39 protein-coding genes and 1 tRNA gene are annotated in these 45,022 nt (G+C 39.6%); 26 read left to right on the forward strand and 14 right to left on the reverse strand.

Going from position 1 to position 45,022, the window contains the following annotated elements:
* Nucleotides 1-477: 477 nt before the first annotated feature.
* Nucleotides 478-693 carry a hypothetical protein gene (locus tag WCG05_03975; protein ID MEI8321150.1) on the reverse strand — a complete coding sequence of 72 codons (216 nt, stop codon included), beginning with the start codon at nt 691-693 and terminating at the stop codon, nt 478-480.
* 189 nt (nt 694-882) lie between these two features.
* On the opposite strand from WCG05_03975, the gene WCG05_03980 reads away from it, so the two are divergent.
* The 15 genes from WCG05_03980 (at nt 883) to WCG05_04050 (ending at nt 18,080) form a co-directional block, all read left to right on the forward strand.
* Nucleotides 883-1,464, forward strand: coding sequence for a winged helix-turn-helix transcriptional regulator (locus WCG05_03980; protein ID MEI8321151.1), 582 nt, complete (start codon nt 883-885; stop codon nt 1,462-1,464).
* An 80-nt stretch (nt 1,465-1,544) separates the two neighbouring features.
* Nucleotides 1,545-2,324: a penicillin-binding transpeptidase domain-containing protein gene (locus tag WCG05_03985; GenBank protein MEI8321152.1), complete on the forward strand. Its 780-nt coding sequence runs from the start codon at nt 1,545-1,547 to the stop codon at nt 2,322-2,324.
* Nucleotides 2,324-4,081: an ABC transporter ATP-binding protein gene (locus tag WCG05_03990; GenBank protein ID MEI8321153.1), complete on the forward strand. Its 1,758-nt coding sequence runs from the start codon at nt 2,324-2,326 to the stop codon at nt 4,079-4,081. The genes WCG05_03985 and WCG05_03990 overlap by 1 nt, the downstream gene beginning before the upstream one ends.
* Nucleotides 4,074-5,627, forward strand: a complete 1,554-nt coding sequence (locus WCG05_03995; GenBank protein MEI8321154.1) for a Gfo/Idh/MocA family oxidoreductase — start codon at nt 4,074-4,076, stop codon at nt 5,625-5,627. Before WCG05_03990 ends, WCG05_03995 begins: the two co-directional genes overlap by 8 nt.
* 10 nt (nt 5,628-5,637) lie before the next feature.
* Complete coding sequence (locus tag WCG05_04000; protein MEI8321155.1) at nt 5,638-6,117, forward strand: acyltransferase; 480 nt, start codon at nt 5,638-5,640, stop codon at nt 6,115-6,117.
* Nucleotides 6,118-6,127: 10 nt separating this feature from the next.
* Nucleotides 6,128-7,072 carry a GDP-mannose 4,6-dehydratase gene (locus WCG05_04005; GenBank protein ID MEI8321156.1) on the forward strand — a complete coding sequence of 315 codons (945 nt, stop codon included), beginning with the start codon at nt 6,128-6,130 and terminating at the stop codon, nt 7,070-7,072.
* A 180-nt stretch (nt 7,073-7,252) separates the two neighbouring features.
* Nucleotides 7,253-8,500 carry a hypothetical protein gene (locus WCG05_04010; GenBank protein MEI8321157.1) on the forward strand — a complete coding sequence of 416 codons (1,248 nt, stop codon included), beginning with the start codon at nt 7,253-7,255 and terminating at the stop codon, nt 8,498-8,500.
* 1 nt (nt 8,501) lies between these two features.
* Nucleotides 8,502-10,277, forward strand: a complete 1,776-nt coding sequence (gene asnB, locus WCG05_04015; protein ID MEI8321158.1) for an asparagine synthase (glutamine-hydrolyzing) — start codon at nt 8,502-8,504, stop codon at nt 10,275-10,277.
* Entirely contained in the window at nt 10,274-11,407 is a 1,134-nt protein-coding gene (locus WCG05_04020; GenBank protein MEI8321159.1) for an N-acetyl sugar amidotransferase, read from the forward strand. The genes asnB and WCG05_04020 overlap by 4 nt, the downstream gene beginning before the upstream one ends.
* Nucleotides 11,404-12,021 carry an imidazole glycerol phosphate synthase subunit HisH gene (hisH, locus tag WCG05_04025; protein ID MEI8321160.1) on the forward strand — a complete coding sequence of 206 codons (618 nt, stop codon included), beginning with the start codon at nt 11,404-11,406 and terminating at the stop codon, nt 12,019-12,021. The genes WCG05_04020 and hisH overlap by 4 nt, the downstream gene beginning before the upstream one ends.
* On the forward strand, nt 12,008-12,742 hold the full coding sequence (locus tag WCG05_04030; GenBank protein ID MEI8321161.1) for a HisA/HisF-related TIM barrel protein: 735 nt from the start codon (nt 12,008-12,010) through the stop codon (nt 12,740-12,742). Before hisH ends, WCG05_04030 begins: the two co-directional genes overlap by 14 nt.
* Complete coding sequence (wecB, locus tag WCG05_04035) at nt 12,739-13,788, forward strand: UDP-N-acetylglucosamine 2-epimerase (non-hydrolyzing) (GenBank protein MEI8321162.1); 1,050 nt, start codon at nt 12,739-12,741, stop codon at nt 13,786-13,788. The genes WCG05_04030 and wecB overlap by 4 nt, the downstream gene beginning before the upstream one ends.
* Complete coding sequence (locus WCG05_04040) at nt 13,785-14,963, forward strand: glycosyltransferase (protein ID MEI8321163.1); 1,179 nt, start codon at nt 13,785-13,787, stop codon at nt 14,961-14,963. The genes wecB and WCG05_04040 overlap by 4 nt, the downstream gene beginning before the upstream one ends.
* A gap of 2 nt (nt 14,964-14,965) precedes the next feature.
* On the forward strand, nt 14,966-16,372 hold the full coding sequence (locus WCG05_04045; protein MEI8321164.1) for a hypothetical protein: 1,407 nt from the start codon (nt 14,966-14,968) through the stop codon (nt 16,370-16,372).
* Nucleotides 16,373-16,649: 277 nt separating this feature from the next.
* On the forward strand, nt 16,650-18,080 hold the full coding sequence (locus WCG05_04050) for a deoxyribodipyrimidine photo-lyase (GenBank protein MEI8321165.1): 1,431 nt from the start codon (nt 16,650-16,652) through the stop codon (nt 18,078-18,080).
* A gap of 1 nt (nt 18,081) precedes the next feature.
* Here the strand turns inward: WCG05_04050 and WCG05_04055 are convergent.
* Nucleotides 18,082-18,172, reverse strand: a tRNA-Ser gene (locus WCG05_04055).
* 105 nt (nt 18,173-18,277) lie between these two features.
* Here WCG05_04055 and galU point away from each other — a divergent pair.
* The 4 genes from galU (at nt 18,278) to WCG05_04075 (ending at nt 25,040) form a co-directional block, all read left to right on the forward strand.
* Entirely contained in the window at nt 18,278-19,147 is an 870-nt protein-coding gene (gene galU / locus WCG05_04060; protein ID MEI8321166.1) for a UTP--glucose-1-phosphate uridylyltransferase GalU, read from the forward strand.
* 16 nt (nt 19,148-19,163) lie between these two features.
* Complete coding sequence (locus tag WCG05_04065) at nt 19,164-20,477, forward strand: UDP-glucose/GDP-mannose dehydrogenase family protein (protein MEI8321167.1); 1,314 nt, start codon at nt 19,164-19,166, stop codon at nt 20,475-20,477.
* Nucleotides 20,478-20,479: 2 nt separating this feature from the next.
* Entirely contained in the window at nt 20,480-21,868 is a 1,389-nt protein-coding gene (locus WCG05_04070; protein ID MEI8321168.1) for a phosphomannomutase/phosphoglucomutase, read from the forward strand.
* A 121-nt stretch (nt 21,869-21,989) separates the two neighbouring features.
* Nucleotides 21,990-25,040 (forward strand): FAD-dependent oxidoreductase, encoded by a 3,051-nt coding sequence (locus WCG05_04075; GenBank protein MEI8321169.1) that lies wholly within the window; start codon nt 21,990-21,992, stop codon nt 25,038-25,040.
* On the opposite strand, the gene WCG05_04080 is transcribed toward WCG05_04075, so the two are convergent.
* A complete protein-coding gene (locus WCG05_04080) occupies nt 25,027-25,734 on the reverse strand; it encodes a hypothetical protein (GenBank protein ID MEI8321170.1) in 708 nt (235 codons plus the stop codon). The genes WCG05_04075 and WCG05_04080 overlap by 14 nt on opposite strands.
* Nucleotides 25,735-25,838: 104 nt before the next feature.
* On the opposite strand from WCG05_04080, the gene WCG05_04085 reads away from it, so the two are divergent.
* From WCG05_04085 to WCG05_04105, 5 genes are all read left to right on the forward strand, one after another.
* Nucleotides 25,839-26,651, forward strand: coding sequence for a hypothetical protein (locus WCG05_04085; GenBank protein MEI8321171.1), 813 nt, complete (start codon nt 25,839-25,841; stop codon nt 26,649-26,651).
* Nucleotides 26,641-27,945, forward strand: a complete 1,305-nt coding sequence (locus tag WCG05_04090; protein ID MEI8321172.1) for a hypothetical protein — start codon at nt 26,641-26,643, stop codon at nt 27,943-27,945. Before WCG05_04085 ends, WCG05_04090 begins: the two co-directional genes overlap by 11 nt.
* An 82-nt stretch (nt 27,946-28,027) precedes the next feature.
* Nucleotides 28,028-29,449, forward strand: coding sequence for a D-alanyl-D-alanine carboxypeptidase/D-alanyl-D-alanine-endopeptidase (gene dacB / locus WCG05_04095; GenBank protein ID MEI8321173.1), 1,422 nt, complete (start codon nt 28,028-28,030; stop codon nt 29,447-29,449).
* A gap of 234 nt (nt 29,450-29,683) precedes the next feature.
* Nucleotides 29,684-30,346 carry a glycine zipper 2TM domain-containing protein gene (locus WCG05_04100; GenBank protein ID MEI8321174.1) on the forward strand — a complete coding sequence of 221 codons (663 nt, stop codon included), beginning with the start codon at nt 29,684-29,686 and terminating at the stop codon, nt 30,344-30,346.
* Between the two features lie 72 nt (nt 30,347-30,418).
* Entirely contained in the window at nt 30,419-31,630 is a 1,212-nt protein-coding gene (locus WCG05_04105; GenBank protein MEI8321175.1) for an MFS transporter, read from the forward strand.
* Here WCG05_04105 and WCG05_04110 read toward each other — a convergent pair.
* On the reverse strand, nt 31,535-32,296 hold the full coding sequence (locus WCG05_04110; GenBank protein MEI8321176.1) for a hypothetical protein: 762 nt from the start codon (nt 32,294-32,296) through the stop codon (nt 31,535-31,537). The two genes, WCG05_04105 and WCG05_04110, sit on opposite strands and share 96 nt — an antisense overlap.
* Before the next feature lie 106 nt (nt 32,297-32,402).
* On the opposite strand from WCG05_04110, the gene recG reads away from it, so the two are divergent.
* A complete protein-coding gene (gene recG, locus WCG05_04115) occupies nt 32,403-34,475 on the forward strand; it encodes an ATP-dependent DNA helicase RecG (GenBank protein MEI8321177.1) in 2,073 nt (690 codons plus the stop codon).
* Nucleotides 34,476-34,513: 38 nt separating this feature from the next.
* Here the strand turns inward: recG and WCG05_04120 are convergent, their stop codons facing one another.
* From WCG05_04120 to ubiG, 7 genes are all read right to left on the reverse strand, one after another.
* On the reverse strand, nt 34,514-36,037 hold the full coding sequence (locus WCG05_04120; protein ID MEI8321178.1) for a YifB family Mg chelatase-like AAA ATPase: 1,524 nt from the start codon (nt 36,035-36,037) through the stop codon (nt 34,514-34,516).
* Nucleotides 36,038-36,052: 15 nt separating this feature from the next.
* Nucleotides 36,053-36,799, reverse strand: a complete 747-nt coding sequence (locus tag WCG05_04125; GenBank protein ID MEI8321179.1) for a BON domain-containing protein — start codon at nt 36,797-36,799, stop codon at nt 36,053-36,055.
* Nucleotides 36,800-36,808: 9 nt separating this feature from the next.
* Nucleotides 36,809-37,156, reverse strand: coding sequence for a YraN family protein (locus WCG05_04130; protein MEI8321180.1), 348 nt, complete (start codon nt 37,154-37,156; stop codon nt 36,809-36,811).
* 130 nt (nt 37,157-37,286) lie between these two features.
* On the reverse strand, nt 37,287-38,429 hold the full coding sequence (locus WCG05_04135; GenBank protein MEI8321181.1) for an ATP-binding protein: 1,143 nt from the start codon (nt 38,427-38,429) through the stop codon (nt 37,287-37,289).
* Nucleotides 38,430-38,548: 119 nt separating this feature from the next.
* Nucleotides 38,549-39,370: a hypothetical protein gene (locus WCG05_04140; protein ID MEI8321182.1), complete on the reverse strand. Its 822-nt coding sequence runs from the start codon at nt 39,368-39,370 to the stop codon at nt 38,549-38,551.
* Nucleotides 39,367-39,723 (reverse strand): DUF4280 domain-containing protein, encoded by a 357-nt coding sequence (locus tag WCG05_04145; GenBank protein MEI8321183.1) that lies wholly within the window; start codon nt 39,721-39,723, stop codon nt 39,367-39,369. The genes WCG05_04140 and WCG05_04145 overlap by 4 nt, the downstream gene beginning before the upstream one ends.
* A gap of 27 nt (nt 39,724-39,750) precedes the next feature.
* Nucleotides 39,751-40,491 (reverse strand): bifunctional 2-polyprenyl-6-hydroxyphenol methylase/3-demethylubiquinol 3-O-methyltransferase UbiG, encoded by a 741-nt coding sequence (ubiG, locus tag WCG05_04150; GenBank protein MEI8321184.1) that lies wholly within the window; start codon nt 40,489-40,491, stop codon nt 39,751-39,753.
* Between the two features lie 74 nt (nt 40,492-40,565).
* Between ubiG and WCG05_04155 the strand changes: the two genes are divergently transcribed.
* The gene (locus WCG05_04155) at nt 40,566-41,576 is read left to right on the forward strand and encodes a nitronate monooxygenase (GenBank protein MEI8321185.1); all 1,011 of its coding nucleotides are present in this window, start codon (nt 40,566-40,568) and stop codon (nt 41,574-41,576) included.
* Here WCG05_04155 and WCG05_04160 read toward each other — a convergent pair.
* The 3 genes from WCG05_04160 to atpG all read right to left on the reverse strand — a co-directional run bounded on the left by WCG05_04160 (nt 41,518) and on the right by atpG (nt 44,847).
* Nucleotides 41,518-42,462 (reverse strand): hypothetical protein, encoded by a 945-nt coding sequence (locus WCG05_04160; GenBank protein ID MEI8321186.1) that lies wholly within the window; start codon nt 42,460-42,462, stop codon nt 41,518-41,520. The genes WCG05_04155 and WCG05_04160 overlap by 59 nt on opposite strands.
* Nucleotides 42,463-42,539: 77 nt before the next feature.
* Nucleotides 42,540-43,934: a F0F1 ATP synthase subunit beta gene (gene atpD / locus WCG05_04165; GenBank protein MEI8321187.1), complete on the reverse strand. Its 1,395-nt coding sequence runs from the start codon at nt 43,932-43,934 to the stop codon at nt 42,540-42,542.
* 10 nt (nt 43,935-43,944) lie between these two features.
* On the reverse strand, nt 43,945-44,847 hold the full coding sequence (gene atpG, locus WCG05_04170; GenBank protein MEI8321188.1) for an ATP synthase F1 subunit gamma: 903 nt from the start codon (nt 44,845-44,847) through the stop codon (nt 43,945-43,947).
* Nucleotides 44,848-45,022 lie beyond the last annotated feature (175 nt).

The raw sequence follows: 45,022 nt of genomic DNA on the forward strand, positions 1-45,022 counted from the left end.
TATTCCGTCTAGACAAGACAAATATATATCATGTAATTATACCAAATGTCAATAGGTTAGAAGTAAAAAAGTGAAGAAAGAAAGCTGGATCCCCACGTCGGTCTTGCGACCTCCTCGGGATGACGGGGGTAGGGTTTACTCTTCATTGATTCCCTCGGGTGCGGAACGCGCCCCGGTTGGGTTACCGAAAGAAGTAAGGCGTGGGTCCTCGGGTCAAGCCCGAGGAAAGCAAAAAAAGAGAGCCTGAGGAAGGCAATAAGGGGGCCCGAGGAATTCAAGGGTGGGGCAAGGAAGGTAAAAAATGGGGCCGAGGAAGGCAACAAGAGAGAGGGCAACGGAAGGGACGATTCCCCTATATCTTCTGCATCTACACAGGCAACAAAAAAGCAAGACAGTGTAACCATCTTGCTTTCAGTTTTTGCCCTGTAAGGGCTTTAAATTCTTTTGCTTTGTAAAAGCTTTTTGTAAAACTTGTTTTTAGTTCAAGTCTTCAGCGTTAACTGTTTCGTCGTCATCGCCACGGCAAGTACATTTCCCAGCTTCTTCTGAAGCTGTTGGACTCATTCCCATACCACGCTTCGTGCAAGTTTGTTCACAAGCTTCGCGTTCTTTTGCGCCAAATCTAGCTTCTGCTTCAAATCCGAAAACAGTAAGCAAGGCCAAAGAAGATACTATTAATAGTGATTTTTTCATTTTATTCAATTCCTCCATTCGTAAACTTATTTAACCCCAATATACGCACGCCCCAAGCATAGCGTCAACACCTTTCTAAAAGAAAACTCGGTCAAAGATGTTTTTTTGCAACATACAGAATTCCTTGACTCTATCCATTTTCTGATCTATGTTCTGTTCATGAACGAAACGAAAAGGATTTAACAAGGCGTGGCAACTTTTCAAAAAACACGGAATAAAGCTGAACAAAAGGTCCTGATGGGCCTATTGAACGCTATTGAAAAAAATCCTTCCTTTACTCAGCGCGGCCTCTCTTCTGATTTGGGCGTTGCTTTGGGACTGATGAATCAATATCTAAAGCGCTGTGTTACAAAGGGATGGGTGCGGGCCTCGCAAGTTTCCCCCCGCCGTATTGCTTATTTCCTAACGCCCGAGGGGTTTAAAGAAAAAAGCCAGATGGTGCGCGATTATCTTTCTTCTTCCCTGTCTTTTTTTCGCGATGCCCGGTCCCAGTGCGATGTAGTTTTTAGGGTGTGTTTGGAAAAAGGATTCTTTTCTGTGGCGTTGGCTGGGAAGGGCGATTTGGCAGATATTGCCGCCCTTGTGGCCCAAAGCACAGAACTTAAGGTAAAAATTGTACCTAAATTAGAAAGCTTGAAGGGGTATGATGCTGTGTTGATTACAGACATTGCGGACCCCCAGGGTACTTATGATCGGTTGCAAAAAAAGATAGATCCTGCACGTATTTTGGTGTTGGATCTTTTGCACATTTCTAAAGCCAAAAAACTTTAGGTGTGATATTAAACGACTAACCTTTTCGGTCTGGCGCCAAAAATTGCGGGCGCACCCAGACTGCGGCAGCATTGGTAAAAATGATGAAAAAATATTTCTTACTCATTCTTCTGTTTACGACTTTCTTGGCACAATACAGTCAAGGGACACCATCTTCTTTTTGCTTTGTTATGAAAGAAAAGGGTAAAATTATTCAGCGGGAGGGGAATTGTGAAGCTTCCTATTCCCCCTGTTCTTCCTTTAAGATTGCCCTAAGTCTAATGGGTTTTGATTCAGGGATTTTGGTGGATAGTCAACATCCTCTATGGCCCTATGATGGACGACCTGTGGGGTTTGAAAAACACGCCCAAGACCAAACCCCCCAATCTTGGATTACGAATAGCTGTGTATGGTATTCGCAGATTTTGACCCAAAAAATGGGTATGGAAAAATTCCAACATTATGTGGATATGTTCAATTATGGTAATAAGGATTTGTCTGGGGATGCTGGACTGAATAATGGTTTAGTTATGTCTTGGTTAAGTAGCTCTTTGCAAATAACCCCTTTGCAGCAAATTGATTTTTTGGACAATGTAGTTGCTAGAAAATTTCGAATTTCAGCAGAAGCCTATGACCATACCCGGGAAGTTTTGTATTTAACAACCTTGCCAAATAATTGGAAGCTTTATGGAAAGACAGGTTCTGGCAGAAAGCAAGATTCAGACGGGACTAGAACGGACACGAACATTGGGTGGTTCGTAGGATGGATTCAAAGGGGAAATGACACAAAAACATTTGCCTGTGTGGGCGAGGGCGAAGGTGTGAATGGGCCTATAGTTAAGGAATTGGCGATTGAAAAGATAGGGAAAAGTTTAGATTGATGACAACCTCCCCCTCTATATTCTCAGCCATTCAAAAACTGCGGGCTCTTTTAACGCGGGAAGAAAAATTAAAGTGGATCGGAATTTCGGGATTCGCCTTGTGTTCCTCCTTGTTAGAGGTGATTACAGCCTCCGTAATCGTGATTTTTGCGCAGGTGCTGAATGACCCTTTGGTGGGACAGAAATATTTCGCAAAATTGGGCATTACTGCCGAAATTTCCCCACAACGGACAATTTTCTATATTGCCCTGACTTTTGGGGCGATTTATTTAATTAAAAATATTATAGCCGCCGCAGAAATTTTTTATCAAAACTTCGCCATCCAAAAAATGAATTATGAATTTAAGTCTAGGCTTTTAAATAAATATGCCGAAATGGATTATGGTTTTTATTTGACACGGAATTCTTCCTTTGGCACTGTTACGGTAAGTGGTGATGCGGAACATGCCTTTTCTAATGGTATGCTTTCTATAGCCGTTATTTTGTCTGAATCTGTCGTTTTTTTCTGTCTTGTTGGAGTGATTGTTTATATGAACCCCTCCCTTGCCCTATTTGTTTTTACAATAGGGGGTATTTTAACATTTTTAATGATCAAATTAGTATTTCCCTTGTTCTATAACTGGGGACAAAAAATGCAAGGAGCCAATATAAAGGCTCAAGAGCATCTGTATCAATTTTTTCATGCCTTTAAAGAAATTATTCTTTTGCGGAAAAAAGAGATATTTGTGAATTCATATTATAAATATTCCAAGGAAAAATCACGAATTCAGGCAGCTCAGATGGCATTTAATGCCTTGCCACGTATTACAATAGAAATACTGTTTGTGGGTCTTTTTGTTGGCACCATTTCTTTTTTATGCATGAGTCATGAAAATTCTCTTCAAATGTTGGGCATTGCGGGGGGGTATTTGTATGTCGGTTTTCGCCTGATGCCAGGACTTAATAAAATGATTGGGTTTCTAAATATGTTTAAGGCCGCAATTCCAAACATTGAAAGAGTGTATGAAGAGTATCATATGGATACTTTGAAAGAAAATTATGAAGAAATTCCCCAATTTCAGTTTAAAAAATCCATCACTTTAAAGGACGTTGATTTTCGATACATCAATACGGAAAAAGATGCCTTATCCAAAATTAATCTGGAAATCAAAAAGGGAGAATGTATTGGTATTGTGGGCGAGACGGGCTCGGGAAAATCCACTCTCATCAATTTGATTCTAGGCCTTTTAAAGCCTTACCACGGCACTATTGTGATTGATGGTCAGTATCCGGCTAACTCTTACCAATGGCATACCAAAATAGGATATGTGCCCCAATCTATTTATTTGACAGACGATACGATTGAAGCCAATATCGCCTTTGGCGAAAAACCAGAGAAAATTGACCAGAAAAGATTGATGAAAGTGATTGAAGATTCTCAGCTAGGGGCCCTAATTGCCCAACTTCCCAATGGCCCTAAAACTATTGTGGGAGAACGAGGAATTCGTTTGTCTGGTGGTGAACGCCAACGTATTGCCATTGCCCGTGCTTTGTATAGAGACCCGGAAGTTTTGATATTTGACGAGGCCACGTCTTCTTTAGATACAGCAACGGAAGCGCGCCTTATGGAAACGATTCATTCTGTCATTAAAGATCGTACCGTTATCATGATTGCTCATCGCTTGAGCACATTAAAGGACTGTGATCGGGTAGTTGAGGTGGAACAGTGCTCAATTTCTGATGTTGCAAAGGCTAAAAAAATGGAAAAAAATGTCTAACATTAAAATCTCTGTTATTGGTTGTGGATATTGGGGTAAAAACCTGGTGCGAAATTTTTCAGAACTGGGGGCTCTGGATTCAGTTTGCGATGCGAATGAAACATTAGCTCTTCAAGCCTCTACAACTTACGATGTGCCCTCATTAACACTAGATCAGGTATTAAAAAGTTCCGTCAGTGGGGTTGTTATTGCGGCGCCGGCGGTTCAACATTTTGAACTTACTCAACAAGCGCTGAAAGCTGGAAAACATGTTTTTGTAGAAAAACCGCTTTCCTTAAAGATTGAGGAAGCTAAAATACTTTGCGATCTTGCTACCAAATCGAATCGCCAACTTATGGTGGGTCATTTGTTGCAATACCATCCTGCCTTTTTAGAACTCAAACGTCTTATTTCAAAGGGTCGTCTGGGTCGTCTTCAATATATCTATTCTAATCGTTTGAATCTAGGAAAATTTCGCAATGAGGAGAATATTTTGTGGAGTTTTGCCCCCCACGATATTTCTATGATTTTGGCGCTAGCTGGAGACCTTCCTGAAACAGTTTATGCCACAGGCGCCTGCCATTTGCATCCCCATATTCAAGATGTAACTACGACCCACTTGTCTTTTAAAAATGGAATACAGGCTCATGTTTTTGTGTCCTGGCTGCATCCCTATAAAGAACAAAAGCTTGTTGTGGTTGGAGAAAAGGGAATGGCTGTATTTGATGATGGTCTTCCTTGGGAAGAAAAGCTAAAATTGTACCCTCATCAGGTCAATTGGATTGATGGGATGCCTCACCCGGAAAAGGCAGAAGTTGTTAACGTTTCTTTGGAGGCTGCCGAACCCCTTAAGCTTGAATGTGAGCATTTTATTGAGTGCATTAAAAATGATCAAAAAGCTAGAACAGATGGCCTTGAGGGCTTAAGAGTGTTGCAAGTTTTAGATGCAGCTCAACAGTCGTTACATTCCCATAAAACCATTAACTTAAAAACTGCAACCCTTCCCTATTTTGTCCACGAAACAGCTTTTGTTGACGAAGGGGCTGAAATTGGGCAGGGAACGAAAATTTGGCATTTTTCCCATATTCTAAAGGGAACAAAAATAGGGAAAGACTGTGTGATTGGCCAAAACGTAATGATTGGTCCCGATGTAGTCGTGGGAAATCGTTGCAAGATTCAAAATAATGTCAGCCTTTATAAAGGGGTTATCTTAGAAGATGGAGTTTTTTGTGGACCCTCTTGTGTTTTCACGAATGTTCATACGCCGCGGGCTGAAATTGAACGCAAAGATGAATTCCGCACCACCTATGTGGAAAAAGGTGTTACGATTGGTGCCAATGCTACTATTGTTTGTGGCAATAAATTAGGTGCTTATAGCTTGATTGGTGCAGGAGCCGTAATTACAAAAGACGTCAAACCTCATGCTGTCATGGTAGGCAATCCAGCCAAACAAATCGGTTGGGTATCTCATGCAGGTGAAAAACTAGGAGAAGACTTGGTCTGCCCTAGGGAGGGAAGAAGGTATGAAATTGTGGAGATGGAATTGATTTCTAAATCAAAGAATTAAGGAGAATTTAATGAAAAATTTTTTCGTTCATGAAACTGCAGAAGTTAGCCCTGATGCCTCTATTGGAGAGAAAACAAAAATTTGGAACTGGTCAAAAGTTCGAGAAGGGGCTGTTATAGGAAAAAACTGTAACGTAGGGCAATGTGTATACATTGATAAAGGGGTTGTAATTGGCAATGATTGCAAAATTCAAAATGGAGTTCAGTTATATTTAGGTTTAAAAATAGGAAAAGAAGTTTTTATAGGACCTAATACAACTTTCACTAATGACAAGTATCCCCGTGCCACAAGTGGTCTTTGGACCGTTGTTGATACTCTTATTGAAGATGGAGCCTCAATAGGAGCTGGGTGTGTTATTATTTGTGGTGTTACAATCGGCAAAAGAGCTCTGATTGGTGCAGGGAGCACCGTAACAAAAAATGTTCCCCCTAATACTTTAGTGCAAGGAAATCCAGCAAAAATTGTAAGATCTTTAAAGTCAGAAGAGTAGAAAGAATTATATGAAATACTTAGTTTTAGGAGGTGCCGGGTTCATTGGTAGCCATTTTGTCGATCGTTTACTAAAAGAGCAAGAAGCAAAAGTTACTGTGGTTGACAATTTCTTTCTAGGAAATATGAAAAATCTTGAAGATGCGTTGTCTTATAATAAAAAAATAAAAATCTATAAAGAGGATGCAGCTAATACTCTAAGTCTAAACAATATCATACATCTTGAAAAACCAGATATTATTATAAATTTTGCTACTAAAGCTTTATTGTATTCATTTGAAAACCCTGCTGAAGCTTTTAATGTTAACAATCAAATAATAATTAATCTTTTAGAGGCGTTAAGATTAAAAAAATACCAAAGGCTCTTACACATATCGACTTCAGAAGTTTTTGGCTCTGCTGTTTGTGAAAAAATAAATGAAGATCATCCGCTCCTTCCAGAAACGACATATGCGGCCGGGAAAGCTTCAGCGGATTTAGCTATCCGTTCTTATCTCAATATGTTTGATCTAGATGTATTAGTTCTAAGACCTTTTAATAACTATGGACCTAGGCAAAACAGAGAGGCCTTAGCTGCTATTATACCTGTTACGATTATGAGAATATTGGATAAAAAAGAACCTATTATTGAAGGAGATGGTTTGCAAACCAGAGATTTTATATACGTTAAGGATACTGTACATATAATAAAGAAATTTATAGACCATCCGCATATTCTTAAAGAAAAATTCTATAATATAGGGTCTGGTATTGAGACAAACATACTATCATTAGTGACCGAAATTTCTAATCTTATGGGTTTTAAGGGTAATTTCTTATATAAACCCAAAAGAAGCGCTGATGTACAAAGACATTTAGCTGATACTAGTAGATTAAAAGCAGCTATTAAGGATATACCTTTAACACCTTTTTCTTATGGTTTAAGTCAGACAATAGAATGGTATAAAAAGCATTAAATGGCGATTCTTGCTTGCGGATCACTAGTCAATACAGATATTGCAGTAGCAGAATTGCTATCACGCTATAATTTATCGATGAATGTATTAAGATTTAAACAAAAAGTCACCTTAAAAAACTCTAATAAAATAAATATTTTTTATCAATAAATGAATATACTCAGGTTTTTCTGGCGCATCATGCTCCTGTTAATAGGATTTTTTCACAACAGTTTAATTGTTTTTTTATCTTTTTTCTATTTTTCAATACTAATATTAATATTTTTACCTCTCAAAATAAAAGGAAAAGGGTATTTCGTTGGTATTCAGGAATTATGCGGATGTATCTATTCCACTAAATTTGCTCTTAATTATTGTGGTTTTGATGACGTGACAGCTATGGGGATAGTAGGTTTTTTTGATAAAAATAATTTATATGACTATACTATTAAAATACCAGAATGGCTCAATCAATATCCTAATCTAAGGAAATATTGGGTTTTCTTTCAAAAAGCTTTTTATCTGCCTAAGTTTTTATATGGAAAAGAAAATTTTATATTTTTCTGGAATTGTACCTTTCTTCCTGTAAACCTAGACCTTGTTCTTTTAAAAATCTTGAGGAAAAAAATAGTTATTTTTCATTGTGGAGATGACGTCCGTTATAGGCCAATTCACAATAAATTAATGAAAATGGAAGGAATGGAGTATTGTTTTCCTTCTTTGAATGAGATGTTTCCAACCCTCGTTTTTTTGCAAAAATTATTTTATCAGAAATTTCCTAGCTATTTACGTATTCCAATTTATACATTGATGAATATGGAAACTTTTTTAGATGATGGTGCTTATTACTTTAGGTTGTGCCAAAAAGATTTTTTAGCGCCAGATAAAAAAATAAATAATATAGTTCCTCTTATAGTGCATGCACCAAGTCATAGAGAACTGAAAGGGACTAAAATTGTTTTAGATGCAATAGAAATTCTGCGCGCCCAAAATGTTAAATTTGATTTCTTATTACTAGAGAATAAAACTAATGATGAAGTCATTAAGATTTTAAAAACGGCAGATATTGTTATAGATCAACCTGGTTTGTGGGGAAGGCTTGCAATGGAAGGAATGGCTCATTCTTGTATTGTTTTTGGAGGATTTAATCCTCAGTATGAAAATACTAATTGGAATTTGCCCATTTTTCCATTTAATAGAGATCCTATCGAATTGGCTAATAATATTAGAAAAACCTTGCAAAATATTAGAAGTAAAGACTTGCGCAATAAATTTTTTAAAGCATACAAAGATTACTACAGTGCAGAAGCATTTGTTTCTCATTTAAATAATGTGTTATCAGGCAAAATTGAGAAAGAATTATTCCCCCATCCAAATCATAAAGAAAAGCTTCTCAGTGCAGCTGAAAACTTATTTCAACGTTTCATGATAAAATTATTTATAAAATAAAATGTGCGGTATCTTTTTTTCTATAGGTTTTGAAAACCTTCCTCCCTCTGTTATAGATAGTGTAGCTCATCGAGGCCCAGATGGTAGGGGTTGGAATGAATTTAATTCTCCCAATGGTCCTGTAGTAATGGGTCATCGACGGCTTGCCATTGTTGATCTAAGTGCAGATGGTCATCAACCTATGAGTACTGAGGACCAACGCTATTGGGTGACTTATAATGGGGAAATTTATAACTATATCGAGATTCGCAAAGAACTTGAAAGTTTAGGCCACCATTTTAAAACCAAGACTGATACAGAAGTTCTTCTAAAAAGTTATTTGGAGTGGGGGGCTGATTGCCTGAACCGTTTTAATGGTATGTTCGCCTTTGTCATTTGGGATGACAAAGAAAAGAAGGTGTTTGCGGCCCGAGATCGCTTTGGAGTCAAACCCCTTTACTATTACAGACAAGGTAATAAAATTGCCTTTGCATCTGAAATTAAGCAATTGCTTTCTATTCCAGAATATGTTCTCTTAATCGATCAAGATCATTTATCTTTTTTTCTATTGTTTAGGCATCATCCTCTTTCAAATTCAACATTATTTCAGAAAATTTATCACCTTGAAGCAGGTCACGTTTTTACAGAGAAAAAACATGGGTATGCTGCTGAAGTATGGTATAAACCCCAGTATTCAAAAGAAGGAGGAAATCTTGAAGAGAAATTTTTAGCCCTTTTTCAAGACTCTGTAAAAAAAAGGTTGATTGCTGATGTTCCTGTTGGGGCTCTTTTGTCTGGGGGATTAGACAGTTCTTCTATTGTTTGTATGATCAGTGAACTTTCAAAAAAAAATTCTGCCTATAAAGATGTGGAAACATTTACAAGTTGGTCTCCCGACCTTTTGGTTGATGAGCGATTTTATAGTAATGCGGTTGCAGAAAAAACAGGCCTATATAATCATCTGTGCGAAATAAAAGATGAATCACTTCAGTCGGATATTGAAAAAATAATTTATCACCAAGAAGAACCTATTTTTAGTGCATCTATTCAATCTGAATGGAATATTTATAAAAATATTTCGCAAAAGACAAAACTAAAAGTCGTTCTAGATGGTCAGGGTTCTGATGAGTTAACAGGTGGTTACTTATTTATGATCCCGTATTTTCTTTCTCATTATCTAAAAAATGGTTCCATATTTTCTGCATTAAAGGAGTTCTATAGTAGTTTGAGAGTTCATAAAAATCTTAAAGGAAAAACTCTTGCAATGGATACATTATTGCAAATTTGCCCAGAGATTATCTCTTGCATTCAGTCAGCAAGAGGAAAGAATTCTGATTTTAGTGGATTAAAAAACTTTGATAATTTTCAAGATTATACAATTTATTTGTTAAAGAGGTCAATTGAGCCCCAATTAAGATGGCAAGACAGGTCCAGTATGGCTTTCAGTATTGAATCCAGACAGCCTTTTTTAGACTATAGATTGGTTGAATTTTTAATCTCACTTCCTCCAGAGAAAAAATTTCAGAAAGGAAACACAAAAGTTATTATTCGAGAAGCCATGAAAGGAATTTTGCCAGAAATCGTGCGAAACAGAGTTACTAAATTTGGATTTCCCAGCCCCCAGGAAACTTTAATAAATAATCTAGATCAAGACTATTTGTCTTATTATTTAGCAAAAGGTAATGCTATCATAGAAAATATGAATATAGATTTTTTTGACCGAGCTCATGATTCAAATCAAAATGTGCTCGCCTCTTTTTCTTTAGGTTTATGGGCAGAGCAATTTAAAGTATCATGATTTCTGTGCCCTACAAGCAATGTCCTGTCTGTGTAATGGATACAACAGATCCAGAAATTCATATTGATAGTGAGGGGTGTACCTATTGTAAAAGATACAAACAAAACATACCAAAACTCCCAAAATTTCGAAAAAATGCAGAAGAAATTCTGAACGATTTAGTTTCCAAAATAAAAAAAGATGGCATAAACAAACCATATGATTGTCTGATAGGGGTTAGTGGTGGGGTAGATAGTTCTTATGTGGCGTATTATGTAAAAGAAGTTCTTAAGCTGCGTCCTTTGGCTCTTCATCTTGACAATGGATGGAATGATGAATTGGCGGTTCATAATATTGAAAAAATACTTAGAAAACTAGATATTGATTTATGGACTGAGGTGCTAGACTGGAATGAATTCAGCTCTCTCCAGATGTCTTTTTTGAAGGCTTCTGTCCCTGATTGCGAAATCCCGACGGATCATGCTATTGTAGCATCTCTTTACCAGACCGCAAAAAAGTTTAATATTAAGTATATTTTGGTGGGCAATAATCTTGTTACTGAATCTATTATGCCTAATACTTGGTCTAGGGGGCATTCGGATTGGAAATATATTTCTAGTGTCAATGGTAGAAAAAAGCTTAAGACATTCCCTCATTACACGTTTCTTCAAACGTGGTGGAGGAATCATTTTTCTTCTATAAAAAAAGAACGTATTTTGTCTTATATCAACTTTAATAAAGCCGAAGCCTCTGTTTTTTTACAACAAGAATTTGGTTGGCAGCCGTATTCGGGAAAACACCATGAGTCTATTTACACTAAGTTCTACCAAGCTTATTGGCTGCCGCAAAAATTTGGATACGATAAACGCAAAGGTCATCTTTCAGCCTTAATCTGTGCAGGGCAAATTTCAAGAGATGAGGCCTTCCAAGAACTAGCCGTGGCACCTATTGCAAAAAACGATATCAAAAACTTAAAAGCATACGTTGCTGAAAAATTTGAAATATCAATCGAAGAGCTAGATAAGCTCTTTAATCAGCCTAATCGGTCCTTTTATGACTACCCATCACATTATAATTGTTGGCAATATTATTGGGTTCGTTTTCTGTACAGAAAATTTATCAAGCCTTTGAAAATTTGGCTGAAAAAATGAAAAAAATCACCATTGTAGATTGTGGGATTGGTAACAGAGCCTCTATTCTTAATATGCTAGAGAAGTTAGGGTATGAAAGCGTTATATCCCGTCATCCAAAAGACATTCTTTCTGCTGATCTTCTGATCCTGCCAGGGATCGGATCTTTTGATGCATTCATGAGTGCTCTGTATCAACATAATTTACTAGAGCCTCTTGAAGAGGCTGTTCTTAAAAGAAAAACCCCCCTCTTGGGGATTTGTTTGGGCATGCAGGTTTTATTGGAAAAAAGTGATGAAGGGGTGCTTCCTGGTTTAGGATGGATTAAGGGAGAGGTGTGTGCTCTAAGAAATATTTTTAAAGATGACGTTAAGATTCCTCATATAGGTTGGGAGGAGGTAAGTAGAATAAATAATTATTTTCTTCCTTCTCATGCTCAATATTATTTCGTTCATAGTTATTATTGTCAGCCTAAAGATAGTAAAAATATTGCCGGAGAAATTTTTCTATCCGATAAGAAAATTGTTGTAGCCATAAAAAAAGACAACATTTATGGGGTGCAATTTCATCCAGAAAAAAGTCATAGATTTGGACTAGAATTTTTTAAAAAATTTATTAATCATGTTGAAAAATAGATATATTCCTGTGTTACAAATACTGGATCGTAAACTTGTAAAAACGATAAAATTTGTTCCAAAGCGCTATCTTGGAGACCCATTAAATGCTATTCGAATTTTTAATTTGAAGGGGGTTAACGAACTTGTAATCACCGATATTGGGGCAACACTTACAAAAAAAATAGATTTTGAGTTTCTTAAAAAATTAAGTGCACAAGCTTTTGTTCCTTTGACATATGGGGGCGGAATCTCTTCTGTTGAGGATGTTAATAAACTTTATCAGCTGGGGTTTGATAGAATTTTATTGGGAAGTGCAGGAATTTTGAATCCTAAGATAATAGATGAAATCGCAAGAATATATGGGTCACAAAGTATAATTTGCTCTCTTGATGTTATGAAAACTCTATTTGGATATAAAATCAAATATCATGGAAGCAGAGATAGTGTTTCAGCCAATAGTTTAGATTTTTTTATAAGAAATTTTATTGACCATGGAGCAGGAGAGATATTATTGCACGATATTAATAGAGATGGGACTTTCAAAGGACTAGATTGCGATTTGATTCATAATGTTGCCCAAAAGAGCTCTATTCCTGTAATGGTTTGTGGTGGCGCATCTAGTTTAATAGATATGGATAAAGCGCTATCTTCCGGAGCATCTGCCGTTGCAGCGGGGAGTTTTTTTTCTTTTTACGGAAAACATAAAGCTGTTTTAATTAATTATGGAGTAGACAGTTGAAAAAACGTATTTTCTCGATTGTGGGAACTAGACCGCAATTTATTAAGGCTGCTGTTTTATCTAGAACATTAAAAAAAAGCTCTAAGTTTATAGAAACTATTGTGCATACAGGACAACATTTTGATTCTAATATGTCAGATATTTTTTTTCGTGAGCTTGCTATAAAAAGCCCTATGTACAACCTGAATATTAATGGGAAATCTCATGGCCAAATGACAGCTCATATGCTTGAAGCACTGGAAACTATTTTTATTAAAGAAAAACCAGATTCAGTTCTTGTTTATGGGGATACAAATTCAACACTAGCAGGGGCTCTGGCAGCAGCTAAGCTAAAAATTCCAATTCTGCATGTTGAGGCAGGTCTTAGATCCTATAATAAAAATATGCCAGAAGAAATTAATCGTGTTTTAACTGACCATTTAAGTAGTTTATTATTTTGCCCTACCCAGACATCAGTTCACAATTTGAATGTTGAAGGGATTAGAGAAGATGTTCATCTTGTTGGAGACGTCATGTATGACGCAACACTATATGCATTAAAATTAATAGATACTAATAGGGCATTAAAAGAAAAGTTTGTATTTTTACCAGAAAACTTTGCCCTTTTAACAATACATCGTGAAGAATCCACGATATCTTTAGATGGGTTTCAAAAATTTTTAAACTATGTAAATTCTTTTGCTAAACAAAATGATCTGAAAATCATTTTCTCTGTACATCCGAGAACAAGAAAATTTTTAGAAAATTCACAAATATCTTTAAACAATCTTATACTTATTGACCCATTAAGCTATTTTGAAATTCAGTTTGTATTATCCAGAGCTCAGTATGTTTTAACAGACTCTGGGGGGCTTCAAAAGGAAGCCTATTTTCACAAAGTACCCTGTGTAACATTGAGATCAGAAACTGAATGGGTAGAAACTATTGAAGCTGGCTGGAATAGACTTTGGAGTATAGAACACTATAAATCACGACAGGATATCAAGGATTATGGCCATGGGGACGCTGCCAGTAAGATTGTTAAAATTATGGAGGCGGAATTATGAAGATGCTTCGAATTGGATACTATACTGAAGTTAATCTCAATAAAAACGATGGACCTGCAGTTAATGAACTTGAATTTATAAAATCTCTTTCATCTTTAAATGTGAAGAACTGTTCTATTTTTCTGGCAAGTGAGAATAAAAATAATCCTGTATTAGAGAAGTTAAATGTCTTTTTTTTAGGTGATGCGCCAAGAATATCAATGATCTTGAAATGGTTTCGTCGCTTTTTGCTCATAAATAAGGAAATTAAAAATAGAAAAACCCAAATATTAGTATGTCGGCTTACAGACTATCCTATAGTGCCCTTGCTCGTGAAAATTTTTAATCCAAAAATTAAACTATCTATAAAAACTGCAGCTCTTTGGTGGGTTGGTAGATCAGATTCTAAAAAAGTTTCTGACCGAATTTATCTCTTTTTTAATGATCTGATAACCAAGGCGGTTTATAGAAGGGCAGATGCTATAGACGTAGCTATGCCAGAAACAAAGAAAACACTTATTGCCTTAGGTTTAGCCCAATTCGAAAAAACAAAAATAATAGATAACAATATTAACACAGAGATGTTTTTTCCAGATTTTACTTTACGGCCTCGACAGAAAATAAACGTCCCAAAAAATTCTATAGTTTTAGGATTTGCCGGAAGTCTTCCGACCCAAAGAGGTGCCACTCAAATATTGAAAGTTGCGGAAAAACTAGAATCCACTATAAATAATCTTTATGTCTTGATTGTCGGATACGATGAAAGGTTGCACAATTTAGTCGAACAAACCAGTTTCCCGAGAAAGAAAATACTGCTAACGGGACAACTGCCATACTCAGAAATTCCCACCTGTATAGCAGCCATGACTATATGCTACTCTTTTTTTGAAGAACATAAAATTAAAAGAACTGGAAACGCTTCTCAGAAAGTAAAACAATATATATCTATGGGAAAACCAGTCATAAGCGTTTCGACAGGCCATGAGTATTTGCAGAAACAACAACTCGGATCTCCAGTAAATCAAAACGACATCGAAGAAATTGCTCGAGAAACTGTTAAATGGATTAAGCGTATCGAAACGGAAGGTGATATGCTTGCTCAAAGACTCCACCAATACGCCGTAGATCATTTGTCTACTGAAAAAACTCTTCAGCAGCGGTTAGAGTTTTGGAATTCAATTCTTAAAAAAGGTTAGAAATGTATACAATAATAAAAAAATATTTTAAAACACATTTTCCTGATTTTTTCATCAGAGCAAGAAATTTCAAAGATCAGACAAAAATTGAAATTAATACCCTGAAGCAGGTGGGCATTTTAAGAATTCTAAAGCAATTTATAGGCTCGAAAAAAAAATGGAAGATTGAACTGCCTCTTCAAAAAAGTTTGCGTTTGAAGCTAGATATTGAGTCCTTAGAGGTTTTCTGCAAACAAATAAAAAATTTTAAAGAAGGGGGACATACGTATTATTTTCCGCCACACAGTGTTGAAATTTCTTCCCTGAAGGACATTATTCCTTATGGACCGAGAAAATTTGGGGCTAAAATTATTAAACACAAAGGGGGGATAGATAAATCCTTTGTTGCCCCTAACAAGGCTTGCAAGTCTTATGAGTTATTTTCCCCTTCTCATAAAGATTTATTATTAGTCCACAACCTATTCTTTAATTTAAAAATGGGACCAAGGCTTTATGACATCGAAGAAATTCAGTTTCAGAATGGAGACATTCATGTGGCTTACATTATGGAGCATATTGATGGCAAAATTGCCGCTCAGGCAAAGTGTGAAAATTTTATCCAGGACATAAAGAAACTTGAGGCAGAAAATCTGATCAAACTCATTAACTGGAATGGGTACGAAGACATGGATTTTGTTTGCCCAGAATGCAATGGCAATCTAATTTATGACTCCCATTCAAAGTCACCAAAATATGTAGATTTGCAAAATTTTTCTTTGGGGAACTATTATAATTATTTGAAAAAAATAGCTCTTGAAGCCTCTGAGGCCTCTCATTTCGGTCAAAAAAGCTACTTGATGGGAGGAAAATATCTCTATCAAGAAATTCCAGGGCTTAATTTGACGGCAAAAAGATCTCCGTCTGAACGTTTTAAAGTTTTAAAAAAGTTATTAATTGAATCTAATATTACTTTAGAAAATAAATTTATTATAGATGTAGGGTGCAACCTTGGTTTAATGGGGGCCCAGTATCTAAAGGAAGGAGCAGCTTGGCTTCATGGTTTTGATTTTCCTCAAGTTGTTCCCTATGCAGAGAAAGTCTTGTTATCTATTGGTTGCACAAGATTTTCTCTTACAGGGATTAAATTAAGCAAAGAAGTTTCTCTTAAAAAACATCTTTCTATGCAACTTAAGGGGTGCGTGATCTCCTACCTAGCTATTAGAGGGCACATCGGATGGATAGAAGAATTATCTGACATTCCTTGGGAATTTATGATTTATGAAGGACACGAAAATGAAGATTTGGAAATGAACAAGAATTTTCTTAAGGAGCTAAATAAGATAAAACCATGTCACGTGTTAACCGATGGATGGATATCTGACGCAAATTCAGCACCTCGTTATATTGCTATTCTAAAAGCTAAACAATAGAACTTTAGATTTCAGCCCCTTTTCCAATATCCTTACCCCATTCTCAATAACAGAGAGAGGGGTTCGAATTCTCAGCCTATTATAGCTGATTTCTTTAGAGGATATAAGGCGCGAGGAGAGGTTCCTAATAAAACATAGGTAAGTAACAACATACTTCTTTTGTAAGAAATTGGCTACATCCTAAAACTATTGAAACTGCTAACCTCTTATCTTATAGTCAACCTATGAAGAAAATGCGCAAAGCTATTTTCCCAGCCATGGAATTCTTTCGGTCCCCATGACTGACAGCATTACTATTTTCTGGTTTAGGCAAGATTTAAGGATCTCTGATAACCCAGCTCTTTCTGAGGCGGCTCAAGGGGGATCCCTTATGTCTATATATATCTTAGATGATCAGAGCCCTGGCCCTTTCAAAATGGGGGAAGCCAGCAGATGGTGGCTGCACCACTCTTTAGAAAATCTTAATAAATCTCTTAACCATAGTCTGAATTTTTACAGGGGATCTTCCCGGCAGGTTTTTAGGGATATTCTAAAATCAAAAAAAATAAAGGCTGTCTTTTGGAATGAGTGTTATGAGCCCTGGAGAGTTGAAAACGATAGACTTATAAAGCATGAACTAGAAAAGGCTGGAATTGAATGCCACATCTTCAATGGTTCTTTTTTATGGGATCCAAATTCTATTCTCACAAAAGAAAAAACACCCTATAAGGTTTTTACCCCTTTTTACAGAAAAGGATGCCTTCAGGGGCCTATACCAAGAAAACCCTTGCCCAGCATTCCAAAAGTTCACTTTCTTAAAGACCATTCAAATCCAACTGTTCTGGAAAATCTGAATCTACTTCCGAAGAAGGATTGGTATAAGTCATTTGGATCTTTCTGGGAAATTGGTGAAAAATCAGCGCACAAAAAGCTAGAACACTTTCTGGAAAATGGGCTTTTAGGCTATCAAGAAAAAAGAAATCATCCCGACAAATTAAATGTTTCAAGATTGTCTCCTCACTTGCATTTTGGGGAAATTTCCCCCAATCAAATTTGGTATAAGGCCCAATCAAAAGGACAAATAGAAGGTTGGGAAAAAGACTCAGACTGTTTTTTGACGGAACTGGGATGGCGTGAATTTTCATGCTATTTATTGTATTACTTTCCTGAATTACCCCATGAAAATTTTCAAAAAAAATTCAATAATTTTCCTTGGGGTTCCAACAAAAATCTTTTGCAAGCATGGCAAAAAGGACAGACAGGAATCCCTATTGTAGATGCAGGTATGAGAGAGCTTTGGCAAACCGGATATATGCATAACCGCCTTCGAATGATTGTGGCTTCATTCCTTGTAAAAAATTTGGGAATTCATTGGCGATTTGGGGAAGAATGGTTTTGGGATTGTTTGGTGGATGCAGACCTGGCAAGTAACAGTGCCAGTTGGCAATGGGTTGCTGGGTCAGGGGCAGATGCTAGTCCTTATTTTAGAATATTTAATCCAGTTTTACAGGGAGAAAAATTTGACTCTCAGGGAATCTATACCCGTCGTTTTGTTCCAGAGCTAGAAAATTTACCACTCAAATATCTATTTAAGCCTTGGGAGGCTCCCGAAGATGTTTTACAGAAAGCGAAAATAACCCTGGGCACTACTTATCCTCATCCAATTGTAGATCTGAATAAATCTAGACAGAGAGCACTTTCTACCTATAAATCTATAAGAAACATCTAATTGGCGGAGAGAGAGGGATTCGAACCCTCGATACGCTTTTGGCGTATACACACTTTCCAGGCGTGCGCCTTCAACCACTCGGCCACCTCTCCCAAGGAATGCCCCATATATACCTAAAGGAAACCAGAATGTCGAGTTTCCAATTCATTTTCCCTAAAATCATTGAAAACCCCCCTCTATTATTTTATAGTCAACCCATGAAGAAAATACGCAAAGCTATTTTTCCCGTTGCGGGATTGGGGACCCGGTTTTTGCCGGCTACCAAGTCTATGCCCAAAGAAATGCTGACGGTGATTGACCGTCCTTTGATTCAATATGCAGTAGAGGAAGCCAAAGCTGCAGGCATTGAGCAGTTCATTTTCGTTACAGGACGGGGAAAATCTTCCCTGGAAGATTTTTTTGACTATTCCTATGAGCTGAATGCCACCCTCGAAAAACGTGGAAAGACAGAAGATCTGCGCCTGGTGAATGATGTTGTATTAGACCCGGGTAATGTGATCTATACCAGGCAGCAGGAGCCTCTGGGGCTTGGTCATGCGGTCTGGTGTGCCCGCAATTTGATTGGGGATGAACCCTTTGCCGTTTTGTTGGCGGACGACTTGATTTTGTCCAAGAAGCCTTGTCTATCCCAAATGATCAGTGCCTATGATAAAAATCCAGGGAACTATATTGCTTTGATGGAGGTTCCCCATGATCAGACCTCTAACTATGGCATCGTTAAACCCAAATTCCAACAGGGCAATATTTGTGAGATTGAGGGATTGGTTGAAAAACCAAAAGTTCAAGATGCGCCCTCTAACTTAGCCATCATTGGGCGATATATTTTGGAACCCAACATTTTTGATGCCTTAGAAAAATGCAAAAAAGGATTTGGGGGGGAAATTCAATTAACGGACGCTATGGCCCACCTTTTGAAAAAGAGGCCCTTTTATGGCCTGGATTTTGATGGAAAAAGATTTGATTGTGGATCTAAACAGGGGCTGTTGGAAGCCACGATCGCTTTTGCCCTGGACCGGAAAGATCTTAGGGCAGACACCTTAAGCTTTCTGAAAAAATATTTACCTTAATAAGTTAGGATATCATATGAAAATTGCAGTTATGGGAACGGGGTATGTGGGCTTGGTTACGGGAACTTGTTTTGCTGAGTTTGGCTTTCCCGTTACCTGTGTTGACGTAGACGCCAAGAAGATACAAATTTTAGAAAAAGGTATCAGCCCCATTTATGAGCCCGGTCTTGAAGATCTGATCCGCAAGAACACAAAGGCAGGAAGATTAAAATTCTCAACAGATATTCCATCCGCCATTGAGAAAGCAACCGTTGTCTTTATTGCGGTCGGAACACCCCAAGCGGAAGATGGGCAAGCAGATTTAAAGTATGTTTTTTCCGCGGCTGAGCAGATTGCTGAGCATATGGATGCTTATACGGTTGTTGTCACAAAATCTACGGTTCCTGTAGATACCAACAAAAAGTTGGCCACTTTTTTGAAGGAAAAAGCCCCTCATAAAGAATTCGATGTGGTTTCAAACCCTGAGTTTTTGCGGGAAGGATCCGCCATTGAAGATTTTATGCGCCCTGACCGGGTTGTTGTGGGATGTCGTAGCCAGCGTGCGGAAGAAGTCATGCGGGAACTTTATCGGCCCCTTTCTTTGTTGGAAACCCCTATTGTGTTTACGGATCCCGCCTCAGCCGAAATTATTAAATATGCAGCCAATAGCTTTTTGGCCACTAAGATTACTTTTATCAACCAGGTGGCGGATTTGTGTGAAAAGTGTGACGCAAATGTGCACGATGTTTCAAAGGGGATGGGGCTGGATTCCCGAATCGGGTCAAAATTTTTACAAACAGGTCCAGGGTATGGGGGATCTTGCTTTCCAAAGGATACTTTGGCTATGAGTCACACTGCCCGGGAATATGGGGCGCCTTTAACCATTGTTGATTCTGTTATTAAAGCGAATGATGACCGTAAGAAACATATGGTTGAAAAAATCGTTCATGCCTGTGGAGGGTCCGTTAAAAATAAAAAAATTGCTATTTTGGGGCTTACTTTCAAGCCCGATACAGATGACATGCGGGATGCTCCAAGTCTGACAATTATTCCAGGACTCCAAAAAGCAGGAGCTCGTATTCAGGCCTATGATCCTGTTGGTAGGGAGAATGCCCAGCTTTATTTGAAGGATGTGGATTGGTATGAAGATGCTTACGGCACTTTGAAGGAAGCTGATGCTTTGGTCATTTTGACGGAATGGAATGAATTCAAGTTTTTAGACTTAGAGCGAATTAAAGGACTAATGAACAGCCCGCTAATGATTGACCTGCGAAATATTTATCGATTGTCTGACATGAAAAAATCAGGATTTATTTACCATTCTCTAGGGCGTCCCCTTTTGCGAGTTTAGGGATGAAACAATATCATCATTTTCACCCATCTATTTTACGAGAATATGACATCCGGGGCATTTATGAAAAAACATTGTCTGAGGCCGATGCCAAGGCTGTTGGACAATGTTTTGGGTACATCATTAAACAAAATAAGGGCACAACAGTCGCCCTTGGGAAAGATGGTCGATTAAGTTCTGATTCTTTAGAAGATGCTTTAATCAAGGGATTACAAGAGGCAGGTGTTGATGTTATTCGCTTAGGTCTATGCCCCACACCCTTGTTGTATTATGCTGTTAAGGAATTGCCAACAGATGGCGGAATTATGATCACGGGATCTCATAATGGTGGCACTTTTAATGGCTTTAAGATGACTTTAAAGGACCGTCCTTTTTATGGAAAAGATATTCAGACATTTCAAGATATTATTAAGGAATTTTCTGTCTCAAAAACTTTAGGAACGATCTTTGATCAAGATATAAAATCGTCTTATGAAAATCGGCTGTTACAAGATTATCATGGCAAGTCCTTAAAAGTTGTTTGGGATATGGGAAATGGGTCTGCAGGGCCCATCATTAAACCTCTGATAGACAAATTAAAGGGCGATCATATTTTGTTGTTTGAGGACGTGGATGGCCATTTTCCGAACCATCATCCAGATCCCACTCAAAAAGAAAATCTAGAAATTTTAAAGGATAGAGTTCTTCACGAAAAAGCAGATCTGGGCATTGCTTTTGATGGGGATGGAGACCGCATCGGTGTTATTGATAATCGCGGAAATTTTTGGTTGGGGGATTATTTAATGATCCTTTTCAGTCGGGAAGTTCTAAGCCAGCGGCCGCACTCTAAAATTATCATGGATATTAAAGCCAGCGACGTTTTGGTGGAAGATATTAAAAATCACGGGGGGGTGCCTCTGATGGTTCCAACTGGTCACTCATTGATCAAAGCACAGATGGCCATAACGCATGCCCCTCTGGCTGGTGAAACAAGTGGTCATATTTTCTTTGCTGATCATTACTATGGCTTTGACGACGCTTTGTATGCAGCTATTCGCTTGCTGAATATTGTATCAAACCTGCCCCATTCTTTAGCACACGTTTATGAATCTTTGCCAGATGTTCATAACACTCCTGAACTGCGAATTCCTTGCGATAATGTACGAAAACAGGAAGTGGTCAATGACATTAAAGAGCGGCTGCTTCAAGATCCTCTATCAGATGTCCTCACCATTGATGGGGTGCGCGTAAAAACAAAGGATGGCTGGTGGTTGCTTAGGGCATCCAATACAGAGGAAGTTCTTGTGTGCCGATGTGAATCTTCCACGGTGCAGGGTCTGGAAAACTTAAAGGAGACGGTTAAGCATCAACTTCGTTTGAGCCATCTTAGTGTGCCTGAAAAGGTTCTATGAATATGAGCACAACATACCCGTCATCACGAGGAGGCCGTAAGGCCGACGTGGTGATCCAGCTTTCTTTTTTATCTAAGCTGGATTGCTTCGTCGGGCTACGCCCTTCTCGCAAGGACGGAAAATGACAAATCTTTCCTTCAATCTTTCCTTTGAAGATTTGTATGACCTCAAAGGTCTTAAGAAAATTGACACAATTTTTTTAAGCTATTTACAAGAAAAAAACAAATCCCTATTTCGTCAGCTTAAAACTTTACGTCTTAAATCCCATAGCGAAACCTCCTCAGAATTTTTAATTCAATTAGCCCCTATTCTGGAAGAATTTCTGGGCGATTTTTTCCAAATTCAAAAAGATGTTCTTCAGAATCGACAGGACAATTTGTCCTATGAAATTCTTGCCACGGTCAAAAAAAATTTCCTGCAACGACATGTCTGTCACGCCTATACAAAACCCACGGAATCGCTTTCAGATATTCTGGACAATCTGAAAGAAATTTCGCGTCAAAATATTTTAGAGTTTGAGAAAAAATTTGCCCATCATGTGCATGAACTTCTTTTACAAGATGGATCCAAAGAAAAATTATACTGGGCCGAACAATATGCAGCTTGGGCCTTATTTGATGAACAGGGAAAAGCTTTTCATGCCCATGGGACTCTCTTTAAGCTGCCTAAAAAAACAAACTATGATGATTTAATTTCAGAATTTTTGCCCCGGGATAGGGAAGGCTTTAACTGCACAACACCACCCCTTTCCAAAGCCTATGGGCAAGATCAAGCCAGATACTGTTTGTATTGCCACAAGCAAGATAAAGATTCTTGTTCAAAGGGGTTTGAAAATCAAAAAAATCCTTTGGACAATGATTTAAAAGGCTGCCCTCTAAAGCAAAAAATTTCGGAAATGAATCTGCTGAAAAAAGATGGATTTGATCTGGGGGCTCTGGCCGTTATTATGATTGATAATCCTTTGGTTCCTTTAACAGGAAACAGAATTTGCAATGACTGCATGAAGGCCTGTATTTTTCAAAAGCAGGACCCTGTGGATATTCCCGCAATCGAAACCCAAATTTTAGAGCAAGTTTTAAAATTGCCCTGGGGTTTTGAAATTTATAATCTTCTTTGTAAGTGGAATCCTTTAAAAACACAGGACTATTTGCCCAGTCCCAAAAGAAATCAGAAAATCTTGGTTACGGGGATGGGGCCAGCCGGGATGGGGCTTTCTTATTATATGCTGCACAAGGGGTATACAGTTGTGGGGATTGAAGGGCTTTCTGTTCAACCTTTATCAGCAAACTTGAAAAACAAACCCATCAAAACCATTCAGGATTTGTTTGAGCCCCTTTCCACCCGAACAGTTCAAGGGTTCGGGGGGGTTTCAGAATATGGCATCACAGCCCGGTGGAATAAAAACTTTTTGTTGGTTGTGCGGTTGATGTTGGAACGACATCAAACTTTCAAATGTTTTGGTAATACGCGTCTTCAAAGTACTCTAACAATTGATCAGGCCTTTGACCTGGGGTTTGACCATGTTGCTTTATGCCTGGGGGCGGGACGACCGAATACTCTGAGCGTTGCCAATAATTTGGCCCTGGGGGTACGCCAGGCTTCCGATTTTTTGATGACCCTGCATGCGGGTGCTTTTAAAGAAGATGCTGCCATTCCCCTGATGATTCGGTTGCCTATTGTGGTGATAGGGGGTGGCTTAACGGCGGTGGATACAGCCACAGAAGCGCTAGCCTATTACCCCATTCAAGTGGAAAAATTCTTGAAACGGTTTGAGGCTTTGAAGGGCAAGGGACAAGAAAAGTGGACACAGCTAGACAAAGAAATTGCTGCAGAATTTTTAGAGCATGCCCGACTGTTGCGTGCTGACAAGGGACCTAAACAAGACCTGCTGAAAAAGTGGGGTGGCTGTACACTCCTTTATCGTCAATCTATTCAGAAATCTCCCGCCTATAGGATGAATCATCACGAGCTAATTAAGGCTCAAGAAGAAGGGGTTCAGATTTTAGATGACTGTGTTTTAAAGGCAATCAAAACAGACTCGCATGGATACGTTGAAAGTTTAGAATTCGACAAAGGATCTGTTTTAAAGGCCCGCACGATTTTGGTGGCAACGGGAACCCACCCCAATACGGTTCTAGCAGAAGAACTGGAGAGCATAACTTTAAAAGATGATTTCTTTGAAAATAAAACACCAGGAGATCCTCTTTACACACCCTTTATTTATGAAGATGATCGGCGGCTTTCTCTGTGGGGTGACCTGCATCCAGAGTACTCGGGTAGTGTGGTAAAAGCCCTAGCAAGCGCCAAAGATAAGGCACCCTTTTTATGCAAACATTTGGACTTAGTTTCCCCTACTTCAAAAACATCTGCCCAAAAGTTTTTCAGAAAACTGAAATCTTTGTTAGCGGCGAAAGTGGTGAATTTAGTAGATCTTCCTGACCATCCCTTTAAGATTACGGTTTATGCCCCTCTTCAAGTAAAAAATTTACAGACGGGACAGTTTTTCAGGCTACAAGTTCCTAATATGAAAGCTGTTCCCGTAACAGGCACTAATGTGAGTAAAAAGGAGGGAACTATGGATTTTTTCATTAAAAGAAATCATCCCTCTGCCCCTTGGATTAGCCAGCTTAAAATTGATGATACGGTTCCCTTGATGGGTCCTGCGGGATCTGCATTCCCCATGCCTCTGGGTAAAAAAGTTCTGGTGTTTGGCTATGGTTTTGAAAATGTTCTCTTGGAAGATTATATAGACCACCTGAAAAAAAATAAAAATCAGGTGGTTCATATATCAGAGATACCTTCCAATAATAAGCTGTCTACCGAAGAAAATTTTCTGAAGAATGTGGCAACATATTTGGAAACAAATTCTGCTAAGGAAGCAGAGTTTGTTTATATGGCAGCCCCTCCGACTTTATTAAAAATCCTCCATGAAAAATATGCTGGATTCTTTAAGGTTCCTGCTTTTGTTGGGCTCCTTTCCCCCATGCAGTGCATGATGAAAGAAATTTGTGCCCAATGTTTGCAAAAAACAAAAGATCCTAAAACAGGGGAAGAAAAAATTATTTACGCCTGCAAAAATCAAACCCAGGCTTTTGAATGGGTGGACTTTGAGGTTCTTGAAAACCGCAGCCTTTTGAACGGGGTGCAAGAGAAACTATTTAAATCTCATTAAAGAAATGTTGATGAGATCCATTTAAGGCCGTTTTTAGGGTATCCTCTACAGCAGTCATAAGCCCGGCATATTCAGGCGGTGTATCCCAATCTCCATTAACGGCCCCATTGAATGCCCCCATGTAATAGGCTTCAAGAGAATTATCTTCCAAGCGCACAAGATAAACCAGCAAACTAACATGTCCATAGGGCGCACTTGTTGGGATGAAGCCATAATAGTTTCTTGTTAACCCAAAGGACTTAGGCTCAACAATTAGGGCATATTCCGCCTCATATTTTTCCCTTAGAAACATAAAGTCGTAGGGGGCATAGTTAGCTTTGTCTATGGATGAAAGATCTTTTCTGTTCAAGGGATGGGGACATTTTATAACTTTGAAATTATTTTCTTGGAAGCGCTTAGCAAAAAATTCATAGAATCTTTCATTCATAATGGGCTTCGCATCAATTCTTTCAAGTCTCTTATTTAGGGAGCTTGCAAAAAAATCATTAATCAAAACATCAAGAAACCCTTGATCTCCTTCTTTGAAGTACTTAGCTTTATCAAAGCCTGAAATTTCAGCAATAACAACCGCAGAAGGTTTCTCGAAGCAAAGGCCGTTAAAGGGAATGGGATCTCGCTTTGTTGCGCAATTAGTCACCCCCAGAAGAAGAAGTACAGATAAGAATTTGGTATAAGATTTTAGTCTTTCAATCATTTCATCCAACCTTTTCAGAATTTCAGCGACACCCTATAGCAGATTATTTCTGTTGTCTAGCCTTTCCATTCGACATTCTAATTCAATTTATATATAATTTCGGAATGGAGAAAAATATATCACCTTTGAAAAATTTTAAGACGCAAGAAGCAAAGAAAAAAAATCCTATCTTTTCCTTTTGGGTTTTGCTTGCTTTTGTGCTGACTTTTGTGGGATTTTTGATTGCCTTTGATTATATCCCTGTTGCGGATTATTTAAAATTTTCAAAACCCAATTCCATCGATGACAAAACTCTTTTGCAAAAAATGCAACAGGATATTTTGGATCTGCAACAAGCTTTAGAAGATAGCAAAAAAGAACATGAATCTATGGGGGCCGATTTTCAGCAAAGCATGAGCTTGCTTCCTAAAATGCAAAAAGATTTACAAGAACTTAACAGGAAAGCCTTTTGGTTTTTGTTAGTGAATCGTTTGAGTAAAAAAGTTTATGAGGGCGCCCCCTATGATAGAATTTTGGATCAGGTGCAGGAAGCTTTACCTCAAGACGCTGTGAATCTAGATGCGCTTAGGGTGTTTGCTGCTTCTGGTATACCGATGGATGATGATATATTGAAAAGTCTAAGGGCCCTTGAAAAGCCGACTTCGGTCGTTACCCAGAATACATTCTTAGAAAAAGTTTTGGCCTTTTTTAAGAATCTTTTGGTCATTAAAAAGGTCGAAGATTCTGATGCTATGAATGACATAATAGCCTTGATTGAGGCGCATAAGCTTTCAGAAGCCCTGGTGGTCATACAACAAAAAATTCCAGATAATCAAGAGCTCATAATCCTTGTTCAAAACAAATTAAATGCTCTCAACACATTAGAAGATTTAGAATTCTTTATTACTTCAAATTTGCAGGCGACCAATGTACTTTAAAATTCTTGTTTTTACTTTTAAACTGCTTTTCATCTTTACAGTTCTATTTTGGCTGGTTGATAATCCGGGGTCTATTCTTATTAATTGGCAGGGATATGAAATCAAAACAACGGTCAGTTTTGCGGTGTTTGTTTTACTGGTTTTGCTTTTTTTATTTGCCCTTGTACGGTCGGGTTGGGACGCTATCGTTTGGGTTGCGCGAAAAATATTTAAGTTTGGCAATTTCTTTAAAAAAGATACGGATAAACTTATTGCCCAAGCCTTTTCAGATTTAGAGTTCCAAAGCTATAAAAGTGCTAAAAAGATTTCCTTGGAACTTTCCCATCTGCTGCCCACATCCCCGATCCCAGGGATTTTATTGCTGAAAACTTCCCAAGCTTTAAAAGATAAAAAACTGGAAGAAATGGCCTTAAACCATTTAAAAAAGTTTGATGAATTTGTACCCATGGCTCTTTATGATGAAATGGATAATGCGTTCAAAGCCAATCAAACGGCGCAGTTAGAAAAGTTGCTTTTGTCAGCTTGCAAAAAGTTTTCAAATGAGGGGTGGTTTTTAAAGAACGCTATTCGACTCGATATGTTGAAAAGCAATTGGGAACAAGCTTTAGAAAACATTTCTCGGGCAGCTAAAAAAGATGTGCATAGTAAGGAAACCTTAGATCATCTAAAAGCCATTTGTTTTTATAGTTTAGCCCATGGGGAAGAAAATTCTCCCCGGGAAATCATTGGATATCATGAACAGGCCTATAAGGAAGAATCAAAATTTTTGCCTAATTTGTTAGAATACGCCAAGATTCTGAAGAATAAAAAAGATAAACGGGCTGCGGAAGTTTTGCTGAAAAAAGCCTGGGAAGAAAATCCAAGTTGGGAGATTGCAGAGACCTATTGTGAGCTGACAGCTGAAGATGAAAAGCCCATTTCTTTGGCCCATGCATCTCAAGAACTTTATGAAATTCTGCCAGATCATCCTGTTTCCATTATCACGCAGATCATTTATTTGATCCAGGCCGGGTTGTGGGCCGAGGCGCATCGCTTATTGAATCAATTGCCTATACAGGCTCCTGAATCCATTTTATTGCAGGCAGCTTTGGCCAAGAAAGAAAAGGGTAGCGCCAAGGAATCTTTGGGCCTTGTGATGCATGCCATTGAAAACATGTCTAGCCCCTATAAATGTTCAAACTGTTTGAAGGCATCAAATCATTGGCATATGTATTGCCCCTCATGCCAGGGATTCGATAGTTTGCACCTGAAACATCCGATTACCTATAAGAATTGTTTGGAAGCCCTCGAATGACCTTTTTCAGCAATCAACGATTGCTTCATAAAGAAATAAAAAATTCTTTCAAAATAATTTAACTTCCCTTATTCTGAATCTCATGAAAAATATTTATTCTTTTCTTTATCTTTTGGGTCTTTTTTTCGCACAACCAACCCCCACCCATTCTGTTGGGTTTTTTAAGAAAACATCTATTGAAAGTCAAATAAAAAAAGTCATTCATGAAACGGATCCGCATATCAATATAGGTATCAAAATTATAGACCTGGACAAGGACCAGGTACTTTTTGAACAAAATGGAGAAAGGTATTTTTACCCCGCCAGCTTAACAAAAATTTTAACCTGTTTAGCGGCGTTGAAAAAGTTGGGGGCAGCTTACCAATTCCAGACGAATTTATATCGTCAGGGGGCTGATTGGTATGTAGAATTTGGGGCCGATCCAACCCTGACCCTTAACAATTTAAGGGATCTTTTTCATGCCATAAAATCCCACATATCTACTGGAAAAATTGAGGGTAATTTATATGTTGTTCAACGATCTAAAGCCAATCTTCCCCTATTGATTGATGGGTGGACCTTAGGATCAAGCCAGTTTTGTTTTGGGGCTCCTGTTTCGTCCATTATTATTAATACTAACGGATTAAGGTTCAATCTTGTGTCTGAGGACAAAAAATCAACTCAAGTAAGTTTTGCTTCCGACCAAATATCTTACCCTATTTCCAATAAGACTTATGTGGGGTCTTGTACAGACTTGACAAAAATAGAACGACATCATCTGAGTTTGGGAGAGACTTTAAACCTGGAAGGATGTGTTAGTGAAAAAATTCTTCCTTTGAAGATGTGCCTTCCCATAGGCACAGAAAATTTCAAAACTTATGTGGAAAAAAATATTAAATTGGCTCTTGAAAAAGAAGGTCTGCATCTTTTTGGAAAACTTATTTTTGCTCAGGAGAGGTCAGCTAAGGCTGTTCTAGTAAACAGTTGGGCATCAGATTATCTGATTGATATTTTAATAAAAGGGATGAAGGAATCTGATAACTTGGTTTTAAACGCCATACTGTTAGCTGTTCTAGAAGATCACCCAACTCCTCTTAGAAAATGGGACGATGCCGGGAAACAACTTGCTAAAATTTTAGAGGAAGAGCTCCATAGTGATTTGTCAGGGGCTAACTTAACAGATGGAGCAGGGTTATCTTATTTGAATCTTATTTCCCCATCCCAAATTCTTCAACTTTTGGTCAATGGTCTATCTGATAAAGCAATCTCTGAGGATTTTTTAAGAACTTTGGCAGTACCAGGAGAAGAAGGTACGCTAAAGGGACGCCTGAATGATATTAAAGGGGTTAAAATTATAGCTAAAACAGGAGCTTTGACGTCTGTATCTGGTCTTGCAGGATTTGTGCTAAAGAACAATAAACCTAAGTTTGCTTTCGTTATTATGATTAATGGTGTTGCTGGGGGACTTTCTAAGTATAACAAGCTAGAAGAAAATATCGTCCGAATTTTAAGCGATCATAGTTAAGATTGACCCTTTATTTCAGCGGAGATCGAGGATCATGGGAAAGAATCAGATTCCCCTAACTCCCATCATGCTTGAGGAAGTCATAGAGAGACGGCGTAGATGAGAGGGGTGAATTGATGTGCTCTTTTAAAAATAGGGATGGCAATTTTGTTTAAATCTGCTATAGCTGATATTGAATCAAGATTCTAAATAAACCTTGGTTTGGTGTTTAATTTATTAAGGAACGAGGACTAGATGAAAAAATTTATGGCTGTTTTGCTTATGCTACCCCTACTTATGGGAGGCTGTGCCAAGAATATCAACCCTAATGAATACTCAGAAAATGAAGTAGGAGCTGTAAAACAAACCTATAAGGGTGTTGTTATCTCTGTACGCCCTGTAAAGGTTCAAGGAAGCGACAAGCTATCTGATAACACTTTGGGTGCTGTTGGTGGCGGCGTTGCTGGTGGGTTGCTAGGATCTCAAATCGGTCAAGGAAGTGGCAGTGTGGTTGGTCTTGTTGTTGGTGCCGCTGCTGGTGCCTTGGGTGGAAGCTTGCTGGAAAAAGGACTAAAATCTCAAGACGGTATTGAATACACAGTTGAATTGCAAAGTGGTCGTATTATGACAATCGTTCAAGGACCAGAATCTACTCTTTCTGTAGGACAGCATGTTCTGGTAATGGTCGGCTATAACGGTAGATCACGGGTGATTCCTGATCAAATGGCCATGCAACGAGCTCAAGAAGCTCAGGTAGTTTATCAACCGGCACCTCGTCCAGCGCCACGCCCTGCGGCTCAACGGCCTGTACGGGTAAAAAAGGTTGCTCAACCATCCACGCCACAGGGTCGATCTGTGGATGATATAGATTATACAAGCAGAGATCGTTATGCGCGAGATCAGCAAGATTTAGACTAACAAAACATAAACCGACATACTGCCTTACCTTAAAAAAAGGGGGCAGTATTTCTTTTTTTGGAGTTAAAATTTTTGGAAAATCAACGGAAATTTTGGGGATTACCACTTAGTATTTGGATCCTAGGTTCTACGGGTTTTCTAATCAACCTGGCCACTATTATGGTGTTTAGCCAGATGCCAATTTTTATGAAGTACGAACTGGGAATTACAGAAGCCCAGATTGGGCTTATCGACGGATTTGTTGAGTTTATTTCCCACTTCATGAGAATCATTGCCGGGTCCATCAGTGACATTTTTCAAAATCGCAAAGTCATTCTAGCGGTTGGTTATGGCCTATCAACCATCATTAAACCCCTATTTGCCCTATGCTCTTCTGTGGGGCTGCTGATTGCTATCAGATCGCTGGACCGTATTACAAATGGTTTACAAGCTTCCCCTCGGGATGCTTTAATTGGGGATTTAGCGCCCGAAAATAAAAGAGGTGCTTCCTATGGACTTTCTAAATCTTTCAAAACCGCTGGGTCTGTGATTGGCGCTACCCTTGTTGCCTGGATTATGAGTGTCACCAACAATAATTTCAGATTCTTGTTTATGTTGGCCTTTATTCCCGCTTGTGTGGCTTTTATCCTGTTTATGATAGGAGTTAAAGAACCAAAGCACAGGGATAAATTTAAAATAAAAGTTTCAAGAACAGAAACCAAATTTCGTTGGGGCGCTTTTTTGGAACTTAAAGGAAACTACTGGCGTATTATTGCTGTTTTACTGATTTTTGAATTGGCCCATTTTGGCGAATCGTATCTAAGTTTTAGAGCCGGGGAAGTTGGGGTTAAGATTGCCCATATTTCCTTTGTGATGGTTCTGTTTAATATGGGACAATTTTTGATTTCGTACCCTATTGGCATTTTATCTGATAAATTCCAGCGCCGCTATATTTTGCTGGCAGGCTTTCTATTTATGCTGTTAGGCAATATGTTTATGATTTATGGTACAACCGAAGTTTTGATTTATGCGGGTGTTTTCTTTTGGGGTGCCCAAATGGGGACAACCCAGTCTGTGTTTGTTTCGATGATTTCAGACGAAACACCCCAATATATACGGGGTACCGCATTTGGAATTTTTTACTTGGTTAATGGCATTGGTATTTTGGTCGCAAGCAAAATAGCTGGCGTTTTCTGGGAATTTTATGGATCAACTTACGCCTTTGCCTACAGTGCTATTATGACTGTTGTTAGCATTGTGGCCTTGTTCGTCTTCCTGCCCCGTCATAACAAGGTCTTGCATTAATAAACAGGCTCCCTGTTCGGGATTTTGAAAACATCCATATTGCCGATTCAATATTAGATAGACTTCGTAACCTTCTTTGAAAGTTTTTGGAAAATCTTGACCCAAAAGCCAAAGGGGTGGATTCGTAACGAAAGCAGGATGTTGATTTAACAACTCTTGAAAATAGTGTAATAACTGGGCAGCTCTATTCTTTCGAATAAAGAACCATTCCTTGGAAAATGTTTTGGGGGGATTAGCCGGTTCATTATTTGCAAATGCTCGCAAAGAATCTTGAAAAGCAGACTTGTGAAGGGCAACTGCCTTAATAATGGTTTGCAGCTGCAAAAGACGCAGCATATAGATCGTTGTTCTGGCCTCTTGGCTGATATCTTTTTGGAGTGCATTTGTACGAATCAATTGTTTCAAGGTATATTTAGCTTGGGAAAGAATTTTGTAAGCTGCATCCATATCCGTTTGCCCATTAACGTAAGTTTTAGCATTAATTTGCCACTGAGTGATCAAATTCTTTGCTGTACGATTGTCTTGCTCTTGAGCCGTTGCATCAATTTGAGGAACACGGGATGCATTGGTAAATGTTTCAGCCGTTCCCCAGAGATTTGAGGGGCCTAACAGAGCAATAAGGACTGTTAAATAACTAAAAATTTGCGTATTCATGTGCGTATTCATGCTTGAAATCTACCCTTATTTTTTCTTTCTTTTCACACTAACACATGTTTTTGGAAAAAGGCAAGGCAAGGAAAACTTCTGGTTCCGCAAACTGTGACTTTTGGGTATGATAAAATTCAAGATGGATTTTAGAAATTTTTCACCCCTGTTGCAGCCTATTTCATCCCTTATGGGGGTGGGAAGTAGCCTTGCCGCACGGCTTAAAAGGCTAACAGGCCCAAGACTTATTGACATGGTCTGTCATTTGCCCAGGGGGGTTGAAATGTGGCGGGCTATCCAATTTCTGCATCAGGCAAAACCAGATGAAAGAATTAGCATTGTGGTGACCGTTCTTGAACATATAGAACCCAGTTCCAGAAAATCTTTCTATAAGGTGGTGTGTTCCGATGATAAGTCTCTTATCGATCTGGTTTTTTTCAAAGCCTATCCAGCCACCCTTTTGAAGCAATATCCCTACGGCGAAAAACGGTTGATTTGTGGCATTATCGAACGGAATGAATTTGGTCAAAAGATGGTGCATCCTATTTATGTGGGGCCGCCTGCGCATCTAAAAGAGTGGTCAGGACCCATTCCTGTATACCCGTTGACAGCAGGCATTTCTGGTAAATTTTTTCATCGTATGATCAAGCAAATTTTACAGAAAATTCCTGATGGGGAAGACTGGATTCCCAGCAGTTTGTTGGGTGAAAAAAAGTGGCCTACCTTTCAGCAAGCTTTAGAGCGCGTTCATAACCCCCAAAAAGAATCGGATTTGACTTTTTATTGTAAGGCGCGACAACGGCTTAGTTTTGATGAATTGCTGGCTCACCAACTTTCCTTGGGGCTTATTAAACAGGAAAGACAAAAAAGAGCGGCTCCGATTTTAGGAGCTCTCCAAGCCTTGGATGAAGGACTGTTTGAAAATTTGCCCTTTCAGCTGACCAAAGGCCAGAAAAAAGTTTTAAAAGAAATTTACGAAGACTTGGAGTCAGGCCAACAAATGCATCGCCTACTGCAAGGGGATGTGGGCAGCGGTAAAACAGTTATTGCCCTGTTTACCCTATTACGAGCTGTGGCTAATGGATACCAGGGAGCTCTGCTGGTTCCCACAGAAATATTGGCATCTCAACATTTAATCACTTTTCAAAGATTCTTAAAAAATTTGCCTATTACAGTTGAATTATTCACAGCGGACAGTTTGTCAAAGAATCGAAAAGAAAAGATGGAGCGCTTGCAAAAGGGTGAAATTCAAATTGTCATCGGAACCCATGCCTTGATTGAAAAAGCTGTAAACTTTAAAAATCTGGGCACTATTATTATTGATGAGCAGCATCGTTTTGGAGTAGAGCAACGCCTAAAATTAAGCCGTAAGGGGGAATACCCTCATACACTCATCATGACTGCAACACCCATTCCACGGTCCTTGGCTTGGACAGAATATGGGGATCTTAGTCTTTCTTTGCTGACAGAAAAACCAGCCCACCGTAAACCCATTCAAACCAGCGTCATGCCCCTGAAAAAGATTGATCAAGTCTATGACGGTCTTAAACGAGTTGTTGAAAAAAACGAAAAGATTTTTTGGGTATGCCCCCTGATTGAAGAATCGGAAAAGCTTGATTTGGGAGCCGCAGAAAGTCGCTATGAATCTATCAAAGAACATTTTCCAGGAAAAGTTGGCTTCATTCATGGTCGTATGGATGCGCCAACCAGAGACAAAATTTTAAAGGATTTTAGACAGGGAGATCTGCAAATTTTAGTCTCTACCACAGTTATCGAAGTGGGCCTTCATGTGGGGGAGGCCACCGTCATGGTTATTGAAAATGCAGAACGTTTTGGGTTGTCTCAGCTGCACCAATTGCGGGGGCGTGTGGGACGGGGTGATAAAACCTCAGCCTGTCTTTTGTTGTATGGATATGCCGTAGGGGATGTGGGTCGTCAGCGCCTTTCAATCATTAAATCAACAGAAGATGGGTTTCGCATTGCAGAAGAAGATTTAAAATTACGGGGCAGTGGCGATTTATTAGGTACAAAACAAAGTGGGTTGCCCACCTTTAGAATTGCGGATCTTGCTCTGCAAGCGGATTTGCTAGAGTTAGCCCACGATACAGCACAGGATATTTTATCAAAAGACCCAAAACTGCAGTCAAGACAAGGCGGGGCTTTAAGAGTATTATTGGCCTTATTTGGGTATAAACTTTAGGTGTTGGGTGCCCGGGCCCGAGGAAAGCAATGGTTTTTTTATATCATCTGGCGATAGCAAAGAGCTTCAGCCACATGATTCTTTCTGATTTGATTGCTTTCGTCCATGTCCGCAATGGTTCTGGAAACTTTTAGAACTCGGTAATAGCTGCGAGCTGATAATTTAAAACGATCCGCTGCCTGATGAACCAGAGTTTCTGCCTCTGGATCTAACTGTAAAACTGCCTCTAATAATTTCCCTGATAATTTTGCATTCACCATATGATGGGGGCGACCCTCAAGAAGATCGAGCATTTTCTCCAACCGCTTTCTTTGAAATAGGCGGGCTTTGGTGACCCGTTTTTGAATAGATTCGCTTGATTCACCCTCAGCCATTTCGGATAGTTCTTGGGGCTTTAGGGCAGGCACATGAATATGCATGTCCATGCGATCTAACAAGGGTCCAGAAATTTTGCTGGTATATTGTTGGCCACAGATTGGCACACGCACGCACGCTCGGGAAGGATCATCCATATATCCGCAGCGACACGGATTCATGGCCGCAATAAACTGTATTTCTGAGGGGTAGGTCACATGAGAGTTAGCGCGCGCAATGACTGTGTATCCAGTTTCCAGGGGCTGGCGCAAGGCCTCTAAAGCTCGGCTTTCAAATTCGGGCAATTCGTCCAGAAACAATACCCCCTTATGGGCCAGGGAAATTTCTCCCGGTTTCGCCTTAATGCCACCCCCTACCAAAGCGGGGACTGAGGCAGAATGATGCGGATCCCTAAAGGGACGTTGAGTTAAAAGTTTACCTTCCCGCAACATGCCAGCCACACTGTAAACCATGCTGAGTTCTAACGCTTCTTCCGGTTCCAGAGGGGGCAAAATGGTGCTCAGTCTTTGAGCGAGCATTGATTTGCCTGACCCAGGGGGCCCTACCATCAACACATTGTGTCCACCAGCAGCAGCTACTTCTAGAACGCGGCGGGCTGTTCCTTGGCCCTTGATCTCGCTAAAATCAACGCTCTTTTTAGAGGTCTCTTGCATTTTGGGTTCAGGCCTGTCCAAAACTTGATTTCCCTTAAAATAATTCACCAAAGATAAAAGGTTGGGTGCGGCAATAATATCTAAATTCTCAATCCAGGCGGCTTCCGACCCACAGGCGGAAGGACAGATGAGTTTTCGGTTGTTTTTAGCCGCTTGAAAAGCCGCTGGGAGTACTCCTGCAACCGAATGCATAGTGCCATCAAGGGCCAATTCTCCAACAGCCGTATAGTGTTCAAGTTCATGAGGGTTCAAAATGCCCATCTGGGCTAAAATGGCCAACGCAATGGGGACGTCGTAATGGGTGCCCTCTTTTTGTAAGGAAGCGGGAGCCAGATTTACAGCAATTTTTTTCATGGGAAAGCCAAGGCCAATAGCATGTAGGGCATTACGAATTCGTTCCCGTGATTCTGCCACAGCTTTATCAGCTAATCCTACAATTTGAAAGGTGGGCACACCGCTGGTAAAATGAACTTGAACCTCAACATCTAAAACTTCGATCCCCCGAAAAGCGACTGTCCAGATTTTTGCAACCATGATACGTCGACCGTCTTAAGGATGTTTTCTATTTAGGGGATCCTCATCAGAATTTTCTTCTTTAGGTCCCTGCTCCCATGAGCCCTCAGCCTTATGAGGTTCCCGAGCTATCTTTTTTTCTTTTTGATTGCGTTCTAGGGGGTTTTCGCCCTTTCTTTTATTAAAAAGTTGCCGACGCCGCCGTTCATATAAATTCATCAACCGCACGTAGCTCACCACCTTTTTAACCCCTGTTGTGGTGCGGCAAAGTTCAAGTACTTGATTCAATTCTTCTTCATTAGAAGCTAACCCAACCAAGTAAACAATTCCCTTTACCACCACAATTTCGTAGTTACGGGAACTGACCTTACCATCGAAAAATAACTTGCCATTGATTTTAGTTGTTAAGAGCTTGTCAGATCCATATTCCGCCAGAGTTCTTTTTTCCCCCACCATGGTTTCGTCAATAACGGTTTTAACACCGGGGACTTGCCAGGCCAATCGAATGGCATCTTCCTGAAGTTTTTTGGTGGGCAATACGCCTGTTAACAGGATGCGCCCTTCATAAACGGCAATGTTAATGCGATACTGTAAAATATGATCATGCTGAAAATAGAGCACATTTAGTCGGGTTTGAATTTCTGTGTCTGTCACGTATCCGCCCAGTCCGCGCTCTTGCGATGTGGCATCAAGGGTGGTCATGCCTGATGAAAAAAATGAAAAGGGAGAACAAGCCCCAAGAAGCAATAAAACGCTTAAAAAACACAGATTTTTAACTTTCATACTATACCCTTAAAATGCACTTTTTATATGTAGCGGAAAGCCATAGGGTTTGACAAGGAAAACATCAAAGCGCAGATCATCAAATTTAGGGGCCCGCACCAGATAGGCTTCGGCGGCCCGTTTGATTCGCTTTTGTTGGTGGAGAGAAATGGACTCTAGCCCCTCGTCTGTGGTGGCACGCAGCTTGACCTCAACAAAAATCAGGGTTTTTCCCCGCCGCGCAATCAGATCAATTTCCCCCATAGGGGTCTTATAGCGATGTTCTAAAATTTGATAAAACTGCGCCCGTAAAAACCAAAGAGCCACCTTTTCAGCCCAAATTCCCTGTTTCCAAGATTTGTATTTTTGATTTGTCATGGGGATAATATAGAGGAGTTTATAGAAAATAGTAGATTAAAAGCTAGAGTTTAGGTCAATTACTTCAAAAGTCATAACGTGTGCGAGTTAATTTTTCCGGTTTTGAATAAATTTCAAAACATACCCTTAGCTACATAAGAAAAGAAAGATAGTTCGACTGGTCTACCCTTTGAATGGTCGAGGGAGTGTAATTTTCTAAAAATGTCTTTGTGGATCTCATTTTAGTGTGAGGTGAAAACTTAAATTCAAAGCCCTTCATTTCTCCATCCGCCTCTTCAATATAGTCTACTTCCTGTTTGTTGATATTTCTCCAAAAATAAGAATTGACCAGCCGGTTTTGGGTTTGGTTGTATTTCATGCGCTCAATAATACAAAAATTTTCCCATAGGGCTCCTTCATCATTTCGAAGCTTAAGATGATTATAATTTCGAATTAAACTATTCCGAATTCCCAAATCATAAAAGTATATTTTTCGCCCTTTTTTGATTTCATTTCGGGGGTTTCTATTAAGAGATCTTAATTTGAACACCACAAAACACTTCTCTAGCAAATCAATATAGCGCTTAACAGTGGCACTATCCAGCCCAAGCTGGGTTCCAATTTCATTATAAGACACTTCATTGCCCAACTGTAAGGCTAGAAGTTGTAACAATTGAGAGAGGGTCTCTGAACTTTTTACTTTCTCAAAACTCAAGATATCTTTGTAGAGATAGTTTGAGGCAATTTCTTCAAGCTCCATGGGCGCGTCCTCTTCGGAAGCCTGAAAAACAGAGGGATAAAGCCCAAAACGAAGGATTTTATCCAGATAGGAATTCAATTGGAACTGATCATATTGAGAGTGCAATTCTTGGATAGAAAGAGGATAAAGGATAAATTTTCTGGCACGCCCAGTTAAAGGCTCCCCCGTTTTGTTAGCTAAATCAAAACTCGAAGACCCTGTTGCAATCACTTGAATTTCCGGATAAGTATCAACAAGTATCTTTAGAACCAGGCCAATGTTTTCAATATGTTGAGCTTCGTCCAAGACAACCAAATCTAGATTTCCCAGATAGTTTTTCAAAACAATCTCGTTAGAGGTAGAAAGCTCTTGATTCACAGACAAAAGTTCACAGTTCAGATATTTTGTTTTTTTTCCTTTTTCTGCAGCATTTGCCAAAATCGTTTTACATAGGGTCGTTTTTCCCGTTCTTCTGGCGCCATAAATAATGATAACTTTTTCTTTATAGAGCTGTTTTTCAACAAGTTTTTGCAGTGTTCTATGATATGGTTCCATAATTAATTCCTATTTTTTCGATTCAAATCGAAAAATAATGCTATTTTTTTCGATTCCACTCCAAATATATAACATATTTTATCGAAATGTTCTAGAGATACTTATAGGGGAGGAGGGTATTACCTTAATCTTCTATCAAAGGTATTGTATTCCACCAAAGAGGGTACAATGTTTTCAAGTTCTCGGATAACCCTGGCTTGTTTCATCATTTCCTGTTGAGGGGCCAGCTGTCTAAAACGCACAAAATACCACACGGGGCCTGAGGCCGAATATTGTCCCTGATACAGATCCACATCATAGCCCTTTGACAAAAAGTAAACTCCGACTTTCTGCGCTTTTAAAAAAGAGGGAAACGCCCCCACTTGAAGCCAAAAATGGGCATTAGGGCCTGCAGATAGTTTTCTGTTAGATTGTACTCGACGGTTTTGCCCCAAATCCGTTGCGGGAACATAAAGCATATTTTCTGATGCAAACAATTCATCTTTAATCTCTTCTGGCACTCCATAAGGAGATGTTCCATCAAAATATAAAACCCCCGTTCTGTTAGCTAACTCTCCGGTTCTTTCTTTTTTCACAACCCACAAGGAACCTAAAAGTTTCTGATCATTTTGCTCATCTCTGTCCCCAGAGGTTTTGCCATCTTCTTTTTTGGAACCATCCCCTTTATCGGATGAAGATTCTCCGGTAGTTGAAGCAGGTTTATCTTTGCCAGGTCCTCCGGCAGCGGCACTTGCAGAACTTCCATCAGATTTTTTATCAGTCGTGCCGGCACCCGCACTTTTATCGTCTCCTAACAAAGCACCTTTAGGATTCTGGGCGATATTAAAAAGGGTGCGCGCCGTATCTTGTACATGAAGGTGTCGTGTTTGAAAGTAGCAAATGAAGTAGCCTAGAACAAAAAAAAGCACTCCAATAATTAAAAATCCAATAAACTTCTTCATATAAAAACCTTATTTTGGGCGGCGCCACTCATGCTGATTTCCCCTGCCCAAGCACACATAATGGTGTCACAAGCCCCCAACGCAGGAAAAGGGCCAAACATAACTTTAGGCGACCCAGGCGCCCAAGGACTTACGGGAACAGGCACACAGGGCATGGGCACAAGAACACCCAAAGCCGCTGCTGTTGCTGCTGCAACTTCAGGGTTAGCCAAACTTGTACACACCCCGAAAGGCAGAATATTTACAAAAGGAATCATTGCCATAATAGTGCCCGCAGGTGTTGGAGCCATTATAACAGGGGGGGGTAAAAACATCAATGGAGACGGCGCAGCCCCCATGCTACAAGTTGCCATCGTTCCTATTGTGGCAAGTATATCCACTTACAGCCCCTTTTCCAGATGTGTCGCAACCGCAAAGTAGTTAATATTTAAATTAGGTTGCAAAACCCATTCCCGTCTTAATAAATGAAATCCCAACCCTTGAAGTTCTATCAATTTTAGGCCAGACTTTTTTAAGAAATGATCAAGCTCAGAAGGTTTCAAAAATCTATCCCACTCGTGAGTTCCCTTAGGCAGCCATTTCAAAATACGTTCTGCCACGATAATTCCTCCTACAAAAGAAGATACAGTTCGATTCAACGTTGACAGAATCATAACCCCTTTTGGTTTTAACAATTTTCTGGCGCTTTCAAGAAAAAGATCAATGTTATCAATATGCTCTAAGACTTCTAATCCCAAAACTATGTCAAAGGGAGAAGCCATAAAATTTTCGACAGATCCGGTTACATAATTTACTTCCAGCCCCATTAAATTTGCGTGCTCTTGGGCGGCCTGAATATTTTGTGGGCTGGGATCTAGACCCGTGACTTGGGCGCCCAATCGAGTAAGAGGCTCAGCCACAAGACCACCTCCACACCCAATATCCAGAATACGTAAATTTTTTAAGGGGGTCCCGTTAAAAGGCTTGTTCAAATATTGGCAGATAGTGTTTTTAATAAACTCAATACGTGTGGGGTTCAAGCGATGCAGGGGCGCAAAGGGACCTGTCTCGTTCCACCATTGATCAGACAGCTTGCTGAATTGGTTAACCTCGTCCTGAATAAGTGTGTTTTTTGCAAACATGAAAATACCTTTTTTTTATTATTAATTGTGCTACATTAGCTCTATTATTTCAAATCCTTATTTTTAAGAATTATATGCAAACAATTTTAAATAAATTATGGAAACGAGGTACTGATTTTCTTGGAACCCGCTATGCAATTATGGGCGGGGCCATGACATGGGTATCGGAACGCAATCTTGTGTCAGCCATTTCAAATGCGGGTGGTTTTGGCATTTTGGCTTCAGGTGCCATGCCGCCAGAAATTTTGGCTGAAGAAATTCGGGCAACACGGGCGATGACAGACAAACCTTTTGGCGTAAATTTAATTACGTTGCACCCTCAGTTATCTGACCTAATTCAAGTTTGTATTGATGAAAAAGTTTCTCATGTTGTTTTGGCGGGCGGTCTTCCCCAGGCCGATTCGATCACAAAACTGAAAGATGCGGGTATAAAGGTTATGTGCTTTGCCCCCGGCTTAATTATTGCGCGCAAGCTTATTCGCATGGGGGCGGATGCCCTGGTGATTGAGGGAATGGAGGCGGGCGGACATATTGGCCCCGTTTCTACAACAGTTCTAGCCCAAGAAATTTTGCCCCACATTACGGAAGTTCCAGTTTTTGTAGCGGGGGGAATCGGTCGTGGCGAAGCTATGATTTCGTATCTTAAAATGGGGGCAGCGGGATGTCAGCTTGGCACACGGTTTGTCTGTGCGAAAGAATCTCAAGCTCACCCAAAATTTAAAGAAGCTTTTATTCGCAGTAATGCGCGGGATGCCACCGTTTCACCCCAATTAGACAGCCGTTTCCCAGTTATTCCTGTTCGGGCCATTTCTAATAAGGGGATGGATAAATTTATTGCTTTTCAACGAGAGATGATCGACGCTTTCACGAACGGTGAAATGTCCCAAAAGGATGCTCAGCTGGAAATTGAGCGATTTTGGGCGGGTGCTTTGCGTCGGGCTGTTATTGATGGGGATGTAGAAAATGGATCTCTTATGGCTGGCCAAAGTGTAGTCATGGTAACCCAAGAACAACCTGTCAAAGAGATTATAGAGGAGCTGATAGAACAGGCCCTAAAATCTCTATCACAGCATTCTCACTATTAAGCCCTTTGGGCTCTTCGATCGATGGTTCTACACTAGCTCGTGTAGGAAGATCCATAACAATTATTTCTTCAGTCGCGGCGCGGCTATCAAACAAAGCATCTTGGGCAACTGATTCCTCCAAAAGAACTGGCTCTTGCTTTTCGGGAACAAAATAAAGACTTTCATCCTCCTGTTCTGTATCAATAGCAGGCTCACTAGTTGAAGCGGTACTGATCAAAAGTTGGGCAAGGCCCGCGCTGCCCTCAAGCACGAAATTGGATACACCCCTGTCAATCGTATGGGACATGGGGGATGCTGATTTTATCTTATTATGAACTTGTGATCCCAAAGGAACTGTCAGTTTTCCCCTTAAAGAGCCACTGGAAACTTTGATGAATCGTTGATTGGGAACAAGGGACTTGTAAATAAGATCTATATCTAAGGTTCCCCCATCTAGGACGCAATCCCCCTGAACATCTGTGGCTTTCACAGAAACTTGTCCCCCAGATAATTTGATTTGTGTTGGATTCGTTACCCTTAAAGACCCTTGCCCGACATCCATTTGAATGTGGGCATTCACATCATTAGTTTCTAAAGAAGTTTGACCTCCCTTTACTGAAACAGCGGGATTGTTGGGAACGGTGATATCAAAATCAACCTCACAAGAAATTTGGGAAGAAAACAGAGGGTTTTTTCTTTTTGACTGAATGCTTAGAAAACGTCCGTCTTTGTTTTCAATAATCAACTCACAATGGTCTTCGTTAAAATTGCGTTTTGTATACTGAACCTGGGTAAAGGGTGAAGACGGTTTTTTCGTGATCTTAATATTGCTTTTTTCAGTATCAATCGTAATAGATTTAAAGTTTTTCACCGGAAAAGCTTTAAGGGTTTTTTTTGATTCTGCCATCACGTTGCCTGCGAGGGAGAACAGAAGGATTAATAGGATTATTATGTCTTTTGAAAAATTCCATAGCATCATCATAATTAAATCTTTTTCGCCAACACATCTTTAATAGACCCAACCATATAGAAATTGGCTTCGGGAACATGGTCATAGGCACCTTCAACAATGCCTTTAAATCCTTGAATCGTATCGGTCAAAGACACGAAAACACCGGGTTGTCCTGTAAAGACCTCGGCCACGTGAAAGGGTTGGGAAAAGAAACGCTGAATTTTTCGGGCCCGCATGACGATCAAACGATCTTGTTCAGATAGTTCGTCCATGCCCAGAATAGCAATGATGTCTTGCAAGCCTTTATAGGTTTGTAAAATTTCCTGCACCTTGCGAGCCACATCATAGTGTTCTTCCCCAACGATACGGGGTTCCAAAATGCGAGATGTGGAATCCAAAGGATCAACCGCTGGGTAAATCCCCAGCTCAGCAATTTTACGGCTTAGAACGGTGGTGGCATCCAAGTGGGCAAAGGATGTTGCGGGGGCTGGGTCCGTCAAGTCATCGGCTGGCACGTAAATAGCCTGCACACTGGTGATAGATCCCTTATCCGTTGAGGTAATACGCTCTTGAAGCTCACCCATTTCTGTACCCAAAGTTGATTGGTACCCCACGGCTGAGGGAATACGGCCAAGCAAAGCTGAAATCTCTGATCCCGCTTGGGTAAAACGGAAAATGTTGTCAATAAATAATAGAACATCTTGATGTTCGTGATCACGGAAATATTCCGCGACCGTAAGGCCCGTCAAAGCAACCCGAGCACGAGCCCCAGGAGATTCATTCATCTGCCCATACACCAAGGAAGCCTTAGAATTATTGCCCTCTAAATCAATGACTCCGGACTGAATCATTTCGTTGTACAAGTCATTTCCTTCGCGAGTTCTTTCTCCTACCCCCGCAAAAACTGAATAGCCCCCGTGCGCTTTTGCAATGTTGTTAATTAATTCCATAATCAAAACGGTTTTACCAACGCCAGCGCCCCCGAAAAGACCAACTTTCCCACCTCGGGAATAGGGGGCCAACAAATCAATAACTTTAATGCCTGTAGTTAAAATTTCAGTTTCTGTAGACTGTTCAACAAATGAGGGAGCTGGCCGATAAATAGACATTTTCGCCTTTGACTTAAGGGGGCCCCTGTTATCGATGGGTTCACCCACCACATTCATAATGCGCCCTAAGGTCTCTCGACCAACGGGCACAGAAATAGGCGCTCCTGTATCATGAACATCAAGATCACGGCTTAATCCTTCGGTCGGCCCCATAGAAATGGCCCGAATCTTATTGGCCCCTAAATGAAGGGTTGTTTCAAGCACAAGTTTTTCCCCATTTTTATCAACTTCCAAGGCATTCAAAATGTCTGGCAAGTTTTTGGGAAAATATACATCTACAATGGGACCAACAATTTGTACAATCTTTCCAATATTCATTCTTATGTCCTTACACCGATTCTGAGCCGGCCACAATCTCAATCAGCTCTTTCGTGATCGTGGCTTGACGGGTTTTATTATATAAAAGTTCTAACTTATTTAACATCTCTTTCGCATTTTTAGTAGCCCCATCCATAGAAATCATGCGGGCACTGTGTTCGCTTGACAGGGCGTCGCATAGGGCAAAATAAATTTGAGATTTTAAATGATGCGCCCAAAACAAGTCTAAGAATTTTTCGTCTATAGGTTCAACTTCAAACAATAATGGCCCCTTGGCATTATGATGCACAGTCTTATGTTTTTTACTATGAGATAAAATGCTGGATTCATAAGGCACAAGGGGATGGTGAGTCACCTTGGCCGTCATAATGGTTTGAAAAGATGTGTAAACAATGGAACAGGTTTGAAATTTTTTCTCGTGAAGCTCTAAAATAATCCGATCAAGTACCATACGTACATTTTCAGCATTATCATATTGTTTATCATCAAAATGATGGGTTACTAAAGATCGGTAAACGGGGTTAAGGCCTGACAAAGATTTGGATCCAAAAGCAATGACAGTCACATTTTTTTTCTGCTGAATCAAGTCCTCTAGTATCTGGTTGGCTTTACGGCTAACGGTAGCGTTATATCCCCCACACAGACCTCGGTTTCCTGACATAATGATCAGTAAATGATTCGGGTTGGCAGATTTTTTTCTTGTTAGATAGGAAATATCTTTTCCCTGTAAATCGCAATTTTCTAGGACAGCCTGCAATATTTGATCCAAGCTAGCCGCATAGGACGCTGACGAAATCAACCGGGTTTCTGCTTTTCTGAAATGGGAGGATGCCACCATTTTCATGGCAGAAGTAATTTTCTGCGTAGATTTAATGCTTTGGATACGGGTTTTTAGAAATTTGAGTGTTGCCATTTATGTCCTATGAGCCTCAGGTTATATCAGATTTCAAAATTATGCCAGTAGGATTTAAATCTTGCGTTTCACACACCTCTATTAGTATAGTAAAAGAAAGGGCCAGAGAAGCCTGTTAAGCAGGGAAACATGATAGACGTATCAGGCAGGAAAGGTATGATTTTTTTAAGGGGAG

This window comes from Alphaproteobacteria bacterium, from assembly GCA_037146715.1.
GTDB lineage: Bacteria > Pseudomonadota > Alphaproteobacteria > UBA7879 > UBA5542 > JBAWWO01.

Bases quoted from the DNA above. Each gene is read 5' to 3' on its own strand.
- WCG05_03975 (MEI8321150.1), bottom strand. From the start codon at position 693: ATGAAAAAATCACTATTAATAGTATCTTCTTTGGCCTTGCTTACTGTT.
- WCG05_03985 (MEI8321152.1), top strand. From the start codon at position 1,545: ATGATGAAAAAATATTTCTTACTCATTCTTCTGTTTACGACTTTCTTG.
- WCG05_03990 (MEI8321153.1), top strand. From the start codon at position 2,324: ATGACAACCTCCCCCTCTATATTCTCAGCCATTCAAAAACTGCGGGCT.
- WCG05_03995 (MEI8321154.1), top strand. From the start codon at position 4,074: ATGTCTAACATTAAAATCTCTGTTATTGGTTGTGGATATTGGGGTAAA.
- WCG05_04000 (MEI8321155.1), top strand. From the start codon at position 5,638: ATGAAAAATTTTTTCGTTCATGAAACTGCAGAAGTTAGCCCTGATGCC.
- WCG05_04005 (MEI8321156.1), top strand. From the start codon at position 6,128: ATGAAATACTTAGTTTTAGGAGGTGCCGGGTTCATTGGTAGCCATTTT.
- WCG05_04010 (MEI8321157.1), top strand. From the start codon at position 7,253: ATGCTCCTGTTAATAGGATTTTTTCACAACAGTTTAATTGTTTTTTTA.
- asnB (MEI8321158.1), top strand. From the start codon at position 8,502: ATGTGCGGTATCTTTTTTTCTATAGGTTTTGAAAACCTTCCTCCCTCT.
- WCG05_04020 (MEI8321159.1), top strand. From the start codon at position 10,274: ATGATTTCTGTGCCCTACAAGCAATGTCCTGTCTGTGTAATGGATACA.
- hisH (MEI8321160.1), top strand. From the start codon at position 11,404: ATGAAAAAAATCACCATTGTAGATTGTGGGATTGGTAACAGAGCCTCT.
- WCG05_04030 (MEI8321161.1), top strand. From the start codon at position 12,008: ATGTTGAAAAATAGATATATTCCTGTGTTACAAATACTGGATCGTAAA.
- WCG05_04040 (MEI8321163.1), top strand. From the start codon at position 13,785: ATGAAGATGCTTCGAATTGGATACTATACTGAAGTTAATCTCAATAAA.
- WCG05_04045 (MEI8321164.1), top strand. From the start codon at position 14,966: ATGTATACAATAATAAAAAAATATTTTAAAACACATTTTCCTGATTTT.
- WCG05_04050 (MEI8321165.1), top strand. From the start codon at position 16,650: ATGACTGACAGCATTACTATTTTCTGGTTTAGGCAAGATTTAAGGATC.
- galU (MEI8321166.1), top strand. From the start codon at position 18,278: ATGAAGAAAATACGCAAAGCTATTTTTCCCGTTGCGGGATTGGGGACC.
- WCG05_04065 (MEI8321167.1), top strand. From the start codon at position 19,164: ATGAAAATTGCAGTTATGGGAACGGGGTATGTGGGCTTGGTTACGGGA.
- WCG05_04070 (MEI8321168.1), top strand. From the start codon at position 20,480: ATGAAACAATATCATCATTTTCACCCATCTATTTTACGAGAATATGAC.
- WCG05_04075 (MEI8321169.1), top strand. From the start codon at position 21,990: ATGACAAATCTTTCCTTCAATCTTTCCTTTGAAGATTTGTATGACCTC.
- WCG05_04080 (MEI8321170.1), bottom strand. From the start codon at position 25,734: ATGATTGAAAGACTAAAATCTTATACCAAATTCTTATCTGTACTTCTT.
- WCG05_04085 (MEI8321171.1), top strand. From the start codon at position 25,839: ATGGAGAAAAATATATCACCTTTGAAAAATTTTAAGACGCAAGAAGCA.
- WCG05_04090 (MEI8321172.1), top strand. From the start codon at position 26,641: ATGTACTTTAAAATTCTTGTTTTTACTTTTAAACTGCTTTTCATCTTT.
- dacB (MEI8321173.1), top strand. From the start codon at position 28,028: ATGAAAAATATTTATTCTTTTCTTTATCTTTTGGGTCTTTTTTTCGCA.
- WCG05_04100 (MEI8321174.1), top strand. From the start codon at position 29,684: ATGAAAAAATTTATGGCTGTTTTGCTTATGCTACCCCTACTTATGGGA.
- WCG05_04110 (MEI8321176.1), bottom strand. From the start codon at position 32,296: ATGAATACGCACATGAATACGCAAATTTTTAGTTATTTAACAGTCCTT.
- recG (MEI8321177.1), top strand. From the start codon at position 32,403: ATGATAAAATTCAAGATGGATTTTAGAAATTTTTCACCCCTGTTGCAG.
- WCG05_04120 (MEI8321178.1), bottom strand. From the start codon at position 36,037: ATGGTTGCAAAAATCTGGACAGTCGCTTTTCGGGGGATCGAAGTTTTA.
- WCG05_04125 (MEI8321179.1), bottom strand. From the start codon at position 36,799: ATGAAAGTTAAAAATCTGTGTTTTTTAAGCGTTTTATTGCTTCTTGGG.
- WCG05_04130 (MEI8321180.1), bottom strand. From the start codon at position 37,156: ATGACAAATCAAAAATACAAATCTTGGAAACAGGGAATTTGGGCTGAA.
- WCG05_04135 (MEI8321181.1), bottom strand. From the start codon at position 38,429: ATGGAACCATATCATAGAACACTGCAAAAACTTGTTGAAAAACAGCTC.
- WCG05_04140 (MEI8321182.1), bottom strand. From the start codon at position 39,370: ATGAAGAAGTTTATTGGATTTTTAATTATTGGAGTGCTTTTTTTTGTT.
- WCG05_04145 (MEI8321183.1), bottom strand. From the start codon at position 39,723: ATGGCAACTTGTAGCATGGGGGCTGCGCCGTCTCCATTGATGTTTTTA.
- ubiG (MEI8321184.1), bottom strand. From the start codon at position 40,491: ATGTTTGCAAAAAACACACTTATTCAGGACGAGGTTAACCAATTCAGC.
- WCG05_04155 (MEI8321185.1), top strand. From the start codon at position 40,566: ATGCAAACAATTTTAAATAAATTATGGAAACGAGGTACTGATTTTCTT.
- WCG05_04160 (MEI8321186.1), bottom strand. From the start codon at position 42,462: ATGGCAGAATCAAAAAAAACCCTTAAAGCTTTTCCGGTGAAAAACTTT.
- atpD (MEI8321187.1), bottom strand. From the start codon at position 43,934: ATGAATATTGGAAAGATTGTACAAATTGTTGGTCCCATTGTAGATGTA.
- atpG (MEI8321188.1), bottom strand. From the start codon at position 44,847: ATGGCAACACTCAAATTTCTAAAAACCCGTATCCAAAGCATTAAATCT.